The organism is Micromonospora sp. A200, from assembly GCF_029893845.1.
In the GTDB taxonomy this organism is placed as follows: domain Bacteria; phylum Actinomycetota; class Actinomycetes; order Mycobacteriales; family Micromonosporaceae; genus Micromonospora; species Micromonospora purpureochromogenes.
The window spans coordinates 1-57,671 of record NZ_JARXXY010000036.1; the positions used below are offsets into that span (position 1 = coordinate 1).

Consider the following 57,671-nt stretch of genomic DNA (forward strand, 5'->3'; position numbering starts at 1 on the left):
CGACCCGCTCCGCGGCGGGATCCCGACGGCGAGGCATAAACCGAAGCCAACACCACCCCTACGACATTCTCCCAACCCGACCCACCCGGCCAACGATTGTGGACACGGCACTAGCCGCGGACGGATCGTCCCGCCAGCGATGCCCGACCGCCGGCCGCGCCGTACGGCGGCGGGCCGGCGGTCGGCACGAGTGGTCAGAGGACGCGCTGCACCCAGCCGTGCGGGTCCTCGGCCTCGCCGCGCTGGATCGACACCAGCTGCTCCCGCAGCGCCATGGTCGACCGGCCCGGCTCGCCCCCGCCGATGAGGAACTCCCCGTCGGGGAAGCGCACCCGGCCGATCGGGGTGATCACCGCGGCGGTGCCGCAGGCGAAGACCTCACGCAGCCGACCGCTGGCGGCGTCCGCCTGCCAGTCGGCGAAGCTGATCGGCCGCTCCTCGACCCGGTGCCCGGCCGTGGCGGCCAGGGTGAGCACCGCGTCGCGGGTGATGCCGGGCAGGATCGTGCCGGTCAGCGGCGGGGTGACCAGCGTGTTGTCGTCGTAGACGAAGAAGACGTTCATGCCGCCCAGCTCGTCGACGAACCGGCGCTCCACCGCGTCGAGGAAGACCACCTGGTCGCAGCCGGCCCCGATCGCCTCGGCCTGGGCGGCCAGCGAGGCGGCGTAGTTGCCGCCGCACTTCGCCGCGCCGGTGCCGCCGGGCGCCGCGCGGGTGTAGTCCGGCGAGACCCAGACGGTGACCGGCTTGACCCCGCCGGCGAAGTACGCCCCGGCCGGCGAGGCGATCACGCAGTAGAGGTATTCGTTGGCCGGGCGGACGCCGAGGAAGACCTCGCTGGCGAACATGAAGGGCCGCAGGTAGAGGCTGGCGTCCGGCCCGTCCGGGATCCACTCCCGGTCGATCTCGACCAGCCGGCGCAGCGACTCGACGAACGTCTCCGCCGGCAGCTCCGGCATGGCCAGCCGCTGGGCGGAGGCGATGAACCGGTTGGCGTTGGCCTCGGGGCGGAACATGGTGACCGCCCCGTCCGCCGTCCGGTACGCCTTGAGCCCCTCGAAGATCTCCTGCGCGTAGTGCAGCACGGCGCTGGCCGGATCCATCGGGATCGGCGCGCGCGCCTCGACCCGGGCGTCGTACCAGCCCTTGCCCTCGGCGTAGCGGATGGTGACCATGTGGTCGGTGAAGACCCGGCCGAAGCCCGGGTTGGCCAGCAGGGCGGCCCGGTCGGCGGCGGATACCGGTGCGGGATTCGGACGGATCTCGAAATCGAGCTTGTCACCACCGCTCATCGCGCTGACCTCCCTGCGGGTCGACGGCGTGCGGGATCGCACACCGAATCACTGGTGCCAGAAACTTACCCCGAACGGTCGTTCAGCGGATAGCTCCGCCCCGGCGGATCGAGCGCCCCGGATGGGGCGCCGCGGGGGCGTGCGGAGCAGCGACGACGGTGGGGCCGAAAAGGCCCGGCTCCGGGTCCGGCGGACCCGGGAGGCGGACCGGTGGAGCGTGCCGGCGGCCGTCAGGCCACGGCGTGGGCGGCGAGCCGGTCGCCGACCTCCGCGGTGCGCAGCGGTACGCCCGGGGTGCGGTTGGCCAGCTCCACGGCGACCGCGGCGGTCACCCGCGCGGCGGCGTCGGCGTCGCCGAGCTGGTCGAGCAGGAGCGCGGCGGAGAGCACCGCGGCAACCGGGTCGGCGAGCCCCTTGCCGGCGATGTCCGGCGCCGAGCCGTGTACCGGCTCGAACATCGACGGGTACGTCCCGTCGGGGTTGATGCTGCCGCTGGCGGCGAGCCCGATCCCGCCGGTGACGGCGGCGGCGATGTCGGTGAGGATGTCGCCGAAGAGGTTGTCGGTGACCACCACGTCGTAGCGCTGGGGCTGGGTCACCAGGAACATCGCGGCGGCGTCGACGTGCTGGTACTCGGTGGTCACGTCCGGGTGCTCGGCGGCCACCGCCGCGAAGGCGCGCGCCCACAGTGAACCGGCGTGGGTCAGCACGTTGGTCTTGTGCACCAGGGTGACCTTGCGGCGCTCGCGCCGGGCGGCCCGGGCGAAGGCGTCCCGGACGACCCGCTCGACCCCGTGCCGGGTGTTCAGGCTCTCCTCGGTGGCCACCTCGGCCGGGGTGTCGCGGTGCAGCACGCCGCCGGCGCCCGCGTAGAGCCCCTCGGTGCCCTCCCGGACGACCACCAGGTCGACCTCGCCGGGCTTGACGTTGGCCAGCGGGCCCGGCACGCCGGGCCAGAGCCGCGACGGGCGCAGGTTGACGTACTGGTCGAAGGCGAAGCGGAGCTTGAGCAGCAGGCCGCGCTCCAGCACGCCCGGCGGGACCGAGGGGTCGCCGACGGCGCCGAGCAGGATGGCGTCGTGGTCGGCCAGCTCGGTCAGCACCGCGTCGGGCAGCACCTCGCCGGTGCGGTGGTAGCGCGCCGCGCCGAGGTCGTAGCGGGTGGTCTCGATCCCGGGGTGCACGGCGTCGAGGACCTTGAGGGCCTGCGCGACCACCTCGGGTCCGATACCGTCCCCGGCCACCACCGCGATCCGTGCCACCTGGCGCTCCTCACCTCGTCGTTCTCGTGCACGGTACGTCGCCGTCCCGCCTCCCGGTACGCATCTTCCAACATTCGGGACATACGGATGCTCAGGAGGCTCCCAGGTGACATTCATGGTGCGGTCATGTCCGCTGCCTATGGTCGATGACGAGCGGGTCACGGGGGCCCGTGACGGGATTCGCCGCGGTGCTGCGGCGCCGTCGGCGAAGGAGCGGTGTCATGCGGATCGACCAGCGGTACCGACCGGCCGGGACGAACGAGCAGCCCCGCACCCGGTGGGTGGACCAGGCGGTGTTCGCCCGGCGCCGGCCGGACCTGCGGCTCGGCACCAGCAGCCACCGGGTCGACCGCACCGGCGAGGCCGCCGTCGACCGGATCGCCGTCCGGCACACCGTACGCACCAGCACCGCCGAGTACTCGCTCCTGCTCAACGCCCCCGAGCACGTCGGGCGCCGGCTGGTCGGGGACGCGCTGCGCGACGCCGTCGCCGAACTGCGCGCCATCGACCTCACCTACGGCCCCGGCCGGCCGGACAGCCTGGTCTCCCGGCTGCGCCGCGGCGAGATCGCGCCCGAGTCGTACCCGCCGCTGGCGGACCTGGTGGACCGCTGCGCGGCGATGCGCGCCGCCACCGACGGCTGGTTCGACGCCTGGGCCGTACCCGGTGGTTTCGATCCGGGCGGCCTGCTCAACGGCTGGGCGGTGGAGCGGGCGGCGGCCCGGCTGCGCGCCGCCGGCATCCACGACTACGCCGTGCTCTCCGGCGCGGACCTCACCGTCCGGGGTCACGCCGCGCACGGCGGGCCCTGGCGGGTCGCGGTGCACCACCCGACCGACGGGCGTCGCCCGCCGCTGGTGCTGGAGATGACGGCCGGTGCGGTGGGCACCTCCGGGGTGACGGGCCGCCGGGACCACGTGGTCGACCCGCACACCGGCGAACCCGCCGACCAGCTGGTCGCCGCCACCGTCGTCGGGCCCGACCTGGCGGTGGCGGACGCCTACGCCACCGCGCTGTACGCGGCCGGCCCGACCGGGCTGGCCTGGTTCCGCAACGGCTCGGGATATCAGGCGCTCTTCGCCCACCGGCGTCGCTGAGCGCGGCGGGGACACGTCGGCCGACCGGTGGAGGGGGTCCACTCGGGTGGCGCGGTCGGCGGGCCCGCGATCGGCCCCCACGGTCTCGGCAACGACCGTGGGGGCCGGTCAGCGACGAGTGCGCGTGGCTCGCGCAATCGAGGGGTGCGGACCGGTCGGCCGGAACGCCTGACCTCGTCACCCGAAGACGGGCCGAGCGCTCCACTCGGCCGGCGACCGCACCGGTACGCTAGCGAATCGACGCAACTCGACGCAAGAGTCTCCACAGCGGACCGTCTTGGACGGACCTCACGTCACCTCGGAGTCGCTCGTCGGCGGGTCCGCTGCATGAAGGTGAACGGCGGATGGCACGCTGTCCGCCGTGAGTTTCGATCTGAGCGTGTGGGCCCTGCCTGCCGGGGCCACACCGGAGGACGTCCGGGCGGCGGTGCGGCGGTGCCGCGAGGGACGCCACGATGACCGGCACCCCGACCCGCGGGTCGTCGCCTTCTACCGGGCCATCACCGCCAGCTACCCCGACCGGCGGGTCGTACCGGGTACGCCGTGGGAGGTGGTACCGCTGCACGCGGCCAACGACCACGTCGAGCTGAACCTCGTGCCGACCTGCGCGGACCAGGTGCTGCTCGACATCGAGCGGCTGGCCGGCCAGCACGACCTGATGCTCTTCGACGCCCAGGACGGCTCGGTCTATCCGCCGCCGTCCCGCGTCGCGGGCTGACCCGCCGTACGGCGAGGGGCCCGGCCGAGACGGCCGGGCCCCCTGCGTCGTGCCTACCGGTACTACTCGTCGCGCAGGTCGGCGGCGCTGGCCGAGGTCGCGCCGATCGAGTCGGCCGCCGAGGTGAGCAGGTCCGCCCCGAGCGCCTGGTCGACGGTGAGGGTCATCAGCGTCTCGCCGCCGGCCTCCCGACGGGCCACCTGCATGGCGGCGATGTTGACGCCGGCCTCGCCGAGCAGGGTGCCGACGGTGCCGACCACGCCGGGCCGGTCGACGTAGCGCAGGAAGAGCAGGATGCCCTCCGCGCCGATCTCCACGTCGAAACCGTCCACCTCGGTCAGCTTGATGACGTCGCGGGTGCCGGTGTTGGTGACGGTGCCGGAGACGCTGACCGTACGGCCGTCGGGCAGCGCGCCGCGGACGGTGACCAGGTTGGCGTGGTCGACCGTCTCGGCCTGCGTCGCGAGGGTCATCTCGACGCCCCGCTCGGCGGCCAGGTGCGGCGCGTTGACGTAGGTGACCTGCTCCTCCACCACCGAGCTGAACAGCCCCTTGGTGGCGGCGAGCTTGAGGACCGACACGTCGTGGTTGACGATCTCGCCGCGCACCTCGACGGTGACGCTGGCGGCCACCCCGCCGGCGACGGCGGTGAAGGCCCGGCCCAGCTTCTCGGCCAGCGGCAGCAGCGGGCGGACGTCCTCGGCGACCACACCGCCGGCCTGCACGTTGACGGCGTCCGGCACGAACTCGCCCTGCAGCGCCAGCTTGACGCTCTTCGCCACGGCCAGCCCGGCCTTGTCCTGCGCCTCGTGGGTGGAGGCGCCCAGGTGCGGGGTGGCCACCACGTTGTCGAAGGCGAACAGCGGCGACGAGGTGCAGGGCTCCTTGGCGTACACGTCGACGCCGGCGCCGGCGACCCGGCCCTCGGCGATCGCGTCGGCCAGGGCCTGCTCGTCGACCAGGCCGCCGCGGGCGGCGTTGACGATCCGGACGCCGGGCTTGACGACCGCCAGCTCCTTCTCACCGATCAGGCCCACGGTCTCCGGGGTCTTCGGCAGGTGGATGGAGATGAAGTCGCTCTCTCGCAGCAGCTCCTCCAGGCCCACCAGGCGGACGCCGAGCTGGGCGGCCCGGGCCGGCTGGATGTAGGGGTCGTACGCGATGAGCCGGGTGCCGAAGGCGGCGATGCGCTGGGCGAAGAGCACGCCGATGCGACCCAGGCCGACCACCCCTACGGTCTTGCCCTGCAGCTCGACGCCGGTGTACTTGGACCGCTTCCACTCCCCCGCCTTGAGCGCGGCGCTGGCCGCGGCGGTGTTGCGCGCGACGGCGAGCAGCAGCGCGACGGCCTGCTCGGCGGCGGAGACGATGTTGGAGGTGGGAGCGTTGACGACCATGACGCCCCGCGCGGTGGCGGCCGGCACCTCGACGTTGTCCAGCCCGACGCCGGCCCGGGCGACCACCTTGAGCCGCGGCGCGGCCGCGATCGCCTCGGCGTCGATCTGGGTGGCGCTGCGCACGATCACCGCGTCGGCCTCGGAGAGCGCGGAGAGGAGGGCCGGGCGATCGGTGCCGTCGACGTGGCGTACGTCGAAGTCGTGGGCGAGCACCTCGATGGCGGCGGGGGCGAGTTCTTCGGCGATCAGTACGACAGGATTCATCGGTCCTCGTAGACGTCGTATGCGGTCGGCCCGGGGCGTCGGGACGCCGCGCTGCGCCCTGCGCTGATCCGTGCCATGGCCGTGTCGGTGCCGGCTACGCACCTACCAGGGATCGTAGGTGGCCCGATGCCCGACGTGTCCCGGACGGCGGGGTGAGGGCCCTCACACAGGGTCGTCGCACGCTCGTCATCCCGCGTTCACCCGGCGCACCCGGTGGCGCGGCCCTGCTGCGCCGGCTGGCCCGGCGGGCGCCGCTCCGGTTCGGCCCGCCGCTGGCCGAGGCGTTGGTCACCCGGTCTCAGCACGTGGGCAGCCGGCCCAGCGCCACCGCCACCGCCCGGCGCACCTCGCCGCGGTCCTGGCCGCCTCGGCCGCCAGCACGAGGCGGACCGGACGGCCGCCGAGGCCGAGGCCGTGCGCTCGGCCCCACCTGGGCCGGGTGGGCCCACGGACCGACCCTCCGTTTGAGTCCGCACACGGCGTGACGGACAACGACGCGGGACATGCGGTGAGCGATATGCCTCAGCGGCATGAAAATGACTGTGCGGCATACCGCTCGACGGGCACCGGAGTGTCCGCGGCGACCCGCCGGCTCGGCGGCGACGCGCTTCCTTCTCGTCGGCGCGAGGTCGCGAAACAACGCGGCCCGCGACCCGGCGCCGGGGAGAGCGTCGGGTCGCGGGCCGCGTCGTGGCGGCCCCGCCGGGGCGGGGCCGCGCGTCAGGCGGTCTCGGTGATGGGCCGGTCGACCCAGCTCATCATGGCGCGCAGCTTCTGGCCGGTCTCCTCGATCGGGTGGGCCGCGCCCTCGGCCCGCCACTTGGCGAAGTTCGGCCGGCCGGCCTCGTCCTCGGCCACCCACTCGCGGGCGAACTCGCCGGACTGGATCTCACCGAGGATCTTGCGCATCTCGTCCTTGACCCGGGAGTCGATGACCCGGGGGCCACGGGAGAGGTCGCCGTACTCGGCGGTGTCGGAGACGCTGTAGCGCATCCGGGCGATGCCGCCCTCGTACATCAGGTCGACGATCAGCTTCAGCTCGTGCAGGCACTCGAAGTAGGCCACCTCGGGGGCGTAGCCGGCCTCGGTGAGCACCTCGAACCCGGTCTGCACCAGCGCCGCCGCGCCGCCGCAGAGCACCGCCTGCTCGCCGAAGAGGTCGGTCTCGGTCTCCTCGGTGAAGGTGGTCCGGATCGCGCCGGCCCGGGTGCCGCCGATGCCCTTGGCGTACGACAGGGCGAGCTGGAACGCGGTGCCGCTGGCGTCCTGCTCGACGGCGACCAGGCAGGGCACGCCCTTGCCGTCGACGTACTGGCGGCGGACCAGGTGACCGGGGCCCTTCGGGGCGACCATCGCCACGTCCACGTCGGCCGGCGGCTTGATCAGGTCGTACCGGATGTTGAAGCCGTGGCCGAAGAAGAGCGCCTTGCCGGGGGCGAGGTTGGGGGCGATCGCCTCGGCGTACAGGCCGCGCTGCGCGGTGTCCGGCGCCAGGATCATGATGACGTCGGCCTCGGCGGCCGCCGCGGCCGGCGTGAGCACCCGCAGGCCCTGCTCCTCGGCCTTCGGCCGGCTCTTCGAGCCCGCCGGCAGGCCGATCACCACGTCGACGCCGGAGTCGCGCAGCGACAGCGCGTGGGCGTGGCCCTGGCTGCCGTACCCGATCACCGCGACCTTGCGGCCCTGGATCAGGCCCAGGTCGGCGTCGTCGTCGTAGTACACCTCAACGCTCATTGACTTCCCTTTCGTACGGCGGTCCGAGCGGCCCGTCGTGGACTTGTGCGGTGGTTCGGGCGGCGCGGAGCGCCGGCGAGGTCAGATCAGGCGGCGCGCAGCGCGGGCCCGGCGGTGATGGAGCGCGAGCCGCGCCCGATCGCCACCGTGCCGGACTGGACCATCTCCTTGATGCCGAACGGTTCGAGGTCGCGCAGCAGCGCGTCCAGCTTGTCGGGGGTGCCGGTGGCCTCGATGGTCAGCGTGTCCGGCGCGACGTCGACCACCCGGGCCCGGAACAGGTTGACCGTCTCCAGCACCTGCGCCCGGGCGTTGCGGTCCGCGCGGACCTTGACCAGCAGCAGCTCCCGGGCCACCGAGACCTGCGGGTCCAGCTCCACGATCTTCAGTACGTTGACCAGCTTGTTGAGCTGCTTGGTCACCTGCTCCAACGGGGACGACTCGGCGTTGACCACGATGGTGATCCGGGAGACGTCCGGGTTCTCGGTCTCGCCCACGGCGAGGCTGTCGATGTTGAACCCGCGCCGGGAGAACAGGCCGGAGACCCGGGCCAGGACACCCGGCTTGTTCTCCACCAGGACCGAAAGGGTGTGCAGAGTCATCAGATCTCATCCTCGTCGAAGGCCGGGCGGACGCCACGGGCGAACATGATCTCGTCGTTGCTGGTGCCGGCGGCCACCATCGGCCAGACCATCGCGTCCTTGCCGACCACGAAGTCGATCACGACGGGCGCGTCGGTGATCGCCATCGCCGCCTCGATCGTCTTGTCGACGTCCTCGGGGGTCTCGCAGCGCAGCCCGACGCAGCCGAGCGCCTCGGCCAGCTTGACGAAGTCCGGGATGCGGTGTTTGTGGGTGCCCAGCTCGGTGTTGGAGTACCGCTCACCGTAGAAGAGGGTCTGCCACTGCCGGACCATGCCGAGGTTGCCGTTGTTGATCACGGCGACCTTGATCGGGATGCCCTCCAGCGCGCAGGTGGCCAGCTCCTGGTTGGTCATCTGGAAGCAGCCGTCGCCGTCCACCGCCCAGACCACCGTGTCCGGCCGGCCGACCTTGGCGCCCATCGCCGCCGGCACGGCGTACCCCATGGTGCCGAGGCCGCCGGAGTTGAGCCAGGTGCCCGGCTTCTCGTACGAGATGAACTGGCTGGCCCACATCTGGTGCTGGCCCACGCCGGCCACGTAGACCGCGTCCGGGCCGACGATCTCGCCCAGCCGCTTGATCACGTACTGCGGGGAGAGGGTGCCGTCGGCCGGCTCCTCGTACCCCAGCGGGTAGCGCTGGCGCAGGTCGTCCAGCTGGGTCCACCAGTCGGCCAGGTCGGACCGGTGGCCGGCCTTGCGCTCGGCGGTGACCGCGGCGATCAGCTCGTCGATGACGTGCTTGGCGTCACCGACGATCGGCACGTCCGCGTGCCGGTTCTTGCCGATCTCGGCCGGGTCGATGTCGGCGTGCACCACCGTGGCGTCCGGGGCGAACGAGTCCAGCTGGCCGGTGACCCGGTCGTCGAACCGGGCGCCCAGCGCCACGATCAGGTCGGACTTCTGCAGGCCGTACACCGCGGCGACGGTGCCGTGCATGCCGGGCATGCCCAGGTGCTGGCGGTGCGAGTCGGGGAACGCGCCCAGCGCCATCAGCGTGGTGACCACCGGGATGCCGGTCAGCTCGGCGAGCTTGCGCAGGCCCTCGGTGGCGCCGGCCTTGAGCACGCCGCCGCCGACGTACAGCACCGGGCGGCGGGCCATGGCCATCAGCCGGGCCGCCTCGCGGATCTGCTTGCCGTGCGGGTGCAGGGTCGGCCGGTAGCCGGGCAGGTCCAGGGTGGGCGGCCAGGCGAAGGTGGTCGGCGCCTGGAGGACGTCCTTGGGGATGTCGACCAGCACCGGCCCGGGCCGCCCGGTGGAGGCCAGGTGGAAGGCCTCGGCCAGCACCTGCGGGATCTCCTCCGGGGTCTGGACCAGGAAGTTGTGCTTGGTGATCGGCAGCGTGATGCCCTGGATGTCCGCCTCCTGGAAGGCGTCCGTGCCGATCGAGGGCCGCGCGACCTGACCGGTGATCGCGACCATCGGCACCGAGTCCATGTACGCGTCGGCGATCGGGGTGACCAGGTTGGTCGCGCCCGGGCCGGAGGTGGCGATGCAGACGCCGACCCGGCCGGTGGCCTGCGCGTACCCGGTGGCGGCGTGTCCGGCGCCCTGCTCGTGGCGGACCAGGATGTGCCGCACGGTCGAGTCGTAGAGCGGGTCGTACGCGGGCAGGATCGCCCCGCCGGGGATGCCGAAGACGACGTCGACGCCGAGCGCCTCGAGGGACCGCACGAGCGAGCCGGCCCCGGAGACCTGGGCCGGGGCGGGCTGCCGTACGGCCGGGGTGGCCGCGGCGGCCCCGCGCGGCGCGGGGGTGTGGTCGGCGTCGGCGGCCGGCTCGGTGGCCGTGCGCGCCCGCCGGGCGGAGTGGGCGAGTGTCTCTGGCGTGGGTCTCGTCATGGCGGTTCAGGCCTTCGGCTGGAGGGTGGAGGCTCTTTCGACACGTGCGACGCGGGCGGGGCCCGCCCGGTGGAGTCCGACGGCAATAAAAACGGCCCTCGTGCAGATGCACGGGGCCAGCGCACTCTCGGTGAGGGAGAGTGCGCTCAGGTAAGTACTCGCTGCGACGGGATCGACGACATGTGGACCAGCCTGACGCATCTCACGCGATGAGTCAACTGATCCCACATGTTGGTTCACGAACGGGGGACACCGTCTCCCCTCGCGGGCTTGGCGAGCGGTCCGACCTGCGCGGATCCGCTCCCACCGACGCGTGGCGCCGGCACCGGCCGCCCACTGGCGAACGGCGTGGCCGGCAGCGGCCCCGGGCGAGCGCCGGGCGAGGTGGCGGCGTCCAGCATCGCCTCCAGGTGCTCGGCCGGCACGCCCCAGCCGAAGAGCGCGCCCTGGCCGAACCGGCAGCCGGCGGCGACCACCGCGGCCAGCTCCGTCGGCGTGGTGACGCCCTCGGCGATCACCTCCAGCCCGAGCTGGTGCCCGAGGCGCATGACGATGTCGACCATCGGGGCGAAGGCCGGCCCGTCGGTGTCCACCGGGCGGACCGGCTCGTGCTCGGCGACCAGGCTGTGGTCGATCTTGAGGATGTCGATCGGCAGCCGGCGCAACTGGCCGAGGGACGAGTAGCCCGCGCCGAAGTCGTCCAGCGCGATCCGCACCCCGGTGCGTCGCAGCGCGGTCAGCCGCCGGATCAGCTCGTCGAGGTCGGTGGCGACGGCGTGCTCGGTGACCTCCAGCACCAGCCGCTGCGGCGGCACGTGGTGGGCGCGCAGCGCCTCGGCCACCTGGACGACGTACTCCGGGGCGTGCAGCTCCCGCGGGGAGACGTTGACCGAGACCCAGACGTCGTGGCCGTCGGCCAGCCAGCGGGAGAGCTGCCAGCAGGCCTGGTGCAGCACCCAGGCGCCCAGCTTGGCGATCATCCCGCACTCCTCGGCGAGCGGGATGAACTCGTCGGGGCGGACGTTGCCCAGCTCCGGGTGGCGCCAGCGCAGCAGCGCCTCGGCGCCGACCGGGCGGACCGAGGGCAGCGAGGCGACCGGCTGGAAGACCAGCCGCAGCTCGTCGCGCTCGATCGCGCCGCGCATCTCGTGCTCCAGCCGGGTCCGCCGCAGCAGGAGCTGGTCGTGCGTGCCGTCGTAGCGCTCGATGCGGTTCTTGCCGCGCTGCTTGGCGTACCGCAGGGCCAGGTCGGCGTGGCGCAGCAGGGCCACCGAGTCGGGCTCGCCGCACTGCCCGGCCACCCCGATGCTCACCGAGAGGAAGACCGGCCCGTTCGGCTGCTCGTACGCCCGGCCGAGCACCCCGAGCAGCCGCTCGGCGACCACGTCGGCGTCGGCCGGCCGGCCACGCATCAGCACGGCGAACTCGTCGCCGCCGAGCCGGGCGGCCAGGTCGCCGGGGCGCAGGTTGCCCCGCAGCCGCCGGCCCACCTCGGCCAGCACCATGTCGCCCACGTCGTGGCCGCGCATGTCGTTGACGTTCTTGAAGCCGTCCAGGTCGAGCCCGAGCAGCACGCACCCGACGCCCTCGTCGGCGCAGCGCTGCAGCTCCCGCAGCAGGCCCCGCCGGTTGGCCAGCCCGGTCAGCGGGTCGGTGTGGGCCAGCTCGCGGAAGTGCTTCTCGCGCTCGGCCAGCCGGCCGGCGTACCCGCGCATGTCGTTGAGGGTGAGGTACTGCCGGGCCACCAGCGCGAACCCCTCGACGCTGCCGGCGACGATGCCGAGCGCGTCGAAACGCCCGCCCTGGGCCAGGTGGTACATCGCCGAGGCCGCCATCGCGAACATCGGGACGAAGGCGTACGCGCCGTCCCGGCGGATCAGGTCGACGTCGACCTGCCCCGGCACCTCCACCCGGTGCACCGCCAGCGCGACCGCCAGCAGGCCCACGGCGAGCAGCGCGGCGCTGGTCAGGGTCATCCCCGAGCCGCCCTGGCAGACCCCGCCGGCCACGCCCAGCCCGCCGGCGGCGACGCCGGTGATGCCGACGCCGAGCAGCCCCAACCGGCCCCGGGGCGGAGCGGCGCGCAGCAGCACGGTCAGGGTCACCCCGACGGTCAGCGCGGCGTTGACCGTGGCCAGCAGGATCGCCGGGCAGGCCACCGGGGTGGCCGACCCGAGCAGCCGGGTCGGCGTGGAGAAGAGCACCCAGCCGACGAACCAGAGGGCCGTCGCGACGATCAGCGCGTCCAGCAGCAGCCGGGCGGTCGCCGGCCGGGACACCACCGCCCCCGGCAGGCGGAGCAGCCCGGCGGCGGCGGCCAGGCCGCTCAGCGTCACCGCGACGGAGATCAGGACGGGCCAGCCGGTGAGTCGGGCCGGGTGCGGCGGGTGGTGCGGATCACCGAGCACCAGGCCCACCCCGACCAGCAGGCCGACCAGGGCGAACCCGCCGGCGGCGGCCAGCAGCGCGTACGGCCGGCGGTCCGGGCCGCTGCGACGCCGGACCGACCCGACGAGCAGCAGGGTGGCGGTCACGGCGACCAGGGCGCTGGGAAGCGCGACGGCGACCATGCCCGGGGGGAAACGCACGTCCTCAACTGTGCCGGATCCGCGCCCCGCACGGGGCACCGGGTGTGCATCTGTTGGGACACGCTCAGACCGCCGGAGCCCACCGCCGGGACGGTGCAAGACTGGTATCCATGCCTGAGCTGCGGTCGAGGACCTCCACCCACGGTCGGACGATGGCCGGCGCCCGGGCCCTCTGGCGGGCCACCGGGATGACCGACGACGACTTCGGCAAGCCGATCGTCGCCATCGCCAACAGCTTCACCCAGTTCGTCCCGGGTCACGTACACCTGAAGGACCTCGGCGGCCTGGTCGCCGAGGCGGTGGCCGAGGCCGGCGGGGTGGGTCGCGAGTTCAACACCATCGCCGTCGACGACGGCATCGCCATGGGCCACGGCGGCATGCTCTACTCGCTGCCCAGCCGGGAGCTGATCGCCGACGCGGTCGAGTACATGGTCAACGCGCACTGCGCGGACGCCCTGGTCTGCATCTCCAACTGCGACAAGATCACCCCGGGGATGCTGCTGGCCGCACTGCGGCTGAACATCCCGACCGTCTTCGTCTCCGGCGGGCCGATGGAGGCCGGCAAGACGGTGGCGATCGAGGGGATCGTGCACTCCAAGATCGACCTGATCGACGCCATGATCGCCTCGTCCAACGAGGCGGTCACCGACGACCAGCTCGGCGAGATCGAGCGCTCCGCCTGCCCGACCTGCGGCTCCTGCTCCGGCATGTTCACCGCCAACTCGATGAACTGCCTCACCGAGGCGATCGGCCTGGCGCTGCCCGGCAACGGCTCGACGCTGGCCACCCACGCGGCGCGCCGATCGCTCTTCGTCGAGGCCGGCCGCACCGCCGTGGAGATCGCCAAGCGGTGGTACGACGGCGACGACGCCTCGGTGCTGCCCCGCGCCGTCGCCAGCCGGGCCGCCTTCGAGAACGCGGTCACCCTGGACGTGGCGATGGGCGGGTCGACCAACACGATCCTGCACCTGCTCGCCGCCGCCCGCGAGGCCGAGCTGGACTTCCAGGTGGCCGACATCGACGCGATCTCCCGCCGGGTGCCCTGCCTGGCCAAGGTCGCGCCGAACTCCCCGCAGTACCACATGGAGGACGTGCACCGAGCCGGCGGCATCCCCGCCATCCTCGGCGAGCTGGACCGGGCCGGCCTGCTCCACCGGGACGTGCACGCCGTGCACTCCCCCTCGCTGGAGCGCTGGCTGGCCGACTGGGACGTCCGGGGCGGCTCGCCGACGCCGGAGGCGGTCGAGCTGTTCCACGCCGCCCCCGGCGGGGTGCGCACCACCGAGCCGTTCTCCACCAGCAACCGCTGGTCGTCGCTGGACACCGACGCGGCCGGCGGCTGCGTCCGGGACCGGGAGCACGCGTACTCGGCCGACGGCGGGCTGGCCATCCTGTACGGCAACCTCGCCCCGGACGGCTGCGTGGTGAAGACCGCCGGGGTGCCGGAGGAGTGCCTGACCTTCCGCGGTCCGGCGAAGGTCTACGAGTCGCAGGACGACGCGGTCTCGGCGATCCTGGCCAAGCAGGTCGTCGCCGGGGACGTCGTGGTGATCCGCTACGAGGGCCCGAAGGGCGGCCCCGGCATGCAGGAGATGCTCTACCCCACCTCGTTCCTCAAGGGCCGAGGGCTGGGCCGGGCCTGCGCGCTGCTCACCGACGGCCGCTTCTCCGGCGGCACCTCCGGGCTCTCCATCGGGCACGTCTCCCCGGAGGCGGCCTCGGGCGGCCTGATCGCGCTGGTCGCCGAGGGCGACGAGATCGTCATCGACATCCCCGGCCGGTCCATCGAGCTCAACGTGCCCGACGACGTGCTCCAGGCGCGCCGGGTCGCCGAGGAGAAGCGGGAGCGGCCGTACACCCCGGTCGACCGGCAGCGGCCGGTGTCGGCGGCGCTGCGCGCGTACGCCTCGATGGCGACGTCGGCCAGCGACGGCGCGTACCGGCGGGTGCCGGAGTGAGCGGCGTCCCGGCGCGGCGGTGACCTCTTTCGGGTGACTGTGGTCGCGCCACGCCCGCGATCGGGTGAACGCCAGCAGGCGTGTCGCGGCGGGGAGGGCGTATGCCTGGTGGGCGATATACCTGAGAGGCATAAATATGACTCAGCGGTATATCGCTCACTACCGGGTCCGGGTCCGCGCGGACCACGCCGGGTAGCGCCCGTTCGGCGCGCCGCGCGGGGCGCCCCGACCGCCGCCGGCGAGCGCGGGCCGGCAACCCGGGACGACGGACTTCGCCGCGTTCGGTGACCGTGGCGGCGGCGAGCCGGAGGATGCCGGCCAGCCGCCGCCCGTCGCGCCTTACGCCGTGGCTCCTTCCGTGGCGGCGGCCGGGACCGCCCGCGTCGCGGCGTCGATGTCGTTGACGCAGCGCAGCACCGGGCGGGCGGTCAACGCCACCGGGTCCAGCGCCGTGTCGGCCCGCACGGTGAAGGTCGTCGACTCCCCCGGCAGCAGGGTGACCAGCGCCCGGTCGACCTCGGCGGACGGGTCGAGCCGGTCCGGGAAGAGGGTCAGGTCGCGCAGCACCGTCCGGGCGGTCACCCGGACCCGCTGGCCGTCGTCGCCCGACGCGACCGTCGCGTCGAAGCGGGCCGCCGGCCAGTCGACCTCCCGGTCCTCGGCGAAGAACCAGAGGGCCCGCTCGGCCGTGTCGCCGGCCTCGGCGACCAGCAGCTCCCGGCGGGCCTCCTCCGGCTCGGCCAGGTCCGTCGGGAGCGCCAGCACCACCGCCGAGTACGCCGGGACGTCCAGCGGGTACGCCGTCTTCGCCCTCGGCTCACCGGCCAGGGTCAGCCGGGTGACCGTCGCCGGGGCCCGCCACGGCTCGCCGGTCTCGTTCACCGCCACCAGGGCCAGCCCGCCGTCGCGGGGCTGGACGGTGAGCAGCCGGTCCGCGTACGCCCGGCGCAGCGCGTACCAGAGCGGCTTGCGGCGGCCGTCGCCGTCGATCGCCGACCACGAGGTCACCGGCCAGCAGTCGTTGAGCTGCCAGACGATGGTGCCGGCGCAGACCTCCCGGTGCGAACGGAAGTGCTCCACCCCGAGCTGGATGGCCCGCGCCTGGTTGAGCTGGGTGAGGAAGTGCCAGTCGTCGAAGTCGGCCGGCTCGGGCAGGTGGGCGTCGAGTCCACGCTGGAGCTTGGCGTCGCCGTCGGTGGCCTTCTGGTGGTGCGCCATGCCCGGCGAGTCGGGCGCCAGCGGCTCGTCGGTCAGCGCCCGGCGCAGCGTCGCGTACGCCGCGGGTGCCTGGTAGCCGAACTCGGCGACGAAGCGGGGCACATACTCGCGGTACTTCGTGTAGTCGTCGGTGTTCCAGACGTCCCAGATGTGCATGGTGCCGTGCGCCGGGTCGTTGGGGTGCAGCTCCTCGCTGCCCGACCACGGGCTGCCCGGCCAGTACGGCCGGGTCGGGTCCAGCTCGCCGACGATCCGGGGCAGCAGGTCGAGGTAGTAGCCCCGACCCCAGGTGCGCCCGGCCAGCGGCTCCTGCCAGTCCCAGTCGTACCAGCCCCAGATGTTCTCGTTGTTGCCCGTCCAGAGCACCAGCGACGGGTGGCTGGCCAACCGGGTGACCTGTTCGGTGGCCTCGGCGGCCACCTCGGTGCCGAACGGCTCCTCCTCCGGGTACGCGGCGCAGGCGAAGAGGAAGTCCTGCTGCACGAGGATCCCCAGCTCGTCGGCGAGGTCGTAGAAGTCCTCCGACTCGTACCGGCCGCCGCCCCAGACCCGCAGCAGGTTCACCCCGGCTCCGGCGGCCTGGTCGAGCCGGTGCGCCAGCCGGTCCCGGGTGATCCGGCTGGGGAACGGGTCGTCGGGGATCCAGTTGATCCCGCGGACGAAGACCGGGGTGTCGTTGACGTGCAGGGCGAACGGGATGCCGTGCGCGTCCGGGGTGGTGTCGAGGCGTACCGACCGGAAGCCGATCCGGCGGGACCAGGCGTCCACGGTCCGGCCGTCCGGCGCGCAGAGCGTGACGTCGAGCCGGTGCAGCGCCTGGTCGCCGTACCCCCGGGGCCACCACAGCTCGGGGTCGCGGACGGTGAGGGTCGCCACCGCCGTGCGCTCCCCCGCCGGGACGACGGCCTCGACGGCCGCGCCGGCGACGGCGGCCCGGACGGTCAACGGGGTGACCGCGACCCGCTCCACCTCGACGTGCAGTTCGACCCGTCCCACCCCGCCGGCGACGGTGACCAGCGGACGGACGGTGGCGAGCCGGGCGGTGGACCAGGCGTGCAGGCCGATCTCCTGCCAGATGCCGGCGGTGACCAGGGTCGGTCCCCAGTCCCAGCCGAAGTTGCAGGCCATCTTGCGGATGAACTGGAACGGCTCCGGGTAGGCGTTCGGCCGGTCGCCGAGGGCGTCCCGGTGCCGCTGCGCATAGCGGTACGCCGAGTCGAACCGGACGGTCAGCGTGTTCGCCCCCGGGCGCAGCAGCGCGCCGACGTCGAACCGGTGGCCGCGGTGCATGTTCTCGGTGCGGCCGACCTCGACCCCGTTGAGGGTGATCGTGGCGACCGTGTCGAGGCCGGCGCAGACCAGATCGACCCGCTCGTCGTCGCCGGCCCGCCGGTCGAAGGTGGTCTCGTAGACCCAGTCGGTGCGCCCGATCCAGGCCAGCGTCGTCTCGTTGTCGTCGACGAACGGGTCGGGGATCAGCCCGGCGGCCATCAGGTCGGTGTGCACGCAGCCGGGCACGGTGGCCGGCACCGCCCGGCCGGCGATCCCGTCCGGCACCTGCGGCCCCGGTACGGCCCGCAGCGTCCAGCCCTCGTGCAACGTCTGCCGGGTCACGACTTCACCGCGCCTTCCATGATTCCGCGGACGATCTGCCGGCCGCCGATGAACAACATGACCAGCAGGGGCACCATAGCGATGAACGACTGAACCGGATAAGTGAGGCCACCGTACGGGCGGGGTCCAGCACTGTCAACGGGCGGCGGGAACGGGCGGGTCAGGCCGCACGCTTAACCGCGCAAGTGATCGTTCCGCAGGTCCGCTGTCCGCCGATCCGGCGGGGCGTTCGCCCGACCGGGTCGGGGTAGCGTGAGGCCCGCCGGTGATCCCGGCGCCGTGGGACCGGCCCGGGGGGCCGCGAGGATTGAGGAGCACGCCGGTGAAGCGGCCGACCATCGCCGACGTCGCGCGACGTGCCGGGGTGTCCAAGGGCGCGGTGTCGTACGCGCTGAACGGACAGCCGGGCGTCTCGGCGGCCACCCGTCAACGGATCCTGGCCATCGCCACCGAGATCGGGTTCAGCCCGAGCAGCGCCGCCCGCGCGCTCTCCGGCGCCACCGCCAACGCCGTCGGCCTGGCCCTGTGCCGGCCCGCCCGGATACTGGGCATCGAGCCGTTCTTCATGGAGCTGATCAGCGGCGTCGAGGCGGAACTCTCCGCCCGGTCGTACGCGCTCACCCTCCAGGTGGTGGCCGACCAGGAGGCGGAGATCGCGGTCTACCGCCGCTGGTGGGCCGAGCGGCGCGTCGACGGCGTCTTCGTCTGCGACCTGCGCACCGACGACCGGCGGGTGCCCGCCCTGGAGGAGCTGCAACTGCCGGCCGTGGTGATCGGCGGCCCCGGCCACACCGGCAGCCTGGCCAGCGTCTGGTCGGACGACGCGGCGGCGCTGGTGGAGACGGTCGAATACCTGGTCGCCCTCGGGCACCGGCGGATCGCCCGGGTGGGCGGCCTGCCCTCGCTGCTGCACACCGAGATCCGTACCGACGCCTTCGCCGAGGTGTGCCGGCGGCTCGGGCTGGCCGACGCCGTCACCGTCTGGTCCGACTACACCGGCGAGGAGGGCGCCCGCGCCACCCGCCGCCTGCTCAGCTCCGCCAACCGCCCCACCGCGGTGATCTACGACAACGACGTCATGGCGATCGCCGGGCTCTCGGTGGCGCAGGAGATGGGGCTGGCCGTCCCCGGTGACCTCTCGATCGTGGCCTGGGACGACTCGCCGCTCTGCCAGCTGGTGCACCCGCCGCTGACCGCGCTCGGCCGGGACATCCCGGCGTACGGCGCGCACGCCGCGCGGCAGCTGCTGGCGGTCATCGCCGGCGAGCCGGTGAGCGGCCTGCAGGACGAGACCGCCCACCTGACCCCGCGCGGCAGCACCGCACCGCCCAGGATCAGGTGAACCGGTTCAGCATTTGCTGAACCGGGCGGTCAGCGGGAGGCGGACGGGAACTCCTCGAAGTACGCCTCCACCCGCTCCGCCGTGGCCGGCCGGGCCAGCGCGAACCCCTGCCCGTACGGGCAGCCGGCCCGCTGCGCCCGGTCGACGTCGGCGTCGGACTCCAGCTCCTCCACCACCACCGACAGGCCGAGCCGCTCGCCGAGGCTGACCACCACGTCGATCAGCGGTCCCTGCGGGTCGTGCGCCGACCCCACCAGCTGCGGCCGGACCTTGAGCAGGTCGATCGGGAGCCGGCGCAACTGGGCCAGGGAGGCGTGCTCGGCGCGGAAGTCGTCCAGCGCGGTGCGCACGCCCAGCGACCGCAGGCCGGCCAGCCGGGCCACCACGGTCGGCAGGTCCCGGCCGATCCGGGGCTCCGCCACCTCGACCACCAGCCGGTGCGCCGGCACCCCGTGCCCGGCCAGCGTGGCGGCCACCCCGGGCAGGAAGTCCGGCGCCAGCAGCTCCCGGGGGGTCACGTTGACCGCCATCCAGAGCTCCCGACCCCCGGTCGACCAGCTGGCGAGCTGCCGGCAGGCCCGGTCCAGCACCCAGCGCCCCAGCTCGCCGACGAGGTCGAGATCCTCGGCCACCGGCAGCAACTCGGCCGGGAGCACGGTGCCCAGCACCGGGCTGCGCCAGCGCAGCAACGCCTCGGTGCCGACGGGCTGCCGGTCCGCCAGCCCCAGCACCGGCTGGTAGACCAGGTCCAGCTCACCCCGGGTCGCCGCGCCGGGCAGCTCCCGCTCCAGGTCCAGCCGGCGGACCAGCTGCTCCTCCAGGTAGGCGTCGTACCACTCGACCCGGTTCCGGCCGAGCTGGACGGCGCGCCGCCGGGCCAGGTCCGCCTGGCGCAGCGCGTCCTCCGGCCCAGTGCCGGCCAGCTCGGCCAGGCCGACGCTCACCCGCAGCCGCACCATCGACCCGGCCGTCGGGCAGGGCTCGCCGAGCGCGGCGACCAAGCGGCCACCCAGCGCGTACGCCGGCACCGGACCGGCGTCGGTGAGCACGGCGAACTCCTCGCCGGCCACCCGGGCGACCAGGTCGTGCGGGCCGACCACGTCGCGCAGCCGGCGGGCGGCCGTGAGCAGCAGGCCGTCCGCCGCCGACGGCCCCGCTCCGTCGGTCACCGCGCCGAGGCCGTGCACCTCCAGCAGCAGCAGCGCGCCCGAGCCGTCGCCCCGCGCGCCGAGCGCCCGCATCAGCTCGCGCCGGTTGGCCAGGCCGGTGAGCTGGTCGGTGGCGGCCAGCCGGTGCAGTTCGCGTTCCAACCGGCGCCGCTCGCCGATGTCGCGCACGTGCAGCACCACCGCGTCGACCTCGGGCACCCCGCGCAGGTCGCTCACGGTCGACTCGGTCTCCCGCCAGCCCCCGTCGCCGGTGGCCATCCGGGCCACCAGCAGCAGCGGCTCCTGGCCGCCCCGGGGCGCGGCCAACCGGCCGAGCGCGCCCGGCGCGTCGTCGGGGTGCAGCAGCTCGACCAGCCGCCGGCCGCGCACCTCGTCGTCGCGCAGCCCGAACCAGCGGGCGCCGGCCGCGGAGAGCCAGCGCACCCGCAGCTCGTCGTCGAGCTGCAGGATCAGGTCGCGGCCACCGGAGACCAGCGCCCGGAAGTGCGCCTCCCGGGCGGCCAGCCGACCGGCCCAGTGCCGGTTGTCGGCGGCGGTGATCAGCTCCCGGCCGACCAGCGGCGGGATCACCGCGAGTCCGAACAGGACGGCGGTCGGCGTGAAGCTGCCGACCGCCCAGAGGTGGTACCCGGCGGCGAGGGTGGCCACCGCGGCCGGCGCGGTCACCCGGGGCCAGGCCGGCGGCGAACCGGTGCCCAGGGCCGGATCCCCGGCCGACACCCGCGCCATCCCGGCGGCGGTGAACAGGGCACCCGCCAGCAGCGGCGCGACCGCGGTCAGCGTCGCCACGGCCGGCGCCCGGTAGGCCAGCAGCACCACCAGGTCGGCCAGGCCGAGCAGGGCGGTCGCCGCCCCGGCCCGACAGAGCGCCGCGCCGGGCCGACGGCGCCGCTCGGCCAGTGCGCTCACCAGCAGCGCGGCGAGTCCGCCCGCACCGAGCACCGTGACGGCGCGGGCCAGCGGGGGGACGTCACCCGGCGGCAACAGCACCCAACCGGCGAACAACAGGGCGGTGCCGAGCCCGAGCACGTCGACGGTCCGGCGCAGCCGGACCCGGGGCGCCAGCCGGGAGTGGCCGGGGAGCAGGAGCAGGCCGCCGCCGTACAGCAGGGTCGCGGCGGCCAGCCCGGTGGCCGCGACGCCCGCGCGCTGCTCCCCGGCGGCCAGCGGCAGGACGGCGACGGTCAGGCCGACCACCAGCACGGCGGCGTCGAGCAGCGCGGCGGCCCGCCGGCGCCGCGGCGCCCGCCGGTCCCGGCCGCCACCGACGGCGGCCTCCCGGAAGAGTCGAACACCGGCCAGGGCGCAGCCGGCCGCGCCGGCCAGCGTCGTGGCGGCCAGCGGTGGCAGCACGCCGGCCAGAGCGGCGGTGGCCAGCAGTGCGGCCGCCGCCAGCAGGGCCGCCACCGCGGGCGCGGGGCGGTGGACCAGGTACGCGTGAGGCACGACGGTCGCCTTCGTGAGGGGGACACGGGGCGGTGCGGCGATGCGGGGCGGGACGGGACACAGGACAGATATCCGACACCCACCACCCCCGCAAACGACGGATCGGAGCGGTGGTTACGGCACCCCGCAGTGACTCACGTCACTGCCGGAAGGCACCGGTCACCGTCCACCGCCCGGGCGGAGCGGGGCCGTGCCGGGGTGGGATCATCGGAGGGTGAGTAGCGCCGACACCATCCGCTTCCGGTACAACCAGGCCATCCTGGTCGCGGCGATCGTCGCCTTCATCGGCGCCCTGCCGCTGGCCACCGCCGAGTGGTACCTGCTGCCGGTGCTGCTGATCCCGCTGGCCGTCGCCGTCTGGGCGTGGCGGGCGGGCACCGACGCCGACCGGCGGGAGCTGCGGCTGCGGGCCGTGGCCGGCAGCCGCCGGATCGCGTGGGACCGGGTCGTCGAGCTGACCGCCGACCACCGCGGCCGCGCCGTCGCCCGCCTCGACGACGGGCAGGAGGTCATGCTGCCCGCGGTGCGCGGCACCGACCTGCCCCGGCTGGTCTCCGCCACCGGGCAGCACCTGCCCGGCGAGCGCTGAGCCCGCTCAGTAGCCGTCGGTCACCGTGTTGACCAGCGGCTCCCCCGCGGCGAACCGCCGCAGCTGCGCACCCACCAGCCGGTACGCCCGCGGCAGCAGGCCGCGTACCGAACCGGCGACGTGCGGAGTGAGCAGCACGTTGGGCAGCTCCCACAGCGGATGGTCGGCGGGCAGCGGCTCGGGATCGGTGACGTCCAGCGCGGCCCGCAGCCGGCCGCTGGACAGCTCCGCCACCAGCGCCTCCGTCCGGGCCACCGGGCCCCGGGCCGCGTTCACCAGCAACGCGCCGTCCGGCATCGCGGCGAGGAACGCCGCGTCCACCATGCCCCTGGTCTGCTCGGTCAGCGGCACCAGCAGCACCACCACCTCCGCCTCCGGCAGCAGCCGGGGCAGCTCGTCCACCCCGTGCACGCCGTCGGCCGGGCGGCCGGTGCGGGCGACCAGCGTGACGGTGACGTCGAACGGGGCCAGCCGGGCGTGCACCGCCGCGCCGATCGAGCCGGCACCGACGATCAGCACCCGCTTGCCGGTCAGCTCGTCGGTCGGCGCGACCTCGTCGTACGCCCACTCCCGGCGGGCCTGGGCCCGGGCCATCGCGGGGAAGCCGCGCAGCTGGGCCAGGATCGCGGTGAGCACCCACTCGGCGGTGCCGGCGTCGTGCACGCCCCGCGCGTCGCAGAGGGTGACCCCGTCCGGCACCTGGCCGACCCAGGCGTCCGCCCCGGCGGAGAGGAGCTGGACCACCGCCAGGTCCGGCAGCCGCGCCAGCATCGCGGCGGTGTCCCCGGCGGACAGGAACGGCGGCACCCAGAACCGGACCCCGGCCGGGTCCGACGGCGGGCGTCCCGGGTCCGTCCACGCCTGGACGGTGACGCCCGCGGGCGCCTCGCCGAGCAACCCGACCCCGGCCTCGTGCGGAATCCATGCCTTCACGTCCGCCGACGATAGCGACCGCGACCCGCCCCGGTCCGGCCGACCGGCTCATCGCGGGTGGGCGGCGGGCGTCACCACGCGTGGGCGGCACCACCGCCTGCCGGGTATAACCGAGGGTCGGAGCGCAACCCGGTGCCCCGCACGCCCGCAGACAGGTGGCCGATGACCGAGCGCTCCCCGCACCGTCGCGGTCCGCTGCCCGCGGTGGACATCCCCGCGCTGACGGACCCGGCACGGCTGCGCGCGCTCGCCGAGACGGGCCTGGACGCCGAACCCGACGAGGCGTTCGACCGCTTCGCCCGGCTGGTGAGCGACCTGCTGGAGGTGCCGGTCGCGCTGGTGTCGCTGGTCACCGGCGAACGGCAGTTCTTTCCGGGCGCGGTCGGCCTGCCGGAGCCGTGGGCCGCCCGTCGGCAGACCCCGCTGAGCCACTCGTTCTGCCAGCACGTGGTGGACATCGAGATCCCGATGGTGCTGCCCGACGCCCGGCTCTACCCCCGGGTGTGGAACAACCTGGCCATCGCGGAGCTGGGCGTGGTCGCGTACGCGGGAATGCCGCTGACCGACCTGGACGGCCGGGTGCTCGGCTCGCTCTGCGCCATCGACAGCAAGCCCCGCGCCTGGACCGCCGACCAGCTGCGTACCCTGGCCGACCTCGCCGCCGCGTGCTCATCGGAGCTGCGGCTGCGGATCGCGCTCGACGGCGCGGAGGAGGCCCGGCGGCGGGTCGAGGAGGCGCACGAGCGGCTCAAGCTGCTCTCCGCGCTGAGCGAGACCCTGACGGGCACCCTCGACGTGGCCACCGCGGTGGACCAGCTGACCGCGGCGGTGGTGCCGCTGCTGGCCGACTGGGTGCTGGTGACGCTGGTCGACCGGGCGGGCGCGCCGCGCCGGGTCACCGCCCTGCACCGGGACCCGGAGCGAACCGCCCAGGTCGACCGCTTCGCCGAGCTGATGACGACCGGTCTCGGCCCGGAATCGATCACCCGTACGGTGCTGCGCACCGGCCAGCCCGTGCTGGGCAGCGCGGCCACCCTGGACGACGTCCGGCGGGCCACCACCGACCCGGAGATGGTGTCGCTCGCCGACCGGCTCGGCTTCGCGTCGCACCTGTCGGTGCCGGTGCCGGCGCCCGGACGCGGTGCGGTGGTCGGCTGCGTGACGCTGATCAACGCCCCGGGGCGGCGGCCCTTCGACGACAGCGACCTGCACATCGCCCTGGAGATCGGCCGTCGGGCCGGCCAGGCACTCGGCAACAGCTGGATGTACGACGAGCAGCGGCACGTGGCCGAGGTGCTCCAGCACAGCATGCTGCCGGTCCTGCCGGAGAGCCCCCGGGTCGAGCTGGCCGCCCGCTACCAGCCGGTGGCGGACCGGGTCGACGTGGGCGGGGACTGGTACGACGCCTTCGTCCAGCCCGACGGCGACCTGGTCGTGGCGATCGGTGACGTCGCCGGCCACGACATCGAGGCCGCCGCGACCATGGGCCAGCTGCGCAACCTGGTCCGGGGCAACGCCTTCGGCCGGACCGACCCGGTGGACGAGCTGATGACCCGGCTGGACCGCGCCATCTCCGGGCTGCGCATCCCGGCCGCCGCCACGGCCACCCTGGCCCGGCTGCGTCCCCGCGAGGCCGGGGGCCTGACGGTGAGCTGGTGCAACGCCGGGCACCCACCGCCGCTGCTGGTCGACGCCGAGGGCCTGGTCCGGGTCCTCGGCGGCCGGCGCGAACCGCTGCTCGGCTTCGCCCGGCCGATCCCCCGCAGCAGCCAGGAGACCACCCTGGCGGCGGGGGACACGCTGCTGCTCTACACCGACGGCCTGATCGAGCGCCGGGACCGCTCCATCGACGAGGGGCTGGCCGAGCTGCTGAGCCGACTCTCGGGCACCGGCCCGCTCCCCCTCGCCGAGCTGTGCGACCTGCTGCTCACCTCCTCGGACCGGCGCGAGGACGACGTCGCGCTGCTCGCCGTCCGGGTCCGCTAAGCGGGTCGCGACGTCCTCGACCGTCGCCGGTGGGCCGGGGAGTCCACATTCGCGGGCTAGGCTGGGCCGGGTGAGCGTCCGTCCCCCGTACCCCCGCACCGGCCGCCGTCGCGCGGCGCTGGTGGCGTCCTGCGCGGCGCTGCTGCTGGCCACCTCCGGGTGCAGCTTCGGCCCGCCGGAGCCGGACCCGGCCGGCGAGCCCCCCAACCTGCCCACCCCGTCCGCGTCGGCCAGCGCCGGCGGCGCCGGTCAGGAGGTGGTCGCCACGGTCCTGGCCAAGGGGTTGCGGGTGCCGTGGGGCATCGCGTTCCTGCCGGACGGCGGCGCGCTGGTCACCGAGCGGGACAGCGGGCGGATCCTCAAGGTCGGCCCGGAGTCCGGCCCGGAGGGGTTGCGGGTCGCGCCGGTGCAGACCGTGCCGGACGTGGCGGCCGACGGCGAGGCGGGGCTGCTCGGCATCGCGGTCTCCCCGGCGTACGCCAAGGACGAGACCGTCTTCGTCTACTACACCACCGAGCGGGACAACCGGGTCGCCCGCCTGAAGCTCGGCGGCACGCCGACGCCGATCCTCACCGGCATCCCCAAGGCGGGCAACCACGACGGCGGCGGGCTGGCCTTCGGCCCGGACGGGCAGCTCTACGTGAGCACCGGTGACGCCGGTAACCGGGACTTCGCGCAGGACCGGAAGAGCCTCGGCGGCAAGATCCTGCGGATCACCGCGGACGGCAGACCGGCGCCCGGCAACCCGTTCCCCGGCTCGCCGGTGTGGTCGCTGGGGCACCGCAACGTGCAGGGCATGGCCTGGGACGCCGGCAAGCGGATGTACGCCACCGAGTTCGGCCAGAACACCTGGGACGAGGTCAACCGGATCGACAAGGGCGCCAACCACGGCTGGCCCACCGTCGAGGGGCAGGCCGGCGACAAGCGGTACGCCGACCCGATCGCGCAGTGGCGCACCGCGGAGGCGTCCTGCTCGGGGCTGGCCGCCACGGGCCGGCTGCTGGTCACCGCCTGCCTGCGCGGCGAGCGGCTGTGGCTGCTCGAGCTGACCGACACCGGCACCGTGCTCGGGCAGCCCCGCCAGCTGCTGACCGGCCGGTACGGTCGGCTGCGCGCGGTGGCCGCCGCCCCGGACGGCTCGCTCTGGGTCTCCACGTCCAACCACGACGGGCGGGGTGAGCCGGCGCCGGAGGACGACCGGCTGCTGCGGCTGGTCTTCGCCGACGGTGGCGCCGGGCGTAGTTGAGCACCGGCCGAACGGCTGTCACCAGCCGCCGGGAGGCGCGACACACCGGGAGTTTCGGCGCGGAACGCGCCGCCGTCGGTCGGGTTTGCCAAGATCCATCATTGGGCAGGTCAGAATCTCAGCATGGACGGTGGGGAGAACGAGCAGCGCGGGCCCGGGGACGAGGACACTCCCCCGGCCCGGCGTGAGCGACGCTGGCGGCGGGACCGGGCCGGCCGGTCAGGCCGATCGGGGTGGGCCCGGCGGGTGGGCGTGGTGCTCGCCGTCCTGACGGTGGCGCTGGCCGGGGCCGTGATCGGGGTGCTGGCCGGCGGCCGGGTGAACACCGACATCGGCCCGTTCCGGGCCAACCTCACCCTCGCCCCGGCGGTCAAGGGCAGCACCACCGTCGACGTCCCGCCGCTGGGCGCGCTCCAACTCGACAGCCACGACGGGCCGACCCACCTGACCGTCCGGCTGGGCGCGCTGGACCAGCGCAAGACCGAAGCGCTGATCGACGACCCGGCCAGCATCAACCGGGCCAGCCTGTCGGCGGTCGAGGACGTCCGCGACGGCGTGATGCGGCTCGGGCTGCGTACCGCCGGGTCGGCCGTGCTGGCCACGCTGCTGCTGGCCGGGCTGATCTTCCGGGACGTCCGCCGCACCGCGTGGTCCACCGGGCTCGCGCTGGCGGTCACCGCCGGCAGCCTGGGACTCGCCGCGGGCACCCTGCGCCCCCAGGCGATCGAGGAGCCACGGTACGAGGGGCTGCTGGTCAACGCCCCGGCGATCGTCGGCGACGCCCGCCGCATCGCCAACGACTACTCGCGCTACGCCGAGCAGCTGCAGCGCATCGTCGGCAACGTCAGCCAGCTCTACACCACGGTCTCGGCGCTGCCGCTGTACGAGCCGGCGCCCGGCACCACCCGGGTGCTGCACGTGTCGGACATGCACCTCAACCCGACCGGCTGGCAGCTGATCCGCACCGTGGTGGAGCAGTTCGACATCGACGTGGTGATCGACACCGGCGACATCACCGACTGGGGCAGCGAGCCGGAGGCCTCCTTCGTGGGCTCGATCGGGCTGCTGAAGAAGCCGTACGTCTACATCCGGGGCAACCACGACTCCTCGCGCACCGCCGCGGCGGTGGCCCGGCAGCCCAACGCGATCGTGCTCAACAACTCGACCACCACGGTCGCCGGGCTGACCATCGCCGGGATCGGCGACCCCCGGTTCACCCCCGACAAGGAGACCTCGCCGGCCGGCAGCGGCCTGACCAAGCAGGTCGCCGAGCAGGTGATCGGGGCCGGTGAGCAGCTCGCCGCCACGGTCCAGCGGTCACCCCGACCGGTGAACATCGCGCTGGTGCACGACCCGGCCTCGGCCGGCCCGCTCTCCGGCACCTGCCCCCTGGTGCTCGCCGGGCACACCCACGCCCGGCAGGTGTCCAAGCTGCCGCAGCAGCTCGGCAAGCAGTCCACCCAGTTGATGGTGGAGGGCTCCACCGGCGGGGCGGGGCTGCGCGGTCTGGAGGGCGAGAAGCCGACCCCGCTGTCGATGACCGTGCTCTACTTCGACCAGCGGAAACTGCTCCAGGCCTACGACGACATCACGGTCGGCGGCACCGGGCAGGCGCAGGTCAATCTGGAACGCCACGTGGTCAAGGAGCCGGCGCAGGGCGCCCCGGTCCCCGTCACCCCCACCCCGACCCGCCGGTCGGGCGGTGGGCTGGAGGTCAGCGCAGGGACAGCGCGGCCAGAGCGGCGTTGACGATGCTGCCGGGCAGCAGGTCGTGCAGCTCGTACAGCTCGCGGACGCTGCCGGACTGGCCGAACTCGTCCACCCCGAGCGGCACCGCCGGCACGCCGAGCGCCGAGCCGAGCCAGGCCATCGCGTGCGAGGCGGCGTCGTGCACGGTCACCACCGGGGCCCGGTCGCCGAACGCCGCCCGCAGCGCGCCGGGCACGCTCGGCACGGTCGCGGTCCGCACCCCCTGGCGCAGCGTCCGCTGCCAGGCCCGGTAGAGCCGGTCCAGCGAGGTCACGTCCACCACGTGCGCGGCGATGCCCTCCTCCGCCAGCTCCGCGGCTGCCGCGAGCACCTCCGGCAGCACCGCGCCGGAGCCGGCCAGGGTGACCACCGGGGCGTCCGCCAGCTGCGGGTACGCCTGGTGCGCGTCGACCAGCCGGTACGCCCCGGCGACCACCTGCCGCCGCAGCACCGCGTCGGAGATCCGGGCCCGGGCCGCCTCGAACGGCGCCTGGTCGATCGGCCGGGTGCTCAGCCGGAAGTAGTACGCCCCGTCCTCGGCCGGCGCGGCGGTGGCGGCCGGCGTCGACCCGCCGGCGATCTGCCCGAGCGCGTCGCAGAGCAGCCAGTCCAGGCTGGCCGCGTACGCCGGCTCGAGGAAGGTGACGCCGGGCAGTTCCAGGCCGACGGAGGCGGTGATGGTCGACTGGTGGGCGCCGCCCTCGGGGGCGAGGGTGATGCCCGACGGGGTGCCGGCGACCACGAACCGGGAGCCGGAGTAGGTGCCGTAGAGGAACGCGTCCAGGCCGCGCAGCACGAACGGGTCGTAGACGGTGCCGATCGGCAGCAGCGGCTGCCCCGACAGGTCCCACGACAGGCCGAGCTGCCCGAGCAGCAGGAACAGGTTCATCTCCGAGATGCCCAGCTCGATGTGCTGACCTGCGGGACTCTCCGTCCAGCGCAGCATCCGATCCTCGGTCCACGAACGCTGCTCGGTGGGGGCGAAGACGCCGGTCTTGTTGATGAACCCGGCGAGGTTGGTGGAGGTGGCCACGTCCGGCGCGGTGGTCACCAGGTACGGCGCGACGGCGGGATCCCGGGCCAGGTCGACCAGCACCCGGCCGAAGACCTCCTGGGTGGAGACGGGCTTGTTGGCGCGTACCCGGGTGGTCTCCGGGACGGTGACCCCCAGCGACCGCTCACGGGGCGTGCGGGACAGCGCCTCCCGGCGCTCGCCGGCCCGGATGCCGGCCGGCGACGCCGGGTGGAGGCGGTCCCACTCGGTCTCGGCGGTCAGGCCGTTGGCGGCGCGCAGCGCGTCGACCTGCTCCGTGCTGAGCAGCGCGGAGTGGTTGCGCGGGTTGCCGGCGATGGGCAGCCCCCACCCCTTGACCGTGTACGCGAAGACCACGCTGGGCCGGTCGGTGACCGCGTCGCACTGCGCGTACGCGTCGAGCATGGCCTCCAGGTCGTGCCCGCCCAGGTCGGTCACCAGCGGGCCCAGCTCGTCGTCTCCGATGTCCGCGACGAAGGCGCCCACCTCGGCCGGCGCGCCGTCGAGGAACTGCTTGCGCAGGGCCGGCCCGGCCAGCCCGAACAGCGACTGGTACTGCTCGTTGGGCATCAGGTCGATCCAGTCGCGCAGCGCCGCGCCGCCCGGCCGGGCGTACGCCTCGGCGAGCTTGCGGCCGTACTTGACCTCCACGACATGCCAGCCGGCGGCCTCGAACTGGCCCCGCCACTGGTTGATCCGGATGCCGGGGACGACCCGGTCCAGCGACTGCCGGTTGAAGTCGACGAGCCACATCACGTTGCCCAGCCCGGTGGTGGCCGGGTCGGCGACGGCCTCCCAGATGTTCCCCTCGTCCAGCTCGGCGTCGCCGATCAGGGCGACGAACCGGGAGTGCGGACGCGCCCCGAAGTGCGCGTCGACGTAGCGGCGGGTGACCGCGGCGAACAGCGGCGCGGCGGCGCCGAGCCCGACGGAGCCGGTGGAGAAGTCCACCTCGTCCGGGTCCTTGGTGCGCGACGGGTACGACTGGAGCCCGCCCCGCGCCCGCAGCTTCGGCAGGTACGACCGGTCCAGGTTGCCCAGCAGGTACTGGATGGCGTGGAACACCGGCGAGGCGTGCGGCTTGACGGCGACCCGGTCCTCGGCGTCGAGATGGGCGAACCAGAGCGCGGTCATCGCGGTGACCAGGGAGGCGCTGGAGGCCTGGTGGCCGCCGACCTTCACCCCGTCGCCGGTGTCCCGGTCGTGGTTGGCCGCGTCCACGATCCGGGTGGCGAGCCAGAGCACCCGCCGCTGGATCTCGTCGAGGACGTCGAGGTCGTGCTCGTTCACGGTGACTCCATCCGGGCGTCGCCGTTGACGCCCTCGCGAGGGGTGGCGCGGATCGCGCGTACACGGGGGAAGCGGGAAGGCCGCCGCCGGGGTGCGACGGCGGCCTTCGACGTGTCGGGCTCAGCCCTGGGCGCCGAGGCGCTCCAGGATCAGCTCACGGACGGTCTTGGCGTCGGCCTGACCGCGGGTGGTCTTCATGACCGCGCCGACCAGCGCGCCGGCCGCGGCGACCTTGCCGCTGCGGATCTTGTCCGCGACCTCCGGGTTGGCGGCGATGGCCTCGTCCACGGCGGCGGTGAGCGCGCCGGTGTCGGAGACGACCTCCAGGTGCCGGTTGGCCATGATCTCGGTCGGCGAGCCCTCGCCGGCCACCACGCCCTCCAGGACGGTACGGGCCAGCTTGTCGTTGAGCTTGCCCGCGTCGACCAGGCCCTGGAGCTCGGCGACCTGCGCCGGGGTGGCCCCGACGTCGGCCAGCTCGATGCCGGCCTCGTTGGCCCGCCGGGACAGCTCACCCAGCCACCACTTGCGGGCGGCGGCCGGGGTCGCGCCGGCGGCGATGGTGGCCTCGATCAGCTCGACCGCGCCGGCGTTGAGCACCGACTGCATGTCCAGGTCGGACAGGCCCCACTCCTGCTGCAGCCGCCGGCGGTGCAGCCGGGGCAGCTCCGGCAGGGCGGCCTTCAGCTCGGCCACCCAGGTGGTGTCCGGGGCGAGCGGCACCAGGTCCGGCTCCGGGAAGTACCGGTAGTCGGTGGCGGTCTCCTTGGACCGGCCCGGCGTGGTGTCGCCGGTGTCCTCGTGGAAGTGCCGGGTCTCCTGGGTGATCTTCCCGCCGGCGTCGAGCACGGCGGCCTGCCGCAGCATCTCCGAGCGGACCGCCCGCTCCACCGAGCGCAGCGAGTTGACGTTCTTGGTCTCGGTGCGGGTGCCCCACTCCTCGCCGGGCAGGTTGAGGGAGGTGTTCACGTCGCAGCGCAGCGAGCCCTCCTCCATCCGCACGTCGGAGACGTTCAGCGAGCGGAGCACGTCGCGCAGCTCGGTGACGTATGCCCGGGCCACGTCCGGCGCCAGCGCGCCGGTGCCCGGCACCGGCTTGGTGACGATCTCCACCAGCGGGATGCCGGCGCGGTTGTAGTCGACCAGCGACTCGGTCGCGCCGTGGATGCGGCCGGTGGCGCCGCCGACGTGCAGCGTCTTGCCGGTGTCCTCCTCCAGGTGCACCCGCTCGATGCCGATCCGCACCAGCTCGCCGCCGACCTCGACGTCCAGGTAGCCGTCGAAGCACAGCGGCTCGTCGTACTGGCTGATCTGGAAGTCCTTCGGCATGTCCGGGTAGAAGTAGTTCTTCCGGGCGAACCGGCACCACTCGGCGATGGAGCAGTTCAGCGCCAGACCGATCCGGATGGTCGCCTCGATGGCCGCCTTGTTGGCCACCGGCAGCGAGCCGGGCAGGCCCAGGCAGACCGGGCAGACCCGGGTGTTCGGCTCGCCGCCGAAGTCGGTCGGGCAGCCGCAGAACATCTTGGTGTTCGTGCCCAGCTCGACGTGGGTCTCCAGGCCGATCACCGGTTCGTAGCGCGCGACGACCTCGTCGTACGCGGGCAGTGTCGTGGTCATCTGAGCTCCTGCCTCACAGCGCCGGTGGGGTGAACGTGCCGACCACGGACTCCAGCGCGGCGGCGACCCGGTACATCCGGTCGTCGGCCATCGTCGGGGCCATCACCTGCAGGCCGACGGGGAGGCCGTCGGAGAGGCCGCAGGGCACCGAGATGCCCGGGCCGCCGTACAGGTTGGTCGGGATGGTGAACAGGTCCGCCAGGTACATCTGGTAGGGGTCCGAGGTACGCGCGCCGATCGGGAACGCCACGAACGGGGTGGTCGGCGAGATCAGCGCGTCGACCCGCTCGAAGGCCGCGGTGAAGTCCCGGGTGATCAGGGTGCGGACCTTCTGCGCCTGCCCGTAGTAGGCGTCGTAGTAGCCCGAGGAGAGGGCGTACGTGCCGATCATGATGCGCCGCTTGACCTCGGCGCCGAAGCCGGCCTCCCGGGTCAGCGACATGACCTCCTCCAGCGACCGGTTGCCGTCGTCGCCGACCCGCAGGCCGAACCGGACGCCGTCGAACCGGGCCAGGTTGGAGGAGCACTCGCTGGGCGCGATCAGGTAGTACGCCGGCAGGGCGTACCGGAAGTGCGGGCAGGACACCTCGACGATCTCGGCGCCCAGCTTGGCCAGGGTGTCGACCGACTCGCGGAAGGCGGCCATCACGCCCGGCTCCGCGCCCTCGCCGGTGAACTCGGTGACGATGCCGAGCTTCACGCCGGTCAGGTCGCCGGTGGCGCCGAGCTTCGCGGCGGCCACCACGTCCGGCACCGGGGCCGGGATGGAGGTCGAGTCGCGCGGGTCGTGCCCGCCGATCACCTGGTGCAGCAGCGCGGCGTCGAGCACCGTACGGGCACACGGGCCGGGGGTGTCCAGCGACGAGGAGAACGCCACCAGGCCGTACCGGGAGGTGCCGCCGTAGGTGGGCTTCGCGCCGACGGTGCCGGTGACCGCGCCGGGCTGGCGGATCGAGCCGCCGGTGTCCGAGCCGATCGCCAGCGGCGCCTCGTACGCGGCCAGCGCGGCGGCGCTGCCGCCACCGGAGCCGCCCGGGATCCGGTCCAGGTCCCACGGGTTGTGGGTCGGGCCGTACGCGGAGTATTCGGTGGAGGAGCCCATCGCGAACTCGTCCATGTTGGTCTTGCCGAGCATCACCGTGCCGGCGTCGCGCAGCCGCTGCACGATCGTCGAGTCGTACGGCGGGCGCCACCCCTCGAGGATCTTGGACCCGACGGTGGTCGGCACGCCCTTGGTGGTGAGCACGTCCTTGACGGCGACCGGCACGCCGGCCAGCGGGCCCAGCTCCTCGCCGGCGGCCCGACGCTCGTCGACCGCGCGGGCGGCGGCCAGCGCGCCCTCGGTGTCGACGTGCAGGAAGGCGTGCACCCGGTCGTCGACGGCGGCGATCCGGCCCAGGTGGGCCTGGGTCACCTCGACGGCGGAGGTCTCACCGCTGGCGACGAGACCGGCGATCTCCGTCGCGGTCAGTCTGGTCAGGTCGCTCATGAGGCCACATCCTCGTCCAGGATCCGCGGGACGCGGAACCGCTGCTGGTCGGCGTCCGGCGCGCCGGACAGCGCCTCCTCCGGGGTCAGGCACGGCGTCACGACGTCCTCGCGGAGCACGTTGGTCAGCGGCACCGAGTGGGACGTCGGCGGGATGTCCGCCGCGGCGACCTCGCCGACCTGGGCCACCGACTGGAGGATCACGTCGAGCTGGCCGGCGAAGACGTCCAACTCCTCCTCGGTGACGGCGAGCCGCGACAGTCGCGCCAGGTGCGCGACCTCCTCGCGGGAGATGGCGGCCATCGGTGCCCCCTTCGTGGCTGTCCTGCTGCGTCTGCGGTGTGCCGGCCGCGCGATCGGAGATGACGCGCGGTGACCGGAGCGAGTCTATTGTCCTGCGGTCACGCCGACGCCTCCGACTCCCCCCGCGCCCGCCCGACGGGACCGTCCGTCGCCTGCGCCGGCTCGGCCGGTCGGCCCGCCACGGCCGTCCCGGCGGTCGGCCCGCCAAGGCGAAGTCAGCGGGTGGGGCGGCGCGGCGCCTCGGTGTCCGGGCCGCCGGTCGGGTGCACCGGCCGGTACCGGGCCAGCCAGGTCACCAGCTCGTCGGCCGGCATCGGGCGGGCGTGGAACCAGCCCTGCGCCACGTCGCAGCCGGCCGCGTGCAGCATCCGCCAGGTCCGCTCGTCCTCCACGCCCTCGGCGACCACCCGCAGGCCGAGCGCGCCGGCCAGCTCGATCATCGACCGGACGATGGCGGCGTCGTCGGCGTCGTCGGCCATCCCGAGGACGAACGAGCGGTCCACCTTCACCTCGGCCAGCGGCAGCCGGCGCAGGTGTTGCAACGACGAGTACCCGGTACCGAAGTCGTCCAGGGAGATGGCCACCCCGAGGCGGTGCAGCCGGGAGATGGTGGTGAGCACCCGCCGGGGGTCGGCCATCAGCGCGCCCTCGGTGATCTCCAGTTGCAGGCGCTCGGGGGCCACCCCGAAGGCGGCCAGCCGGTCGGCGATCCGGTCGGCGATCTCGCCGGTGTGCAGGTCACGGACGCTGACGTTGAGCGCCGCCCGCAGGTGGATGCCGGCCGCCGACCACTTGGCCAGCTGTTCCACCACGTCGTCGACCACCCGCTGGGTGAGCAGCCGCATCACCGCGCTCTGCTCGGCCACCCGGATCAGTTCCTCCGGGTCCACCATGCCCCGGCGCGGGTGCCGCCAGCGCAGCAGCGCCTCCACCCCGACGACCTCGCCGGTGGCGATGGCGATCTGCGGTTGGTAGTACATCGTGATGACGCCGACGTCGGCCGCCGCGTCCTCGGCCCGTTCCACCGGGGCGGGAACGGCCGGCAGCTCGGGCCGCTCGGGCTCGGCGGCGGGCTGCCCGGCGCGGCGGCGGGTCGGGTCGGCGCCGGTCAGGATCTGGTGCAGCAGTTCGTCGGAGCCGTCCACCGCGACCCGCGCCCGCCGGCGCCGGGGCCACCACCGCCCGCCCGCGCCGTTCGCCCCGGCGCCGTCCGGTCCCGCGGCGTCCGTCCCGGCGGCGAGCCGGGCGGGCAGCGCGGCGCCGTCGCCGCCCCGCACGGTCCGCCCGGCGGGCGGCCCCGCCTCGAGTACGCGGCGCAGGTCGGCCAGGAGCCCCAGGCGCTCCGCGGAGTTGTGGTCCGACTCGGCGGCGTAGACGGCGACGGTGTCGTTGCGGTGCTTGGCGTCGTACATCGCCACGTCGGCGTGGCGCATCAGGGTGGCGAAGTCCTCGCCGTGCTCGGGGAAGAGCGCGATGCCGATCGAGGCGCCGACGTCGAGCGGCAGCCCGTCCAGCGACACCGGTTCGGTGAGCGCCGCGACCACCCGGCCGGCCATCTCGCGGGCCTCGTCGACGCCGTCGAGCCGGCCGGCGACGATGGCGAACTCGTCCCCGCCGAGGCGGGCCAGCATGTCCCGGCCGCCGACGACGTCCGCCAGCCGGGCGCTCACCTCGACCAGCAGCCGGTCGCCGACGGCGTGGCCGAGCGCGTCGTTGACGTTCTTGAACCGGTCCAGGTCGATCAGGAGCAGGGCCAGGTGGGCGTCCCGGTCGCCCTTGGCGACCCGCTCGGCGTGCAGGTGCACCTGCTCGGCCACCTCGGCGAGCAGCGCCTTGCGGTTGGGCAGGCCGGTGAGCGGGTCGAGCGCGGCGAGGTGTTCCTGCTCGGTGGAGAGCCGGGACATCCGGTAGACGGCGAAGAGCGGCACCAGCACGAGCGGGACCAGCGCGGCACTGGCCCGGGCGGCGGTGACCAGCACCGGGGCGAGCAGCAGCAGCGAACCGGTGGAAAGCAGCTCGTACGGCAGCGCCTGCCGCACGCTCGGCCACCACCGGCCGCCGAAGCGCAGCCGCAGCGCGCTGCTGACCAGGCCGTAGTTGACGGCGAACCAGGTGAGGGTGGCGCCGCCGACGGCGGTCACGGCCGTCCAGCCCAGCCGGCCGCCGTCGAAGAGTCCACCCGGCCCGAGCCGGAGCACCAGGTACGCGGCGCCGAGCGCGCAGGCGTACTGGGCGGCGTTGAAGGTGGTCCGCCAGAGGGCGTGGCGCATCCGCCAGCCGGAGACGGCGACCGCGACGGCCTGGACCGCCACGGCCGGGCCCAGCCCCCAGCCGAGCAGGATCGCGAAGGTGAAGCAGGTGGACGGGAAGACGGCCGAGGTGTGCCGCCGGCCCGGCGGGACGAAGGGCCGCGCGTCACAGGCGACGGCGAGCGCCGCCATCGCCCAGAACGCCGCCGGCAGCCGGGGCAGGCGGTCGGGGAGCCCGATCAGCGGCAGGGCGGAGACCAGCAGCGCCAACCCGACCACGGCGGCGACGAAGCCGGCGAACCGCGCCTCCCGCCCGGGTGGGACGGAGTTGCGGGGGTCGGCCGTCTCCATCGCACCTCCCGGGCATGCGGTACACGGCGCGCGCCGGTCGCGCACCGTGCCCCAATGAAACGCCCTGAGTGGCCGTACCCCGAGACGACAGTCACGAATCGGTCGTAGTCGTAATTAAGTTGGTATACGACCCCAAGATCCCCGCCGGCGCGTCGGCTCACCCCTCGACGCGGGCGACCTCCCGGGCCGCGTCCGGCCCCCGGTCGAGCAGCACCCGGAAACCGTCCTCGTCGAGGACCGGCACCTTGAGGCTGGCCGCCTTGTCGGCCTTGGAACCGGGGTTGTCGCCGACCACCACGAAGCCGGTCTTCTTGGAGACCGAGCCGCTGACCTTGCCGCCGAGGCTCTGGATCGCCTCGGACGCCTGGTCCCGGCTGAACCCGGCGAGGGTGCCGGTCACCACCACGGTGACCCCCTCGAGCGGGCGCGGCCCCTCGTCGACCGCCTCCTCGGCCATCCGTACGCCGGCCCGGGCCCACTTCTGCACGACCTCGCGGTGCCAGTCGACGGCGAACCATTCCTTGATGCTGGCGGCGATGGTCGGGCCGACACCGTCCACCGAGGAGAGTTCCTCCTCGCTGGCCGCGTCGATGGCCTCGATCGAGCGGAAGTGCCGGGCGAGGGCCTGCGCGGCGGTGGGGCCGACGTGCCGGATGGAGAGCGCGACCAGCACCCGCCACAGGTCGCGCTCGCGGGCGACGGCGAGGTTGTCCAGCAGCTTGGTGGCGTTGCTGCCGAGGCTGCCGTCCTTGTTGACGAAGAACGGCGAGCGGGCGAGCTGCTCGGCGTCGAGCTGGAACAGGTCGCCCTCGTCGCTGATGATCTCGGCGTCGAGCAGCGCGGCGGCGCCCTTGTAGCCGAGCACCTCGATGTCGAAGGCGCCCCGCCCGGCCAGGTGGAACACCCGCTCGCGCAGCTGCGCCGGGCAACTGCGGCTGTTGGGGCAGCGGATGTCGACGTCGCCCTCCTTGGCCGGCGCCAGCGGGGTGCCGCAGGCCGGGCAGGTGGTGGGCATGACGAACGGGCGGGCGTCGGCGGGGCGCAGGTCGACCACCGGGCCGAGCACCTCGGGGATCACGTCGCCGGCCTTGCGCAGCACCACCGTGTCGCCGATCAGCACCCCCTTGCGCTCGACCTCGCGGGCGTTGTGCAGGGTCGCCAGGGCGACCGTGGAGCCGGCCACCCGCACCGGTTCGAGCACGGCGAACGGGGTGACCCGCCCGGTACGCCCGACGTTGACGTCGATGTCGAGCAGCTTGGTGGTCACCTCCTCCGGCGGGTACTTGAAGGCGATCGCCCAGCGCGGCGCCCGGCTGGTCGAGCCGAGCCGGCCCTGGATGGAGACCGGGTCGACCTTCACCACCACGCCGTCGATCTCGTGCTCGACGTCGTGCCGGTGCTCGGCGTAGTAGGCGATGTAGTCCGCGACGCCGGCCAGGTCGGGCACCACCCGCCAGCGGTCGCTGGTCGGCAGGCCCCACGCCTTCAGCGCCGCGTACGACTCGGACTGGGCGGTGGGCCGGAAGCCGCGCCGGGCGCCGATGCCGTGCACCACCAGGCGCAGCGGCCGGGAGGCGGTGATCCGGGGGTCCTTCTGCCGCAGGCTGCCGGCGGCGGCGTTGCGCGGGTTGGCGAACGGGGCCTTGCCCTGCTCGACCAGGCCGGCGTTGAGGTCGGCGAAGGCGGCCACCGGGAAGTAGATCTCGCCGCGCACCTCCAGCAGCTCGGGCAGGTCGCCGAACTCGGCGGACGGGGTCAGCCGGCCGGGCACGTCGCGGATGCTGCGGACGTTGGCCGTCACGTCCTCGCCGGTCCGCCCGTCGCCCCGGGTGGCGGCCCGGGCCAGGCGGCCCTTCTCGTAGGTGAGGTTGATGGCCAGGCCGTCGACCTTCAGCTCGCAGAGGTAAGGCACCGGGCCGCCGGCGTCCCGCTCGACCCGCTCGGCCCAGGCGGCCAGCTCCTCGTCGGCGAAGGCGTTGTCGAGGGAGAGCATCCGCTCGGCGTGGGTGACCGGGGTGAAGTCGGTGGAGAAGGTGCCGCCGACCCGCTGGGTGGGCGACTCGGGGCTGCGCAGCGCCGGGAACTCCGCCTCCAGCGCCTCCAGCTCGCGCAGCCGCCGGTCGAACTCGGCGTCGGAGATGGTCGGCGCGTCGAGGACGTAGTAGCGGTACTGGTGTTCGGTGAGCTCCTGGCTCAGCGTGGCGTGCCGTTCCCGCGCCTCGGGGGTCGGCTCGCCGCCGGCCGCCGCCTCCTGTGCGGGGCTGACCTGCTGAGAGATCGCTTCTTCGGACACCCTGCCGCCTCCGGACACCAGTGGGATCTCCCCGTGATCACGCTACCTCCGCACCGTATCGGGCCGGTGGGACAATCTCCCGCCACCCCTGCCGCGCCCGACGGGCGGCGGCCCGCCGGGCGTGCGACGATCGCCGGACGTCGGCGGCGTCGGCGGCGGAGAGGCAGGGGTGGGAATGCCGGAGTGGGTGTGGTGGGCGGTGCTGGTCGTGCTGGCCGTGGCCGCCGGTTGGGCCTGGAACGAGTGGCGACGACGCGGCGGCCGCCCGGCGGGCGGCGAACGCACCCGGCCCGAGCGGGGCACGCCGCCGCGCGACCGGGCCCGCCCCACCGCGCCGCCCCGCCCGCGCACCCCGACGGGTACGCCCCGGCCGGGCGAGATCTGGTGGGCCGACGTCCCGTTCCACGACGGGACCGGCTCGAAGGTGCGCCCCTGCCTGGTGCTCCGCGCCGACGACCGGGGCGCCGACGTCCTGAAGATCACCAGTCAGGACAAGAGCAGCCGCGACGACCACGTCCGCATCCCGACCCGGGAGTGGGACCCCGACGCCGACCACGACAGCTGGCTCGACCTGGCCGAGTCCGTCCGCGTCCCGAGCAGCGCCTTCACCCACCGCGCCGGCACCTGCGACCAGTCCCTCTGGCACCGCCTCCGCTCCCTCCCCCACCTCCCCACCTGACCCACCCACCGTCGACCATGAGGTTGACCGCGGTGGTCGATCCTGGCCGCCCGGTCAGTCCCAGGAGGTAACGAGGGTGGTGAGCTGGTCGGCGTACTCGATGCGGGTGGACCAGTCCTGCGGCCAGGCGGCCATGCCGTGGGCGGCGCCGACGAAGGCGCCGGCCAGGGCGGCGATCGAGTCGGAGTCGCCGGCGGTGGTCGCGCCCCGGGCGATCGCGGCGACCGGGTCGTCGGGGTGACGCAGCGCGCAGAGCAGGGCGGTGGCCAGCGCCTCCTCGGCGATCCACGCCTCGCCGGTGTCCCGGCACGGGTCGCCGCCGTCGTCGGGTCGGCCCAGCGCGGCGACCAGCCGGTCCAGCACCTGCCGGCACTCGTCCCAGCCCCGGGCGACGAACTCCTCCGGGGACGTCGCGCCGCACCGCTGCCAGAGATCGCCGAGCCAGTCGGCGCGGTAGACCCGCCGCTGCTCCGCCGCCCGCGCGATGAGCAGGTCGGGCAGTTCGGCCAGGCCCACGCCGTCGCACAGCAACCGCACCGCGTACGCGGTCAGCTCGCTGGCCGCCAGGCCGGTCGGATGACCGTGGGTGAGACCGGCCTGGAGCTGGGCCAGCCCGGCGAGGGTGTCCAGGTCGACGTCGAGCAGCCCGACCGGGGTGACCCGCATGTTCGCGCCGCAGCCCTTCGAGTCGGCCACGGTCGCCTCCTGCCAGCGCAGCCCACGGCCCAGCTCGGCGCAGGCCCGCAGGCAGGTCATCCCCGGGGCGCGGTTGTTGTCCGGGCTGACCGCCCACTCACCGAAGCGCTGCCGCAGCAGCGGCTCGACCACCTCCGGGGTGTACGCGGACGCGTCGTGCAGCGCCCACGCCACGGCCAGGGCCATCTGCGTGTCGTCGGTGACCAGCGCCGGATCGCCGACCAGCGCACGCGGGCCGCCCGGCCCGTAGCGACGGGTGATCTCGGCGACGGTCAGGAACTCGGTGGGCTTGCCGAGGGCGTCGCCGTAGGCGAGACCGAAGAGCGAACCGGAGGCACGGCGGGGCGAGGAGTCGATCACGCCCGCGATCATGCCGCCCGGCCGCAACCCCCGGCCGGCCGGGCTCAGTCCCAGCAGAGGCAGAACGGGTGACCGGCCGGGTCGGCGTAGACCCGCCAGCCGTCCCCCTCGCCGGGCAGCCGGCGCGCGCCGAGGGCGAGCGCCGCCTTCTCCGCCGCCTCGATGTCGTCGACGGTGACGTCGAGGTGGAACTGCTGGGGCCGCTCCGGGTCCGGCCAGGCCGGGGCCCGCAGGTTGAGCGCCTTCTGGAAGGCGAGCCGCGGCTGGTGCCCCGGCGAGCCGCCGAGCACCACCCAGTCGTCGCCGTCGGAGTCCTCCTCCACCAGCGGCAGGCCGAGCAGCTCGGCGTAGAAGCCGGCCAGGGCCCGGGGATCGGGGCAGTCGATCACCGTCGAACGCAGCTGTCCAATCATGACGTCATCCTGCCCGCCGGGTACGACGGAAAACCTCACTCCTCGTGCAGGCGCCGACCGGCGTCCCGGCAGGCGGCCAGCACCGCCCGGGCGTACCCCGGGGTGGCGTTGGCCAGCCCGCAGGCCGGGGTGACCACCACCTGCTCGGTGAGCTGCCGGCGCGGGAAGCCGAGGCGGTCCCAGAGCCCGCGTACCCGGTCGGCGACCTCGGCCGAGGTCGGCGCGCGAACGGCGGACGGCGGCTGGGTGGGCGCGGCGCCGGCGAACAGCCCGAGCCCGGCGTCGATCGCCTCGCCGAGCGGGTCCAGGTCGGTGACCAGCGCGAGGTCCAGCGCCACGGCGACCGCCCCGGTCGAGCGGATCAGCTCCAGTGGCACGTCCGGCGCGCAGCAGTGCACCACGGTCGGCACCCCCGCCGCCTCGATCACGGTGCGCAGCAGGGCACGGGCCACCTCGGACTCGACCGGCCGGTGAGCGCCGAAGCCGCTCTCGGTGGGCACCCGCCCGGCGAGCACCGCCGGCAGGGACGGCTCGTCGAGCTGGAGCAGCACCGACGCCCCGGGCAGCCGGCGGGCCACCGCCTCGACGTGCAGCCGCAGCCCCTCGGCCAGGGAACCGGCCAGGTCGCGCACCGCGCCCGGGTCACGCAGCAGCCGCCCGCCGATCGGCAGCTCCAGCGCGGCCGCCAGGGTGAACGGTCCGGCCGCCTGGATCTTCACCGGCCCGGTGTACCCCTCGGCCTGCTCGGCGAGCTGGTCGAGGTCGCGTTCCATCAGGTCCCGGGCCCGGCGCAGGTCCCGGCCGGGGCGCAGCGCGATCCGCCAGCGGGCCGCGTAGAGCTCGACCGGCAGCTCCACCAGCAACCCGCCGGTCCGGCCGATGAGGTCGGCGCCCGGTCCACGGGCGGGCAGTTCGGGCAGGTGAGGTAGGGCGGGCAGCTCGCCGAGGACGACCCGCTGCGCTTCGGCGATGTCGGTGCCGGGCAGCGAACCGATGCCGGTTGCCGCCCCCGCGGGCCAGGGCCAAGGCTGATCAGTCACGGCCGAAGGGTAGCCGCTCGGCGTGGCCGGCCGGCGGCGGACGGCGGCGGTCAGCCGGTGATGGTGGCCGAGCCGAGCACCACGTCGCCGGCCGGGTCCGGCCGGTACGCGACGATCGCCTGCCCGGCGGCCACCCCGCGTACCGGGCGGCGCAGCTCGGCGCGGAGGGCGTCGTCGGCCAGCTCCACGGTGGCGGGGACCACGTCGCCGTGGGCGCGCAGCTGCACCTCGCACTCGACGGGTGCGGTCGGTCGCTCGCCGCCGGTCCAGACGGGACGGGTGGCTTGCACCTGGGAGACGTCCAGCGCCTCGGCCGGGCCGACGGTCACCGTGTTGGTCTTCGGGGTGATGGAGAGCACGTAGCGGGGGCGGCCGTCCGGGGCGGGCCGGTCCAGGTGCAGGCCGCGCCGCTGCCCGACGGTGTAGGCGTACGCGCCGGTGTGGCTGCCCACCACCGTGCCGGTGAGCGCGTCGACCACCTCGCCGGGCGCCTCGCCGAGCCGGCCGGCGAGGAAGCCGCGGGTGTCGCCGTCGGCGATGAAGCAGATGTCGTGCGAGTCCGGCTTGTCGGCCACCGCCAACCCGCGCCGGGCCGCCTCCTCGCGGACCTGAGCCTTGGTGGAGTCGCCGAGCGGGAAGAGGGACCGGTCGAGCTGCTCCCGGGTCAGCACGGCGAGCACGTACGACTGGTCCTTGGCGAGGTCGACGCTGCGGCGCAGCAGGCCGTCCGCGCCGAGCCGGGCGTGGTGGCCGGTGACCACCGCGTCGAAGCCCAGGGCCACCGCCCGGTCCAGCACCGCCGCGAACTTGATCTTTTCGTTGCAGCGTAGGCAGGGATTCGGGGTACGGCCGGCCGCGTACTCGGCGACGAAGTCGTCCACCACGTCGGCGTGGAACCGCTCGGCCATGTCCCAGACGTAGAACGGGATGCCGATCACGTCGGCGGCCCGCCGCGCATCCCGGGAGTCCTCCAGGGTGCAGCAGCCGCGCGCTCCGGTGCGGTAGGTCTGCGGGTTGCGGGCCAGCGCCAGGTGCACCCCGGTCACGTCGTGCCCCGCCTCCACGGCGCGCGCCGCCGCGACGGCGGAGTCCACCCCGCCCGACATCGCCGCCAGAACCCTCACCGTGACACCTCCCTCATCCCTCGACCCTATCCGCCTCCGCGCCGCCGTCCCCACCCCCGCCGCCCCGCTGCGCCGCCGGTCACCGCCAGCCGCGCGTTCCGGCACCGACGGCCGGGACGAACCGGGCGAAGCATCACCAGCGGCCGCCCCTCGCGGGGCCGGCGACAGTCGACGAGAGGCCGGGCGGGAGACGCCGGTTCAGCGGAGGGTACGCAGGGCGGCCGCGCGGCGGGCCCGGTCGACGGCCGCCGGGAGGGCGGCGATCAGGGCGTCGACATCGGCGGGGGTGCTGGTGTGGCCGAGGGTGAAGCGCAGCGAGGAGCGGGCCCGGTCGTCGTCGGCGCCCATCGCGATCAGCACGTGCGAGGGCTGGGCCACCCCGGCGGAGCAGGCCGAGCCGGTGGAGCAGGCGATGCCCTGGGCGTCGAGCAGGAGCAGCAGCGCGTCGCCCTCGCAGCCGGGGAAGGAGAAGTGCGCGTTGCCGGGCAGCCGGTCGGTCGGGTCGCCGTTGAAGATCACCTCGGGCACCGCCTCGCGGACCCGCCGGACCAGGTCGTCGCGGAGCGCGGCCACCCGTACGGCGTACTCCTGCTGGCCCTTCACCGCGGCCTCGACGGCGACCGCGAAGGCCACGATGCCGGCGGTGTCGAGCGTGCCGGAGCGGACGTCGCGCTCCTGGCCGCCGCCGTGCAGCAGCGGGGTGGCCGGCACGTCGCGGGCCAGCAGCAGGGCACCGACCCCGGTCGGGCCGCCGAGCTTGTGCCCGGTGACGGTGAGCGCCGAGACGCCGCTGGCGGCGAAGTCCACCGGCACCTGACCGACCGCCTGGATCGCGTCGGTGTGGAACGGCACCCCGTGCGCGGCGGCCACCGCGGCCAGCTCGGCCACCGGCTGGACGGTGCCGACCTCGTTGTTGGCCCACATCGCGGTCACCAGGGCGACCCGGTGGGCGTGCGCGTCCAGCTCGGCGCGGAGCCGGTCCGGGTCCAGCCGGCCGGCGGCGTCCACCGGCAGCCAGCCCACCTCGGCGCCCTCGTGGTCGGCCAGCCAGTCCACCGCGTCGAGCACCGCGTGGTGCTCGACCGCGCTGGAGACGACCCGGACCCGGCCCGGGTCGGCGGCGCGACGGGCCCAGAAGACGCCCTTGACGGCGAGGTTGTCGCTCTCCGTGCCGCCGCCGGTGAAGACCACCTCGGAGGGGCGGGCGCCCAGCGCGGCGGCGACCCGTTCCCGCGACTCCTCCACCCGTCGCCGGGCGCGCCGGCCCGCCGCGTGCAGCGACGACGCGTTGCCGACCTCGCGGGCGGTGGCGACGTACGCCTCCAACGCCTCGTCGAGCATCGGGGTCGTCGCCGCGTGATCCAGGTATGCCATCACCGTTCAGCCTAACGGCCTGCAGCCGTCCCGCCGGACGCCGGACCACCGGGGGCCGGGCCCGGCGCCGGGGCGGGGAGAGCGCCCTCCCGCCCCGGCGGGCCGGCCCGGCGCGGTCCGCCTCGGGCGGGGCGGTGGCCAGCGCGCCGCTGTCCGCGTACGGAGGACGCCGAAGGACGCCAACGGCGACGCCCGGATCTTCACCGACGGCCGACTGCACCTGCACGTGGCGAATCTCCCGGACGTTCCCGGGTATTACGAGGTCTGGCTGATCAACCCGACCAACCTGGAGATGTTCTCGATCGGTGTGCTGCGCGGTCCGTCGGGGGACGCGCTGCTTCCGCTACCACCAAATGTCGATCTTCAGGCATACTCGGTTGTCGACGTCTCCGCCGAGCAGTACGACAACAAGCCCGCCCACTCCGGCGACAGTTTGCTGAGGGGCACCCTGACGGGCTGATCGGCGGGCCGGCTCAGCTCCCCGGCCCGCCGATCAGCTCCCTTCCCACCGCGACGGGAACGGGAACACATACAGAGAAAGAGTGGCCATTCCGCGAAGGATGGCCACTCTTTCTCTGTATGTGCGTCGCGTCGGGGCGCTGGCTGGTGGCGCCCCGAGGGGGCGTCACTTGCGCTTGCGGATCTCCTCGGCGGCCTGCGGAACGACCTTGAACAGGTCGCCCACCACGCCGAAGTCGGCCAGCTCGAAGATCGGGGCCTCGCCGTCCTTGTTCACGGCGACGATCGTCTTCGAGGTCTGCATGCCGGCCCGGTGCTGGATCGCGCCGGAAATGCCCAGCGCGACGTAGAGCTGCGGGGAGACGGTCTTGCCGGTCTGGCCCACCTGGAACTGGTGCGGGTAGAAGCCGGAGTCGACCGCCGCGCGGGACGCGCCGACGGCGCCGCCGAGCAGGTCGGCAAGCTCCTCGACCAGCTTGAAGTTGTCGGCGTTGCCGACACCACGACCACCGGAGACCACGATGCCGGCCTCGGTCAGCTCGGGGCGGGAGCCCTTCTGCTCGGCGACCCGGTCGACGACCTTGGCCAGCTTGTCGGTGTCGGTGACCGCCACCGTGAGCTGCTCGACGGCCGGGGTGGCCGGCGCCGGGGTCGGGTTGACGGAGTTGGGACGGACGGTGACCAGCGGCAGGCCCTTGGTGACCTTGGACTTGACGATGGTGGAGCCGGCGAAGGCGACCTGGGTCGCGGTGCCGTCGGCGGCCAGGCCGACCACGTCGGTCAGGATGCCGTTGTCGAGCTTGACGGCGAGGCGGGCGGCGATCTCCTTGCCCTCCTGCGCGGAGGCGAGCAGCACGGCGGCCGGCTGCACCCGCTTGACCAGCTCGGCCAGCACGGTGGCCTTCGGGGCCACCAGGTAGCCGTCGATCTCCTCGCTCTCGGCGGCGTAGATCTTCTCCGCGCCGTACTCGCCCAGCTTGGCGCTCAGCGCCTCGGCGGCGCCGGTGCCACCGAGCACCACTGCGCTCGGGGTGCCCAGCTCGCGGGCGAGGGTGAGCATCTCCAGGGTGACCTTCTTGACGCCGAATTCCCGGGTGGCTTCGACGACGACGAGAACCTCAGACATGTCCAGACCTCTCACACGAACTTCTCGGTGGCGAGGAACTCGACCAGCTTGACGCCGCCCTCGCCCTCGTCGGTGATCTTGGCGCCGCCGGAACGGGGCGGGCGCTTGGTGTGCTCCAGCACGGCGCTGGTCGCGCCGTCGAAGCCCACCTCGGTCGGGGCGACGCCGAGGTCACCCAGGGAGAGCGTCTGCACCGGCTTCTTCTTGGCGGCCATGATGCCCTTGAAGGACGGGTAGCGCGGCTCGTTGATGGTGTCCCAGACGGAGACCACGGCCGGGGTCGAGGCGGTGACCACCTCGTAGCCCTCCTCGGTCTGCCGCTCGACGGTCAGCGTGGCGCCGTCGACGGTGAGCTTGCGGGCGCCGGTCAGCGCCGCGACGCCCAGCCGCTCGGCGATCATGTGCGGCATGACCTGGACCCGGCCGTCGGTGGACTCGGCACCGCAGATGACCAGGTCGGCGTTGAGCTGACCGAGGGCGGCGGCGAGCACCTTCGAGGTGGCCACGGCGCAGGACCCGTGCAGGGCGTCGTCCACCACGTGCACGGCCTTGTCCGGGCCCATAGAGAGCGCCTTGCGGATCGACTCGGTCGCCCGGTCCGGACCCATGGTCAGGATGGTGACCTCGCCGCCGTGCGCCTCCTTGATCTTCAACGCCTCTTCGATGGCGTACTCGTCCATCTCGTTGATGACGTTGTTCGCCGAACCGCGGTCGACGGTGTTGTCGTCAGGACGCAGGTTGCGGTCCGCGCCCGAATCGGGCACCTGCTTGACGAGTACGACGATGTTCATCGCGTTTCGACGACCCTCCTGTTGGTGTGGCGATCGCTCGCCCGGTCACGGGCGCAGCCTCGCGCGTCCGTTGACGCCCGGTCAACCGCGGGCGCTTGTGCAGTTGCCCACGGCGCAATGTTACCTGTCAGTAGCTTCGGCTTCCTGGGCACTCAGAGTGACACAGCTCACCGGAGCTGCGGGCCCGGCTAGACTCACAAACCGGGAGGTGTCACGACATGTCAGGACAGGATGTGGCGCGTCCGGTCGGCGCGACGACCGGCGGCAACCACGCACCGGAGCGCTGCGGCCGTCCGGCGGCGCCGGAGGCGTACCGGTGCGCGTGCGGCCGGGTCCGTGACCTCTGCGTCCGCGACACCGTGCACACCGTCTGGACCGCGCCCGGCGGCGACCCGGCGGGCGGGCCGCCCCCGGCGAACGGGTAGCGGTCACGCCGGCTCGGCGAGGGCTCCCCTGATCCGTTCGATCACGGCCGCCTCGGCCGGTGCGACCCCCCGGTGTGCCTGGGCCACCCGGTCGGCCGCCGCCAGCACCACGTCCCGATACGCGGCCAGGTCCTGCGGCGACTTCTCCCGCAGGATGTCGACCGCCCGGCCGAGCGCCGGCAGCACCACGGACTCGACCTCCAGCGCGGAGTCCCGGGGCAACCTGGGCAGCGGTCCGGTGGTGAGAGCCTCCTTCACCACCCCGCTGGCGCCGTTGAGCGCCCCGGACGCGGCGATGCTCTCCCGGATCATGGCTAACATGCCCGGATCGGCGTTCGACACCAGGAAGACCGCCCCGAACGCGCCGGTCTTGAGGGTGAGCCGCTCGTCGTCCGTCAGCCGCTGCTCCATCATCACGGAGTGTAGACGTACGGGGTGGTCGTGGTGACCGGTACGAAGCCGAGCCGCTGAAGGATCGGCCGGCTGTCCTCCGAGGCGTCCACCTGGAGCAACGCCTTGCCCCGCTGGTCCGCCAGGCGCGCCCGGTACGCCACCAGCGCCCGGTAGATGCCCCGGTGCCGCCACTGCTCCAACGTCGAGCCGCCCCACAGGCTGGCGAAGCCGGTGTTCGCCAGGTAGCGGACCCAGCCGGCGCTGACGACGCGGTCCCCCGCCTCGGCCACCACCACGGTGATCGACTGCGGGTCGGCGGCGATCTCCTTCTCCAGCCCGGTCACCAGGTGGCTGCGGTCGGCCTGCCACACCTCCTGCTCCATCGCGGCGATCCGCTCCAGGTCCGCCCGGGAGGTGACCTCGCGCAGGCGTACCCCCTCGGGTAGCACCGGGATGGCGCCGGCCAGCGGCGCGACCGGCCCGATCAGGACGGTCTCCCGGTCCTCCGGCACGAACCCGGCGGCGCGCAGCCGGTCGGCCAGGTCGGCGGGCTCGTCGTGGGCGTTCAGCTTCCACTCCACCGACTCGCCCCGCTGCCGGAACAGCTCGACCTGCCGGGCGATCAGGGCGTCCAGCTCCGCGCCGGCCAGCCCGTCCAGCGTCCGGTAGGTGAGGAAGCCGCCGTGGTCGAGGCCGAGGATCCGGACCAGCGGGCCGTCCCGTTCGACGGTCACCCCGGCCGGCACCGGGTCCGGGATCTCCGGGCGGATCTGGGTGTCGTAGCTGTCGCGCAACGCGTGGGGGTCAAGATCGGTCATCCGTCCAGGCTATGCCCGGTACAAAGCGGATAATCGGCGCCGTGTGGCAGGCGATCAGGCGGTGGTTCGACCCGTCGGAGCTCAGGTCGGTCGGCACCGCGCCCGACTACCGCTTCTCGCTGGCCAACGAACGCACCTTCCTGGCCTGGCTGCGCACCGGGCTGGCGCTGATCGCCGGCGGGCTGGCCGCCGCCCAGTTCCTGCCACCGACGCCGGTGCGCCATCTGCGCGAGGCCATCGCGGTCGCGCTGCTGCTGCTCGGCGGCACGGTGGCGGTGCGGGCGGTGGACCGCTGGGCGCGTACCGAACGGGCCATCCGGCTCGGGGAGGAGCTGCCGGTCTCCCGATTCCCCGCCGTGCTCGCCCTGATCGTCGGGCTGGGCGCGCTGCTGCTGGTCTTCGCGGTGCTGGCGCGGGGGGTCGGCGGCCGGTGACCGGCGACCCGGGGCTGCAACCGGAGCGCACCCGGCTGGCCTGGCGGCGCACCGCCCTGGCACTCACCGTGGTGACGGTGCTGGCGGTCCGGCTCGCCCTCACCGGGGACGTGCCCGGCGCGCTGCTCGCCGCAGCCGTGGTGCTGGTCTGGGCCGGGGCGCTGGTGGCCTGCTGGCGCCGGGCCGCGGGCAGCGGGCCGATCCGGGTCGGCTCGCCGGCCCTGCCCTCGGTCGCCCTGGCCACCGCCGTGCTGGCGCTGCTCGCCGTGGCGCTGGTCCTACGCGGGATGTGGTGACGGGCCGCGGTGCGCCATCATGGGGACATGGCCCGGTTGTCTCTCCTGCTCTTCGCGGTCCAGATCGTCCTGGCCGTCTGCGCCCTGATCAGCTGCCTCTCCGCCGACGAGGGGGACATCCGCGCGCTGCCCCGCATCGCGTGGGTGCTGATCATCCTGTTCTTCCCGCTGGTCGGCTCGATCGCCTGGTTCCTCGCCGGCCGCAAGGCCACCCCTGCCCGGCCCGGCCCGGCCGGCCCCGCCCCCACCGGGCGGGACCGGCGCCGACCGGTCGCGCCCGACGACGACCCGGAGTTCCTCGACTCCATCGCCGAACGCTCCCGTCGGAACGACGAGGAGCTGTTCCGCCGCTGGGAGGACGACCTGCGCCGGCGGGAGGACGACCTGCGCCACCGCGAGGGCGACCCGCCGCGCGAGGAGGACCGCCCGGAGGTCTAGGCGGATCCCGCTCGCGCAGCGGTGACGGGCGCCCGCAACGGTCCGGACGCCCGGAGGAAGACGGCCGGGGAGGCCGTCCGGGTCACACCCGACGCTTGAGGGCGCGCAGCGACAGCGGCGCGAAGAGCACCGCGATGCCGGCGCCCCAGAGCAGGGTCTGCAGCACCGGGCCGGCCACCGGACCGCTGACCAGCAGCCCCCGCAGCGCGTCGGCGACGACCGTGACCGGGTTGACCTCGACCCAGTTCTGCAACCAGCCGGGCATCCGGTCGGTGGGCACGAAGATGTTGCTGGTGAAGGTGAGCGGGAAGATCACCATGAAGCCGAAGATCTGCACCTTCTCCGGCTCGCTGACCAGCACCCCGACCAGCACCGAGATCCACGACGCGGCCAGGGTGAACGCCAGCAGCAGGGCGAACGCGGCCAGCACGCCGAGCGCACCGTTGCCGACCCGGAAGCCGAGGATCATCCCGACGCCGAGCAGCAGCGCGATCGACCAGGCCTGCTTGACCGTGTCGGCGAGGATCCGGCCGGCCAGCGGCGCCCAGCGGGCGATCGGCAGTGCCCGGAGCCGGTCGAAGACCCCCTTGGTCAGGTCGTTGTTCAACCCGAACCCGGTGGTCATGGTGGCGAAGAGCGCGTTCTGCACCATGATGCCGGGCAGCATGAAGGTCAGGTACTCGCCGGACGAGCCGGCGATGGCGGTGCCGAAGACGTAGGTGAAGAGCAGCACGAACATCACCGGCTGGATGCTCAGGTCGAGCAGCTCCATCGGGTTGTGCTTGATCTGCACCAGGCTGCGCCAGGCCAGGGTGAGGGTGTGCCGCAGGCCGGCGCCGACGCCGAGCCGGCGGGCCGGGGCGAGCGACGGCGCGGGCGCGGTGACGGCGGTCATGCCGGGGTCCCTTCGAGTACGTCGGCGGAGGCGTTTTGCTCGGCCCGGTGGCCGGTGAGGGAGAGGAAGACCTCGTCCAGGCTGGAACCGCGCAGGGCCAGCTCCGCCACCTGGATCTCGGCGGCGTCGAGCCGGCGGACCACCGCGGGCAGCACGTCCGGGTCGTTCACCGGCACGGTGACGGTGGTCTGGGCGACCTCCGGCGTCGCCCGGGCCACCTCGCCGGCGATGGCCCGCACGGTCGGCAGGTCGGCCGGGTCGACCGGGCGCACGGTGAGCACCTGCCCGCCGGTCTTCGCCTTCAGCTCCTCGGGGGTGCCCTGGGCGATCACCCGCCCGTGGTCGACCACCGCGATCTGCCCGGCGAGCTGGTCGGCCTCCTCCAGGTACTGCGTGGTGAGCAGCACGGTCACCCCGTCGGCGACTAGGGTGCGCACGATGTCCCACAGCTCGTTGCGGCTGCGCGGGTCCAGCCCGGTGGTGGGCTCGTCGAGGAAGAGCACCTGCGGCCGCCCGACCAGGCTGGCCGCCAGGTCCAGCCGGCGGCGCATGCCACCGGAGTAGGTCTTGGCCGCCCGGCCGGCGGCGTCGGTGAGCTGGAAGTCGGCGAGCAGCTCCGCGGCGCGGGCCCGCGCCTGGGCCCGGCCGAGCCCGAGCAGCCGGCCGATGAGCAGCAGGTTCTCGGTGCCGGTCAGGGTCTCGTCGACCGAGGCGTACTGGCCGGTCAGACCGATCAGCTGGCGCACCCGGTGGGCGTCGCGGCCGACGTCGTACCCGCCGACCGTGGCGTGCCCCTCGTCCGGGGCGAGCAGGGTGGCGAGCACCCGGACCGCGGTGGTCTTTCCGGCGCCGTTGGGGCCGAGCAACCCGAATACCGTCCCCGTGGGAACCTCCAGGTCGACCCCGGCGAGGGCGGTGGTGGCGCCGAAGCGGCGCACCAGCCCCTCGGCGCGGATCGCGTATGTCATCAGAACTCCGATCGTTATCGCTGGTCGCCCAACGATGCGCGAGGGGTCTGACGTTACGGCGACGGCCGCTGACATTCCGCCGATTTAGCTGCCGACAGAACGCGACCGCCGCCGCCGGTCACCCGGCTGCGGCGGTCGCGGCGTCGTGGTCAGGCCAGGTTCGACGAGCGCGGGTACGCGTCCGTCGGGTCGGTGAGCACGTTGACCAGGTACGGCACCCCGGCGTCGAAGGCGCGGGCCAGGGCCGGCCCGAGGTCGGCCGGCTTGGCCACCGTCTCGCCGGCCCCACCGAGCGCCTCGACCACCTTGTCGTAGCGCAGCTCCGGCTGGAGGTCGGCGGCGACGTCGTAGCCGTACATGGCCCGCATCGGGTGCTTCTCCAGCCCCCAGATGCCGTTGTTGCCGACCACGATGACCACCGGCAGCCGCTGCCGGACCAGGGACTCCACGTCCATCAGCGAGAAGCCGGCGGCGCCGTCGCCCATCAGCACGCAGATCTGCCGGTCCGGGTGGCTGACCCGGGCGCCCATCGCGTAGCCCATGCCGGTGCCCAGGCACCCGTACGGGCCGGGGTCGAGCCAGGTGCCCGGCTGGGCCGGCTCCAGGTAGCGGCCGGCGTACGAGACGAAGTCGCCGCCGTCGCCGATGGTGATCGCGTCGGGGGCGAGCACCCGGCGCAGCTCGCCGTAGACCCGGGCCGGCCGGATCGGGTCGGTGTCGGCGGCCATCTCCTCGGCGTCGCGGGCCCTCGCGGCGTCCTCGGCGGTGCGCAGCTGGGCGATCCAGTCGGCGTGGTCGACCCGGTCGCCGCTCTGCCCGGCCAGCGCGGAGAGGATCAGCCGCAGGTCGCCGGCGGGGCTGGCGGCGGGCTGGACGTGCCCGGCCCGCTGGCTGGGGGCGTCGACGATGTGCACCACCGTCGCGTCGCCGAAGTCGCCGAAGCTGAGCCGGAAGTCCAGCGGGGTGCCGATGACGACGACCACGTCGGCGCCCTTCAGGGCGACCCGGCGGGCCTTGGCGAAGGCGAGCGGGTGCTCCGGCGGCAGCGCCCCGCGCCCCATGCCGTTGGTGAAGACCGGCACCCCGAGCGCCTCGGCGGCCTCGCGGAGGGCGGCGACCGCGTCGCCGGCGTACACGTCGGAGCCGGCGATGAACACCGGGCGCTGCGCGCCCGCGATCAGCCGGCCGGCGCGGGCCACTGCGTCCGGGTCCGGCTCGACCGGCGCGACGGCGACCGGCGCGGGCAGCTCGGCGTCGCCGACGCTGAAGACCGCCTCCAGCGGGAAGTCCAGGAAGGCCGGGCCCCGGTGCGGGGTGAGCGCGCTGGTCAGGGCGGCGGTGACGGCGCGCGGGATGTCGTCGGTGCTGAACACCGTCTCGGCGTGCTTGGTGACCGGGGCGACCAGCGGCAGGTGGTCCATCTCCTGGAGGCTGCCCGAGCCCCAGCGGAACTGTGGCGCCCGCCCGCCCAGCACCAGCACCGGCGAGGCGTTGAAGAACGCGCTGGTCAGGCCGGAGACGCCGTTGGTGACGCCGGGGCCGGCGGTGAGCACGGCCAGGCCGGGACGGCGGTTGAGCTTGGCCACCGCCTCGGCGGCGAAGACCGCCGACTGCTCGTGCCGCACGTCGTAGATCGGGAACCCGTGCTTGTGGGCGGCGTCGTAGAGCGGGAAGACGTGCCCGCCGGAGAGGGTGAACATCTCCCGTACGCCGTTGGCGCGCAGCGCCGCCAGCGCGAGCTCCCCGCCGTGGCCCTCGACCCGTTCCGTCATCGCCGCTCCCCTCGTCACATGACCGGTGTCACACGCTACTGGCCGGTACGGAGGATGTGAACACTTCTCGGTTCACCTGGCGGGCCGGCGACCGCACGCGGGGTCGCCGGCCCGGGCCGACGGTCAGCGGCCGGTGAAGTCCGGCTTGCGCTTCGCCACGAAGGCGGCCATGCCCTCGCGCCGGTCGTCGGTGGCGAAGAGCGCCGCGAAGAGCTGGCTCTCCCAGGCCAGACCGGAGTTGAGGTCCATGTCCAGGCCGCCGTCGACGGCGAGCTTCGCCGCGCGCAGCGCCTGCACCGGGCCGGTCAGGTACGGCGTCACCAGCTCGACGGCCGTGTCGTAGACCTGCGCGGCCGGGGCGACCCGGTCGGCCAGGCCGATCCGCAGCGCCTCCTGGGCGTCCACCATCCGGCCGGACATGATCAGGTCCTTGGCGCGGGCCGGGCCGACCAGGCGGGCCAGCCGCTGGGTGCCGCCGGCGCCGGGGATGATGCCGAGCTTGATCTCCGGCTGGCCGAGCTTGGCGTCCTCGGCCACCACCCGCCAGTCGCAGGCCAGGGCCAGCTCGCAGCCGCCGCCGAGGGCGTACCCGGTGATCGCGGCGACCACCGGCTTGGGGATCCGGGCGATCGCGCCGAGGGCGCTGGACAGGTCCGCGGCCCGCTCCGCCATGTCCACGTAGGACATGTCGGCCATCTCCTTGATGTCCGCGCCGGCGGCGAAGACCTTCTCCCCGCCGTACACGATGACGGCGCGGACGCCGGCGTCGGCGGTGGCCGCCGCGGCCGCGGCGCGCAACTCCTCCTGCACCTGGGTGTTGAGCGCGTTCATCGGCGGCCGCTCCAGCCGGATGGTGCCGATGCCGTCCCTGGTCTCCAGCCGCACGAACTCGCTCACGCTGCCCTCACTTCCTCGTCGAAGTCGCGTGCCAACCTTACGGCCCGGTCGTTGGGGTACGTAGGCTGGTGTCAGCCCCGCCACCGGGAGTACCGCCATGATCACGTACTACGACGACAGATCGGTGCAGGTCACCTCCACCGCGATCCGGGTGGACGGGCGGACCTTCCCGCTCGCCGAGATCGGCATGGTCTGGCACCAGCGGGGCAGCCGCTCGTGGCGGGTGCTCGCCGGGCGCGGCGCCCTGGGCGCGGCCCTGGCCGGCCCCCTGGTCGCCGCCGTGCTGGGCGTGGCGCTGGCCATCTGGCTGCACCGCTCGCTCACCGTCACCGTCGCCATCGTGGGCGCCTCGGTGCTGGTCGGGCTCGCCGTCGGCCCGCTCGCCGACTTCCTCTTCGAACACCTCGACCGCTCGTACGCCCGGGGCAGCCGGCAGTGGGAGATGTGGGCCCGCTGGCGGGGCCGGCCGGTGCTGCTGCTGCGCACCGGTGACGCGCTGCGCTTCGGCCAGGTCTACAGGGCGGTGCAGCGGGCGATGGAGAGCCGCCGCCCGCTGCCCGGCGCTCAGAACTCGATCGGCCCGTCGGGCACCATCTCCAGCCCCCGCAGCAGTCCGTAGAGGTCCTGCTCGCCCCAGAACTGCACGATCCGGCCGCCGGCCAGCCGGTACATCTTGCAGGCGCTCTGCACGGCCGTGGCGCCGGTGGCGTCCCGCCGGTAGGTCTGCGCCATCGAGACGACCACCCGGTCGCCCGCCGCGAAGAGCTCCCGGATCTCCTGGTCGAGCACGGTCAGCCCCGGCGCGGCGACGGCCCCCTCGACGAAGTGCCGGCCCCGGACGGCCCGGCCGGACCCGTAGATCTCCACGTCCTCGGCGACCACCGCCCGCAGCTCGGCCAGGTCGCGGGTGACGAACGTCCGCAGGTACCGGCGGACCACCTCGACGTTGCGTTCGCTGTCGGCCATGCGCCCGGACGGTACGCCGGCCGACCGTCCGCCGCCGTCCCGCCGCGACGCCGTCCGGTCCCCCGGGTCCGCGCGCCCGGCCGACGAGCCCGGTGGCGGGATCTGCGCCGGTGGCGGTGGTCCGCGCCGACGGCCAGTGCCGGGATCTGCGCCGCAGCATGCCGTCCCCGGACGCTGTAGAGCTGATGTCGTAGACGACTCAGCCACAGTGGCGCCCGACCGTGAAACGTCCCCGAGTCTCGCCGCCCACTCCCCCTGCGCCACCGGCCCGGGTCAACCGGTGGAACCACATGGGTGTCACCGACGCCTTTTGACACCCAAGGCGTTCCACTCGTCGACGTCGAGGCACTCGTCGTGCACTGCACGAAGGCGGGACTCGCCACCGCGCAGGCACGGCTCGGCACCCACGCACGGGTGAGTCGTTGACGACATCAGCTCCACAGCGTCCGGCAGCGCACCCCGGACCCCGGGCGGACGCGCGGACCGGAGGGGCGACCGGCTGCCGGAACGACGGGGGCGGGTCCTGTCCACGGATGGTTAGGGTCTAGTGATGACCCTCTATTACCGGGACGACACCGTCCAGGTGACCTCGGAGGCGATCCGGGCCGGCGGGCACGCGATCCGGATCGCCGACGTGACGTACGTCTGGCACGCGCGGGGGGCGACGACGCTGGCCGTCCGGGGGCGGGTGCTGGGCCGGGGCGTACTCGTCCTGCTGCTCTCGCTGCCACCACTGGTGGCGCTGATCTGCGTGGTCTCGCTGGCCTGGTCGGCGCAGGACCGGGGCAACTGGAAGCTGGCGCTGGTCATCCTCGCCGGTTGCGCGGTCGGCGCGCTGGCCCTGACCCCGTTCCTGGAGCTGCCGCTGAGCTGGTTGGACCGCTCCTACGAGCGCGGCAACCGGGTGCACGAGCTGTGGGTGCAGCACCACGGGCAGGAGGTGATGCTGGTGCGCACCCCGGACGCGTTACGGTTCGGGCAGATCTACCGGGCCGTGCAGCGGGCCGTCGAGCACCAGGGAGAGCACCGGTGACCACCCGTCGTGGCGAGGCTGCCGCCTACGGCCGGCTGCCGTTGCAGGCGCCGCTGATCTGGTGGGCGCTGCGGGTGGCGCGCACCCGGCCATGACGACCGGCGGTCTCACCGGCGTGCGCTGAGCCCTTGCCGGCACGGTCCGGATCCCGTACCGGCGACCTCAACTCAGCGGCAGGGTGGTGGCCATCGGCCAGGCCAGCAGCGCCGCACCGACCGGGGCCGGCAGCCACCGGGGCGCGCCGGCCCGGCGCAGCACCGCCGCCCAGGCCGCCTGCCAGCCGACCAGCACCGCGAAGAGCGGCACCACCAGCAGCACGAACCCGGGCGCCAGCCCCACCACGGCCGAGGCGGTCAGGGCCAGCACGGCGATCCCGCCGACGGCCGCGTACCGCCAGCTCCGCCCGGCCGTCGCCAGCTCCGCGCCGGTGAGGAAGACCAGGCAGGCGGCGGCCACCACGGGCAGCAGCCACCACCGGTCGCCCACCGGCAGCGCCGAGGTGAACCCGAGGTGGATCGGCACGGCGACGGCGGTCACCGCGTACCCGGTGAGCAGGACGGCGGCGAGCGCGGACCGGGCCGGCGCGCGGCGGGCGACCGGCGCCGTCGCCGGGACCGGGGTCGAGGCGGCGGCGGGCAGCGGCCACCACCGCGCGGCGGCGGCCAGCAGCACGCCGGTCACCAGCAGGAAACCGGTGACGTGACCGCCGACCGCGAGCGGAAGCCGGGTGGTCGGCGCCAGCGCGCCGACCAGCGCACCCAGGCCGGCGGCGGACGCCGCCACCGCCAGCACCGCGGGGGCCGGGGCGGCCGGCCGGGACGGCCGGGGCCGGCGGCCGAGCAGCACGGTCGCCAGCGGGACGAAGCCGAGCCCGAACCCGAGCAGCAGCAACCCGGCCGGCGCCAGCCGCGCGAGGGGTCGCGGCGGGTCTCCGCCGCCACCCACCCACGCCGCGACCTCGTCATGGGTACGACCGGCGAAGAGCACCGAGATGTGCTCCACGCCGGGTACGACCACCAGCCGCCGCCCGACGCCCCGGCGGGACGTCGCCTCGGCGGTGTCGCGGAAGGCGGGGAACTCCGCGCCGCCGACGATCAGCAGCAACCTGTCCGGCCGGCCGTCGGGCAGGTCGTCGGAGTCGGGCAGCGAGATGGCGACGGTGCGGGCGACGTCCGGGTGGCCGGCGGCGTAGCGGGTGACCGCGCCGGCGCCCATCGAGTGTCCGACCAGGACGATCCGCGCCGGGTCGACGTCCGGCCGGGTACGCAGGTACGCGACGGCGACGGACAGGTCGCGCTCCAGGGTGGCGCGGGAGTCGGCGGCGTCCCGCCCGGCGCCGGGCAGCCGGGCCGGGTTGGCGCCGTGCCCGGCGACGTCGACCAGCAGCGCGACCGCGCCCTGCCGGGCCACCGTGTCGGCGATCGGACGCATCAGCCGGGCCGAGCCGGCGAACCCGTGGGCGATCACCACGCCGGGTCGGCGGCCCGCCACGCCGGTGGCCCGCACCTCGGTCAGCGGCACCCCGTCGACGGTCGCCCGTCGGGTGCTCAGCCCCGCGTC

46 protein-coding genes and 1 pseudogene (1 of these 47 running past the window's edge) are annotated in these 57,671 nt (G+C 74.3%); 16 read left to right on the forward strand and 31 right to left on the reverse strand.

Features of this window, described 5'->3' with window-relative positions; genetic code table 11:
• Window positions 1-194: 194 nt before the first annotated feature.
• Both M2302_RS26845 and M2302_RS26850 read right to left on the reverse strand, forming a co-directional pair.
• Window positions 195-1,292: a branched-chain amino acid aminotransferase gene (locus M2302_RS26845; RefSeq protein WP_280840618.1), complete on the reverse strand. Its 1,098-nt coding sequence runs from the start codon at window positions 1,290-1,292 to the stop codon at window positions 195-197.
• Between the two features lie 230 nt (window positions 1,293-1,522).
• On the reverse strand, window positions 1,523-2,554 hold the full coding sequence (locus tag M2302_RS26850) for a 3-isopropylmalate dehydrogenase (protein WP_280840619.1): 1,032 nt from the start codon (window positions 2,552-2,554) through the stop codon (window positions 1,523-1,525).
• Window positions 2,555-2,775: 221 nt separating this feature from the next.
• On the opposite strand from M2302_RS26850, the gene M2302_RS26855 reads away from it, so the two are divergent.
• Together M2302_RS26855 and M2302_RS26860 are read left to right on the forward strand one after the other, a co-directional pair.
• On the forward strand, window positions 2,776-3,651 hold the full coding sequence (locus M2302_RS26855) for an FAD:protein FMN transferase (RefSeq protein WP_280840620.1): 876 nt from the start codon (window positions 2,776-2,778) through the stop codon (window positions 3,649-3,651).
• Between the two features lie 361 nt (window positions 3,652-4,012).
• Window positions 4,013-4,369, forward strand: a complete 357-nt coding sequence (locus M2302_RS26860; protein ID WP_280840621.1) for a hypothetical protein — start codon at window positions 4,013-4,015, stop codon at window positions 4,367-4,369.
• 62 nt (window positions 4,370-4,431) lie between these two features.
• On the opposite strand, the gene serA is transcribed toward M2302_RS26860, so the two are convergent.
• The 5 genes from serA to M2302_RS26885 form a co-directional block, all read right to left on the reverse strand.
• On the reverse strand, window positions 4,432-6,030 hold the full coding sequence (gene serA / locus M2302_RS26865) for a phosphoglycerate dehydrogenase (RefSeq protein ID WP_280840622.1): 1,599 nt from the start codon (window positions 6,028-6,030) through the stop codon (window positions 4,432-4,434).
• A 720-nt stretch (window positions 6,031-6,750) separates the two neighbouring features.
• Window positions 6,751-7,764, reverse strand: coding sequence for a ketol-acid reductoisomerase (gene ilvC / locus M2302_RS26870; RefSeq protein WP_280840623.1), 1,014 nt, complete (start codon window positions 7,762-7,764; stop codon window positions 6,751-6,753).
• An 86-nt stretch (window positions 7,765-7,850) separates the two neighbouring features.
• Window positions 7,851-8,366, reverse strand: coding sequence for an acetolactate synthase small subunit (gene ilvN / locus M2302_RS26875; protein WP_088963577.1), 516 nt, complete (start codon window positions 8,364-8,366; stop codon window positions 7,851-7,853).
• Window positions 8,366-10,249 (reverse strand): acetolactate synthase large subunit, encoded by a 1,884-nt coding sequence (locus tag M2302_RS26880; RefSeq protein ID WP_280840624.1) that lies wholly within the window; start codon window positions 10,247-10,249, stop codon window positions 8,366-8,368. Before M2302_RS26880 ends, ilvN begins: the two co-directional genes overlap by 1 nt.
• Window positions 10,250-10,485: 236 nt before the next feature.
• A complete protein-coding gene (locus M2302_RS26885) occupies window positions 10,486-12,837 on the reverse strand; it encodes a bifunctional diguanylate cyclase/phosphodiesterase (protein ID WP_280840625.1) in 2,352 nt (783 codons plus the stop codon).
• A 110-nt stretch (window positions 12,838-12,947) separates the two neighbouring features.
• Between M2302_RS26885 and ilvD the strand changes: the two genes are divergently transcribed.
• Window positions 12,948-14,795 (forward strand): dihydroxy-acid dehydratase, encoded by a 1,848-nt coding sequence (gene ilvD / locus M2302_RS26890; RefSeq protein WP_280840626.1) that lies wholly within the window; start codon window positions 12,948-12,950, stop codon window positions 14,793-14,795.
• 339 nt (window positions 14,796-15,134) lie between these two features.
• Here the strand turns inward: ilvD and M2302_RS26895 are convergent, their stop codons facing one another.
• Window positions 15,135-17,627: a glycoside hydrolase family 2 protein gene (locus tag M2302_RS26895; protein ID WP_280840627.1), complete on the reverse strand. Its 2,493-nt coding sequence runs from the start codon at window positions 17,625-17,627 to the stop codon at window positions 15,135-15,137.
• 322 nt (window positions 17,628-17,949) lie between these two features.
• On the opposite strand from M2302_RS26895, the gene M2302_RS26900 reads away from it, so the two are divergent.
• Window positions 17,950-18,969, forward strand: coding sequence for a LacI family DNA-binding transcriptional regulator (locus tag M2302_RS26900; protein WP_280840628.1), 1,020 nt, complete (start codon window positions 17,950-17,952; stop codon window positions 18,967-18,969).
• A 29-nt stretch (window positions 18,970-18,998) separates the two neighbouring features.
• Here the strand turns inward: M2302_RS26900 and M2302_RS26905 are convergent, their stop codons facing one another.
• Entirely contained in the window at window positions 18,999-21,584 is a 2,586-nt protein-coding gene (locus tag M2302_RS26905; protein WP_280840629.1) for a GGDEF domain-containing protein, read from the reverse strand.
• A 214-nt stretch (window positions 21,585-21,798) separates the two neighbouring features.
• Between M2302_RS26905 and M2302_RS26910 the strand changes: the two genes are divergently transcribed.
• On the forward strand, window positions 21,799-22,173 hold the full coding sequence (locus M2302_RS26910; protein WP_280840630.1) for a PH domain-containing protein: 375 nt from the start codon (window positions 21,799-21,801) through the stop codon (window positions 22,171-22,173).
• Between the two features lie 6 nt (window positions 22,174-22,179).
• On the opposite strand, the gene M2302_RS26915 is transcribed toward M2302_RS26910, so the two are convergent.
• Window positions 22,180-23,106 carry a 2-hydroxyacid dehydrogenase gene (locus M2302_RS26915; protein ID WP_280840631.1) on the reverse strand — a complete coding sequence of 309 codons (927 nt, stop codon included), beginning with the start codon at window positions 23,104-23,106 and terminating at the stop codon, window positions 22,180-22,182.
• A 162-nt stretch (window positions 23,107-23,268) separates the two neighbouring features.
• Between M2302_RS26915 and M2302_RS26920 the strand changes: the two genes are divergently transcribed.
• From M2302_RS26920 to M2302_RS26930, 3 genes are all read left to right on the forward strand, one after another.
• Complete coding sequence (locus M2302_RS26920; RefSeq protein ID WP_280840632.1) at window positions 23,269-25,092, forward strand: SpoIIE family protein phosphatase; 1,824 nt, start codon at window positions 23,269-23,271, stop codon at window positions 25,090-25,092.
• A gap of 70 nt (window positions 25,093-25,162) precedes the next feature.
• On the forward strand, window positions 25,163-26,338 hold the full coding sequence (locus tag M2302_RS26925) for a PQQ-dependent sugar dehydrogenase (protein ID WP_280840633.1): 1,176 nt from the start codon (window positions 25,163-25,165) through the stop codon (window positions 26,336-26,338).
• Between the two features lie 123 nt (window positions 26,339-26,461).
• Complete coding sequence (locus tag M2302_RS26930) at window positions 26,462-28,087, forward strand: metallophosphoesterase (RefSeq protein WP_280840634.1); 1,626 nt, start codon at window positions 26,462-26,464, stop codon at window positions 28,085-28,087.
• Here the strand turns inward: M2302_RS26930 and M2302_RS26935 are convergent.
• From M2302_RS26935 to ligA, 6 genes are all read right to left on the reverse strand, one after another.
• Window positions 28,053-30,410: a transketolase C-terminal domain-containing protein gene (locus M2302_RS26935; protein ID WP_280840635.1), complete on the reverse strand. Its 2,358-nt coding sequence runs from the start codon at window positions 30,408-30,410 to the stop codon at window positions 28,053-28,055. The two genes, M2302_RS26930 and M2302_RS26935, sit on opposite strands and share 35 nt — an antisense overlap.
• Window positions 30,411-30,530: 120 nt before the next feature.
• Complete coding sequence (gene gatB / locus M2302_RS26940; RefSeq protein ID WP_280840636.1) at window positions 30,531-32,030, reverse strand: Asp-tRNA(Asn)/Glu-tRNA(Gln) amidotransferase subunit GatB; 1,500 nt, start codon at window positions 32,028-32,030, stop codon at window positions 30,531-30,533.
• A 13-nt stretch (window positions 32,031-32,043) separates the two neighbouring features.
• Window positions 32,044-33,519, reverse strand: a complete 1,476-nt coding sequence (gene gatA / locus M2302_RS26945) for an Asp-tRNA(Asn)/Glu-tRNA(Gln) amidotransferase subunit GatA (protein WP_280840637.1) — start codon at window positions 33,517-33,519, stop codon at window positions 32,044-32,046.
• The gene (gene gatC / locus M2302_RS26950; protein ID WP_088963593.1) at window positions 33,516-33,821 is read right to left on the reverse strand and encodes an Asp-tRNA(Asn)/Glu-tRNA(Gln) amidotransferase subunit GatC; all 306 of its coding nucleotides are present in this window, start codon (window positions 33,819-33,821) and stop codon (window positions 33,516-33,518) included. Before gatC ends, gatA begins: the two co-directional genes overlap by 4 nt.
• Window positions 33,822-34,036: 215 nt before the next feature.
• Window positions 34,037-36,421, reverse strand: coding sequence for an EAL domain-containing protein (locus M2302_RS26955; protein WP_280840638.1), 2,385 nt, complete (start codon window positions 36,419-36,421; stop codon window positions 34,037-34,039).
• 157 nt (window positions 36,422-36,578) lie between these two features.
• On the reverse strand, window positions 36,579-38,714 hold the full coding sequence (ligA, locus tag M2302_RS26960) for an NAD-dependent DNA ligase LigA (protein ID WP_280840639.1): 2,136 nt from the start codon (window positions 38,712-38,714) through the stop codon (window positions 36,579-36,581).
• Between the two features lie 175 nt (window positions 38,715-38,889).
• Between ligA and M2302_RS26965 the strand changes: the two genes are divergently transcribed.
• Complete coding sequence (locus M2302_RS26965; protein WP_280840640.1) at window positions 38,890-39,393, forward strand: type II toxin-antitoxin system PemK/MazF family toxin; 504 nt, start codon at window positions 38,890-38,892, stop codon at window positions 39,391-39,393.
• Window positions 39,394-39,447: 54 nt separating this feature from the next.
• Here the strand turns inward: M2302_RS26965 and M2302_RS26970 are convergent, their stop codons facing one another.
• The 5 genes from M2302_RS26970 to M2302_RS26990 form a co-directional block, all read right to left on the reverse strand.
• Window positions 39,448-40,461 (reverse strand): ADP-ribosylglycohydrolase family protein, encoded by a 1,014-nt coding sequence (locus tag M2302_RS26970; protein ID WP_280840641.1) that lies wholly within the window; start codon window positions 40,459-40,461, stop codon window positions 39,448-39,450.
• 32 nt (window positions 40,462-40,493) lie between these two features.
• Entirely contained in the window at window positions 40,494-40,862 is a 369-nt protein-coding gene (locus M2302_RS26975; RefSeq protein ID WP_280840642.1) for a VOC family protein, read from the reverse strand.
• A gap of 35 nt (window positions 40,863-40,897) precedes the next feature.
• A complete protein-coding gene (locus M2302_RS26980) occupies window positions 40,898-41,902 on the reverse strand; it encodes a methionine synthase (RefSeq protein WP_280840643.1) in 1,005 nt (334 codons plus the stop codon).
• 50 nt (window positions 41,903-41,952) lie between these two features.
• On the reverse strand, window positions 41,953-43,026 hold the full coding sequence (gene mnmA / locus M2302_RS26985; protein WP_280840644.1) for a tRNA 2-thiouridine(34) synthase MnmA: 1,074 nt from the start codon (window positions 43,024-43,026) through the stop codon (window positions 41,953-41,955).
• 198 nt (window positions 43,027-43,224) lie between these two features.
• Window positions 43,225-44,400: a cysteine desulfurase family protein gene (locus M2302_RS26990; RefSeq protein WP_280840645.1), complete on the reverse strand. Its 1,176-nt coding sequence runs from the start codon at window positions 44,398-44,400 to the stop codon at window positions 43,225-43,227.
• Window positions 44,401-44,537: 137 nt separating this feature from the next.
• On the opposite strand from M2302_RS26990, the pseudogene M2302_RS26995 reads away from it, so the two are divergent.
• A pseudogene (locus tag M2302_RS26995) lies at window positions 44,538-44,860 on the forward strand (anti-sigma factor); the annotation flags it as partial.
• 165 nt (window positions 44,861-45,025) lie between these two features.
• On the opposite strand, the gene M2302_RS27000 reads toward M2302_RS26995, so the two are convergent.
• Window positions 45,026-45,985: an electron transfer flavoprotein subunit alpha/FixB family protein gene (locus M2302_RS27000; RefSeq protein WP_280840647.1), complete on the reverse strand. Its 960-nt coding sequence runs from the start codon at window positions 45,983-45,985 to the stop codon at window positions 45,026-45,028.
• A gap of 11 nt (window positions 45,986-45,996) precedes the next feature.
• The gene (locus M2302_RS27005; RefSeq protein ID WP_154943305.1) at window positions 45,997-46,776 is read right to left on the reverse strand and encodes an electron transfer flavoprotein subunit beta/FixA family protein; all 780 of its coding nucleotides are present in this window, start codon (window positions 46,774-46,776) and stop codon (window positions 45,997-45,999) included.
• Window positions 46,777-46,994: 218 nt separating this feature from the next.
• Here M2302_RS27005 and M2302_RS27010 point away from each other — a divergent pair, with 218 nt between their 5' ends.
• Entirely contained in the window at window positions 46,995-47,201 is a 207-nt protein-coding gene (locus M2302_RS27010) for a hypothetical protein (protein WP_280840648.1), read from the forward strand.
• A 3-nt stretch (window positions 47,202-47,204) separates the two neighbouring features.
• On the opposite strand, the gene M2302_RS27015 is transcribed toward M2302_RS27010, so the two are convergent.
• Entirely contained in the window at window positions 47,205-47,612 is a 408-nt protein-coding gene (locus M2302_RS27015; protein WP_280840649.1) for a hypothetical protein, read from the reverse strand.
• A 2-nt stretch (window positions 47,613-47,614) separates the two neighbouring features.
• The gene (locus tag M2302_RS27020; protein WP_280840650.1) at window positions 47,615-48,412 is read right to left on the reverse strand and encodes a GNAT family N-acetyltransferase; all 798 of its coding nucleotides are present in this window, start codon (window positions 48,410-48,412) and stop codon (window positions 47,615-47,617) included.
• Window positions 48,413-48,453: 41 nt separating this feature from the next.
• On the opposite strand from M2302_RS27020, the gene M2302_RS27025 reads away from it, so the two are divergent.
• The 3 genes from M2302_RS27025 to M2302_RS27035 are packed head-to-tail and all read left to right on the forward strand — an operon-like array spanning window position 48,454 to window position 49,580.
• The gene (locus tag M2302_RS27025) at window positions 48,454-48,846 is read left to right on the forward strand and encodes a DUF202 domain-containing protein (RefSeq protein ID WP_280840651.1); all 393 of its coding nucleotides are present in this window, start codon (window positions 48,454-48,456) and stop codon (window positions 48,844-48,846) included.
• A complete protein-coding gene (locus M2302_RS27030; protein WP_280840652.1) occupies window positions 48,843-49,142 on the forward strand; it encodes a DUF202 domain-containing protein in 300 nt (99 codons plus the stop codon). Before M2302_RS27025 ends, M2302_RS27030 begins: the two co-directional genes overlap by 4 nt.
• A 27-nt stretch (window positions 49,143-49,169) precedes the next feature.
• The gene (locus M2302_RS27035) at window positions 49,170-49,580 is read left to right on the forward strand and encodes a PLDc N-terminal domain-containing protein (RefSeq protein WP_280840653.1); all 411 of its coding nucleotides are present in this window, start codon (window positions 49,170-49,172) and stop codon (window positions 49,578-49,580) included.
• A gap of 82 nt (window positions 49,581-49,662) precedes the next feature.
• Here the strand turns inward: M2302_RS27035 and M2302_RS27040 are convergent, their stop codons facing one another.
• The 4 genes from M2302_RS27040 to M2302_RS27055 all read right to left on the reverse strand — a co-directional run bounded on the left by M2302_RS27040 (window position 49,663) and on the right by M2302_RS27055 (window position 54,112).
• A complete protein-coding gene (locus M2302_RS27040; RefSeq protein WP_280840654.1) occupies window positions 49,663-50,475 on the reverse strand; it encodes an ABC transporter permease in 813 nt (270 codons plus the stop codon).
• On the reverse strand, window positions 50,472-51,443 hold the full coding sequence (locus tag M2302_RS27045; RefSeq protein WP_280840655.1) for an ATP-binding cassette domain-containing protein: 972 nt from the start codon (window positions 51,441-51,443) through the stop codon (window positions 50,472-50,474). Before M2302_RS27045 ends, M2302_RS27040 begins: the two co-directional genes overlap by 4 nt.
• Window positions 51,444-51,592: 149 nt before the next feature.
• Window positions 51,593-53,215: an acetolactate synthase gene (locus tag M2302_RS27050; protein WP_280840656.1), complete on the reverse strand. Its 1,623-nt coding sequence runs from the start codon at window positions 53,213-53,215 to the stop codon at window positions 51,593-51,595.
• A gap of 123 nt (window positions 53,216-53,338) precedes the next feature.
• On the reverse strand, window positions 53,339-54,112 hold the full coding sequence (locus M2302_RS27055; protein ID WP_210777107.1) for an enoyl-CoA hydratase-related protein: 774 nt from the start codon (window positions 54,110-54,112) through the stop codon (window positions 53,339-53,341).
• A gap of 97 nt (window positions 54,113-54,209) precedes the next feature.
• Here M2302_RS27055 and M2302_RS27060 point away from each other — a divergent pair, with 97 nt between their 5' ends.
• Window positions 54,210-54,731: a DUF6232 family protein gene (locus M2302_RS27060; protein ID WP_280840657.1), complete on the forward strand. Its 522-nt coding sequence runs from the start codon at window positions 54,210-54,212 to the stop codon at window positions 54,729-54,731.
• Here the strand turns inward: M2302_RS27060 and M2302_RS27065 are convergent.
• Entirely contained in the window at window positions 54,677-55,078 is a 402-nt protein-coding gene (locus M2302_RS27065; protein WP_280840658.1) for a nuclear transport factor 2 family protein, read from the reverse strand. The genes M2302_RS27060 and M2302_RS27065 overlap by 55 nt on opposite strands.
• 550 nt (window positions 55,079-55,628) lie before the next feature.
• Here M2302_RS27065 and M2302_RS27070 point away from each other — a divergent pair.
• Complete coding sequence (locus M2302_RS27070) at window positions 55,629-56,111, forward strand: DUF6232 family protein (protein WP_280840659.1); 483 nt, start codon at window positions 55,629-55,631, stop codon at window positions 56,109-56,111.
• A 162-nt stretch (window positions 56,112-56,273) separates the two neighbouring features.
• On the opposite strand, the gene M2302_RS27075 is transcribed toward M2302_RS27070, so the two are convergent.
• A protein-coding gene (locus M2302_RS27075; protein ID WP_280840660.1) for an alpha/beta fold hydrolase crosses the window boundary here: on the reverse strand, window positions 56,274-57,671 show its 3' portion. Its footprint extends 108 nt past the window's final position; only the last 1,398 of its 1,506 coding nucleotides appear in the window; its start codon lies beyond the right edge, outside the window — the gene reads right to left on this strand; its stop codon occupies window positions 56,274-56,276.

Excerpts from the sequence above, each read along its gene's own strand:
- M2302_RS27015 (WP_280840649.1), bottom strand. The coding sequence starts at position 47,612 with ATGGAGCAGCGGCTGACGGACGACGAGCGGCTCACCCTCAAGACCGGC.
- M2302_RS27010 (WP_280840648.1), top strand. The coding sequence starts at position 46,995 with ATGTCAGGACAGGATGTGGCGCGTCCGGTCGGCGCGACGACCGGCGGC.
- M2302_RS27000 (WP_280840647.1), bottom strand. The coding sequence starts at position 45,985 with ATGTCTGAGGTTCTCGTCGTCGTCGAAGCCACCCGGGAATTCGGCGTC.
- M2302_RS26855 (WP_280840620.1), top strand. The coding sequence starts at position 2,776 with ATGCGGATCGACCAGCGGTACCGACCGGCCGGGACGAACGAGCAGCCC.
- M2302_RS27040 (WP_280840654.1), bottom strand. The coding sequence starts at position 50,475 with ATGACCGCCGTCACCGCGCCCGCGCCGTCGCTCGCCCCGGCCCGCCGG.
- gatC (WP_088963593.1), bottom strand. The coding sequence starts at position 33,821 with ATGGCCGCCATCTCCCGCGAGGAGGTCGCGCACCTGGCGCGACTGTCG.
- M2302_RS27045 (WP_280840655.1), bottom strand. The coding sequence starts at position 51,443 with ATGACATACGCGATCCGCGCCGAGGGGCTGGTGCGCCGCTTCGGCGCC.
- ilvD (WP_280840626.1), top strand. The coding sequence starts at position 12,948 with ATGCCTGAGCTGCGGTCGAGGACCTCCACCCACGGTCGGACGATGGCC.
- ilvN (WP_088963577.1), bottom strand. The coding sequence starts at position 8,366 with ATGACTCTGCACACCCTTTCGGTCCTGGTGGAGAACAAGCCGGGTGTC.
- M2302_RS27005 (WP_154943305.1), bottom strand. The coding sequence starts at position 46,776 with ATGAACATCGTCGTACTCGTCAAGCAGGTGCCCGATTCGGGCGCGGAC.
- M2302_RS26975 (WP_280840642.1), bottom strand. The coding sequence starts at position 40,862 with ATGATTGGACAGCTGCGTTCGACGGTGATCGACTGCCCCGATCCCCGG.
- M2302_RS27050 (WP_280840656.1), bottom strand. The coding sequence starts at position 53,215 with ATGACGGAACGGGTCGAGGGCCACGGCGGGGAGCTCGCGCTGGCGGCG.
- M2302_RS27070 (WP_280840659.1), top strand. The coding sequence starts at position 55,629 with ATGACCCTCTATTACCGGGACGACACCGTCCAGGTGACCTCGGAGGCG.
- M2302_RS27035 (WP_280840653.1), top strand. The coding sequence starts at position 49,170 with ATGGCCCGGTTGTCTCTCCTGCTCTTCGCGGTCCAGATCGTCCTGGCC.
- gatB (WP_280840636.1), bottom strand. The coding sequence starts at position 32,030 with ATGACCACGACACTGCCCGCGTACGACGAGGTCGTCGCGCGCTACGAA.
- M2302_RS26880 (WP_280840624.1), bottom strand. The coding sequence starts at position 10,249 with ATGACGAGACCCACGCCAGAGACACTCGCCCACTCCGCCCGGCGGGCG.
- M2302_RS26920 (WP_280840632.1), top strand. The coding sequence starts at position 23,269 with ATGACCGAGCGCTCCCCGCACCGTCGCGGTCCGCTGCCCGCGGTGGAC.
- M2302_RS27060 (WP_280840657.1), top strand. The coding sequence starts at position 54,210 with ATGATCACGTACTACGACGACAGATCGGTGCAGGTCACCTCCACCGCG.
- M2302_RS26970 (WP_280840641.1), bottom strand. The coding sequence starts at position 40,461 with ATGATCGCGGGCGTGATCGACTCCTCGCCCCGCCGTGCCTCCGGTTCG.
- gatA (WP_280840637.1), bottom strand. The coding sequence starts at position 33,519 with ATGAGCGACCTGACCAGACTGACCGCGACGGAGATCGCCGGTCTCGTC.
- ilvC (WP_280840623.1), bottom strand. The coding sequence starts at position 7,764 with ATGAGCGTTGAGGTGTACTACGACGACGACGCCGACCTGGGCCTGATC.
- M2302_RS26955 (WP_280840638.1), bottom strand. The coding sequence starts at position 36,421 with ATGGAGACGGCCGACCCCCGCAACTCCGTCCCACCCGGGCGGGAGGCG.
- M2302_RS26965 (WP_280840640.1), top strand. The coding sequence starts at position 38,890 with ATGCCGGAGTGGGTGTGGTGGGCGGTGCTGGTCGTGCTGGCCGTGGCC.
- M2302_RS27065 (WP_280840658.1), bottom strand. The coding sequence starts at position 55,078 with ATGGCCGACAGCGAACGCAACGTCGAGGTGGTCCGCCGGTACCTGCGG.
- M2302_RS26990 (WP_280840645.1), bottom strand. The coding sequence starts at position 44,400 with ATGGCATACCTGGATCACGCGGCGACGACCCCGATGCTCGACGAGGCG.
- M2302_RS26845 (WP_280840618.1), bottom strand. The coding sequence starts at position 1,292 with ATGAGCGGTGGTGACAAGCTCGATTTCGAGATCCGTCCGAATCCCGCA.
- M2302_RS27020 (WP_280840650.1), bottom strand. The coding sequence starts at position 48,412 with ATGACCGATCTTGACCCCCACGCGTTGCGCGACAGCTACGACACCCAG.
- M2302_RS26930 (WP_280840634.1), top strand. The coding sequence starts at position 26,462 with ATGGACGGTGGGGAGAACGAGCAGCGCGGGCCCGGGGACGAGGACACT.
- serA (WP_280840622.1), bottom strand. The coding sequence starts at position 6,030 with ATGAATCCTGTCGTACTGATCGCCGAAGAACTCGCCCCCGCCGCCATC.